Source organism: Citrobacter sp. A316, from assembly GCF_002042945.1.
Lineage (GTDB): Bacteria > Pseudomonadota > Gammaproteobacteria > Enterobacterales > Enterobacteriaceae > Citrobacter > Citrobacter portucalensis.
The window spans coordinates 1-56,992 of sequence record NZ_MVFZ01000018.1; the positions used below are offsets into that span (position 1 = coordinate 1).

The window sequence follows — 56,992 nt, forward strand, 5'->3', positions numbered from 1 at the left end:
CAGAATTTGCCTGGCGGCTGTAGCGCGGTGGTCCCACCTGACCCCATGCCGAACTCAGAAGTGAAACGCCGTAGCGCCGATGGTAGTGTGGGGTCTCCCCATGCGAGAGTAGGGAACTGCCAGGCATCAAATAAAAGCGAAAGGCTCAGTCGAAAGACTGGGCCTTTTGTTTTATCTGTAGTCTGTCGGTGAGCGCTCTCCTGAGGAGGACAAATCCGCCGGGAGCGGATTTGAACGTTGCGCAGCAACGGCCCGGAGGGTGGCGGGCAGGACGTCCGCCATAAACTGCCAGGCATTAATTAAAGTGAAGAAGCCCATCCTGACGGATGGGCTTTTTTGCGTCTGTGCGGGATAAAAACCGCCGGATGCGGCGTGCCGCCTTATCCGGCCTACAGCTGCTGGACTGATTGTGTTTTGTAGGCCTGATAAGCGCAGCGTATCAGGCACATCGCAGCACCACGGTTACTATCTTATCCATTGGGTAACAAAATCAGCAAGTTGCTGTATGTCGTTGATATCTAACAATGGAACATCCACCGCCAGCGGAACGTCACTGGCAACTGCGATAACATATTCGTCCATCACCAATTCCTCAGGACTATGCCCGCAGCCGTCGCGAAAAAGTAGGATCTTAGCGACAGGTTCATGCTTAAATCCCTCAACCAATACCATATCCAACGTTGAAGCATCCATCCGGCTTACCAGATACGCTAAATCCAGTTCGGGCTCTTCCGGTGTTTCTACCATTAATGCCCAACGTTGCTGGCTGGCGACCAGCGTTTGTGCTGCACCTGCTTTGCGCAGTTCATAGCTATCTTTACCGGGCTTGTCGACATCCATATTGTGGTGAGTATGTTTAATCAATCCGGGGCGTATACCTCTGGCACGTAGTTCCGGGATCAACTTTTTGAGCAGCGTGGTTTTTCCCGTGCCGCTCCATGCCGCAATGGCGAGTAATGGGATCATGATTTTTCCTGCCATTTTGCGAGCTCTTCGGGGGTGTTCACGTTTACGAACGCATCTTTATGATCGCTGAAATCGACAGCATGACCGCCAGCCAGACGCATAAAGACCATAACGCGTCGTTCACCAGACTGAAGATAATCCTGCAGCAAAGGTTGCATAGAGCGGTGCATCAGCGCAATGGTTGGGTGATCTCTTTCCCCATCATGCACCCAGACAACCGGTGCAGCTTTGCGCTGCTCTTTTAAACGAGCGACCAGATCGTGAGGAATATAGGGCATATCGCACGGGCAAAACAGAAACCACTCCCCCGTTTGCTGCAGGAATACCGATAGCATCCCGGCCAGTGGGCCAGGGAAATCGGCCAAGGAATCGGGAATAACTTTCAGGCCGCTTTGCTGGTATATATCCCGGTGGCGATTGGCATTAACCACCACGGTTTCGACCTGCAAAGCGAGAATGTCGGCCACATGCCGCCAAAGAGGTTTACCGTCCAGTTCAAGCAGACCTTTATCGGTTCCACCCATCCGTCTGGCCTTACCGCCAGCCAGCACAACCCCTGTTATTGCACTATCCAGAATCACTGATATCGCCTCTTTTAATGTGGGATTGACCCTGCTAACGTATCTGTATTGAGCCTAAGGAGCACAACCATGAAATGTAAACGTCTGAATGAAGTTATTGAACTCCTCCAGCCTGCCTGGCAGAAGGAACCCGATCTTAACCTGATGCAATTTTTACAGAAACTGGCGCAAGAGTCAGGTTTTGACGGCGAACTGGCGGATTTAACTGATGACATTCTGATCTATCACCTGAAAATGCGTGACTCAGCGAAGGATGCTGTCATCCCAGGTATTCAGAAAGATTATGAAGAAGATTTTAAAACCGCACTACTCCGCGCACGTGGCGTAATTAAAGAGTAAAAGCTTGTAATCGCCGCCACCGAAAGCGCTGCGAAATGATATCCTGAATCATTCGTAGTATTTTCCGGATGATGGGATGAACGACAACGCTTTTAATTTCCAGACGCTACACCCGGATACCATCATGGATGCACTGTTTGAGCAGGGGATCCGGGTGGACTCCGGGCTTACCCCACTTAACAGCTATGAAAACCGTGTCTATCAATTCCAGGACGAAGACCGTCGACGCTTTGTCGTTAAGTTTTATCGCCCTGAACGTTGGTCTGTCGATCAGATCCAGGAAGAGCACCAGTTTGCCCTGGAACTGGTAAGCGATGAAGTCCCGGTAGCTGCGCCGTTGGTACTGAACGGCCAAACGCTGTTAAGCCACCAGGGTTTCCATTATGCGATCTTCCCCAGCGTCGGTGGACGCCAGTTTGAAGCCGACAACATCGATCAGATGGAGGCGGTGGGGCGCTATCTCGGGCGTATGCACCAGACCGGATGCAAGCGTACTTTTGCCTTCCGCCCAACGATTGGCCTTGAAGAGTACCTGACTGAGCCGCGTAAAGTTTTTGAACACGCACAGCTTATTCCATCAGGGCAAAAAGCGGCTTTCCTGAAGGCAACGGATGCGCTTATTGCGATCGTTACCGAACGCTGGCATACGTGTTTTACCACGTTACGCCTGCACGGTGATTGTCATGCCGGTAATATTCTGTGGCGCGATGGCCCGATGTTTGTCGATTTAGATGATGCCCGCAATGGTCCGGCTATTCAGGATTTATGGATGCTCCTCAATGGTGATAAAGCTGAACAACGCATGCAGCTAGAAACCATTATCGAGGCTTATGAAGAGTTTAGTGAGTTCGACATCTCTGAAATCGGACTGATAGAACCTTTACGCGCTATGCGTTTAGTTTATTATCTTGCCTGGCTAATTCGACGTTGGGCTGACCCTGCGTTCCCAAAAAACTTCCCGTGGTTAACCGGGGAAGATTACTGGCATCGTCAGACCGCGACCTTTATTGAGCAGGCAAAAATTCTGCAAGAGCCCCCCTTACAATTAACGCCAATGTATTAATCGGAGAAACTTGAACATGAAAAAAATATGGCTGGCGCTGGCTGGTATGGTCTTAGCTTTTAGCGCATCTGCAGCGCAGTTCCAGGATGGTAAACAATACATCACCCTGGAGAAGCCTGTTGCGGGTGAACCGCAAGTGTTGGAGTTCTTCTCCTTCTACTGCCCGCACTGCTATCAGTTTGAAGAAGTGCTTCACGTCTCTGATAACGTGAAGAAAAAGCTGCCGGAAGGCACCAAGATGACCAAATACCACGTCGAGTTTCTCGGGCCTTTGGGCAAAGATCTGACGCAGGCATGGGCGGTTGCAATGGCGCTGGGCGTTGAAGATCAGGTCACCGTTCCGCTGTTTGAAGGGGTTCAGAAAACCCAGACCGTTCAGTCTGTTGCTGATATCCGTAAAGTGTTTGTCGATGCGGGTATTAAAGGCGAAGACTATGATGCGGCATGGAACAGCTTCGTAGTGAAATCACTCGTGGCACAGCAGGAAAAAGCGGCGGCTGATTTACAGCTGCAGGGCGTTCCGGCGATGTTCGTGAATGGTAAATATCAGGTAAATCCGCAAGGCATGGATACCAGCAGCATGGATATCTTTGTACAGCAGTATGCGGATACCGTGAAATACCTGGTCGGTCAGAAGTAAAAGCAAAAGCCGGTCATTGACCGGCTTTTTTATTTTGAGGCTTTAATCGCGTCGAGCTGCGCGTCCTTCTCACTCCACAGCGTATTCAACCACAGCTGAAAGCGGCGCTTGAATGCCTTATCGTTCACGTAATCACCGTGTAACTCTTCATGAATTGGCTCCAGATTCACCCGCACGACAATCCGCGTTAGCTTACCGCTCAGCATATCGTAGAACGGTCGGCTACTGTTTTCCGGATAGCACAACGTGATGTTCAACATTTTATCGAACTGTGACCCCAGTACGTTCAATGCCATTGCAATACCTGCCGCCTTAGGAGGGAGCAGGTTTTGATAAGGAGAGCGGGTTTGCTCACGTTTCTCTTTGGTAAAGCGCGAACCTTCGACAAAATTCACAATGGTTGTCGGGTGTACGCGAAACTTCTCGCAGGAACGACGCGTTGTTTCGACATCTTTACCACGGCGTTCCGGATGGCGAAGCAGATAGCCACGTGAATAGCGTTTCATAAACGGCATATCCAGCGCCCAGCAGGCCAGGCCAATAAAGGGCACCCAGGCCAACTGCTGCTTGAGGAAATATTTATTCATCGGGATGTGCTTACGGAACAGAACGCAAAGCACAACGATATCGGCCCAGCTGTAATGATTACAAATGAGCAGATACCAGTTTTTCTTGCTAAGACCTTCCAGTCCTTCAACATCCCACTTCAGCCGAGGATTAAGGTGCAGAAGTAGCGCCAGACCTTCACACCAGCAGTACATCATGAAATTACAGAAGACAGAAACCTTGCGCCAGACGACAGGAATGGGCAAAAGGAGTTTCACAACCCCGGCAAGGATGATCGGCACAGAACAAAAAATCGTGACCAATATGGTCAATACGATACTCAGCAACAGCGTTATCGCAGCGAGTATTCTCGTCATAATTAAATTATTCAAAAGGTTAGCCATAGACAGTGCGCGAAAGAGGCGCAAGGGGCTGATTTTATCAGAAAACGAACCAAATGATGGATCTTCCCTGAATAGAAAAAAAGAGAATATCTATCCACATCAGGATATAAGCTGAAAAAATGGAATAAAATGCTGTGCTTTAAATTAACTCACTGAAATTTTTGATAAAATATAATGAAGCATTAATTTCCTTGCTATATTTAAAGAGCTGCAAATTATTTATTCACAAAGTTATCCACAGCTGTCTTTGCGAGCAAAGCAGAAGATCTGCAAAAGTTTTTCGACAAATGCGGCGAAAAACTCATGTTTTCATCCTGTCTGTGGCATCCTTTACCCATAATCTGATAAACAGGCACGGACATTATGGTTCAGATCCCAGAAAACCCACTTATCCTTGTAGATGGCTCATCTTACCTGTATCGCGCATACCACGCGTTCCCACCGCTGACTAACAGCGCAGGAGAACCTACGGGCGCGATGTACGGTGTCCTCAACATGCTGCGTAGCTTGATTCTGCAATATCAACCAACCCATGCTGCGGTGGTATTCGACGCCAAGGGTAAAACCTTCCGTGATGAATTATTCGAACATTATAAGTCTCACCGCCCACCTATGCCGGACGATCTGCGTGCACAGATAGAACCCCTGCATGCGATGGTAAAAGCGATGGGGCTGCCACTGTTGGCTGTTTCTGGTGTGGAGGCAGACGATGTTATCGGTACGCTGGCGCGGGAAGCAGAGAAGATCGGTCGCCCGGTGCTGATTAGCACCGGTGATAAAGATATGGCTCAGTTGGTGACGCCGAATATCACCCTAATCAACACCATGACCAATACGATCCTCGGCCCGGATGAAGTGGTGAATAAGTACGGCGTCCCGCCGGAACTGATCATTGATTTCCTGGCGCTGATGGGGGACTCCTCAGATAACATTCCTGGCGTTCCAGGCGTAGGTGAAAAAACCGCTCAGGCACTGCTGCAGGGGCTGGGTGGGCTGGATACCCTCTATGCTGAATCAGACAAAATAGCGGGGCTGACCTTCCGTGGTGCGAAAACCATGGCGGGCAAACTTGAGCAGAACAAAGAGGTGGCGTACCTCTCTTATCAATTGGCTACCATCAAAACGGATGTTGAGCTGGAATTGACCTGTGAGCAGCTGGAAATATGTCAGCCCGCTGCAGAAGAACTGCTTGGCCTGTTTAAACAGTATGAATTCAAACGTTGGGTTACTGACGTTGAAGCGGGTAAATGGCTACAGGCAAAAGGAACGAAGCCGGCGGCAAAACCGCAAGAAACTACTGTCGTCGATGAAACGCCTGAGGAGCCGGCTACGGTTCTTTCATATGATAACTATGTGACGATTCTGGACGAAGCCACACTGGAAGAGTGGATCGCGAAGCTGAAAAAAGCACCTGTCTTTGCCTTTGATACTGAAACTGACAGCCTGGACAACATTTCCGCGAATCTGGTTGGCCTGTCTTTTGCCATTGAACCGGGTGTGGCGGCGTATGTTCCTGTTGCTCACGATTACCTGGATGCCCCTGACCAGATCGCGCGCGACCGTGCGCTGGAGCTGCTAAAGCCGCTGCTGGAAGATGAGAACGCGCACAAAGTCGGGCAAAACCTGAAGTACGATCGCGGCATCCTGGCGAACTATGGCATCGAGCTGCGCGGCATCACTTTTGACACCATGCTCGAATCCTACATTCTTAACAGCGTCGCTGGACGACACGATATGGACAGCCTGTCGGACCGCTGGCTGAAACATAAGACCATCACCTTTGAAGAGATTGCTGGAAAAGGCAAAAACCAGCTGACCTTTAACCAGATAGCACTGGAAGAGGCCGGACGTTACGCTGCGGAAGATGCCGACGTTACGCTACAGCTGCATCTGAAGATGTGGCCAGAATTACAGCAGCATAAAGGGCCGCTGAACGTCTTTGAAAATATCGATATGCCGCTGGTGCCGGTTTTGTCTCGCGTTGAGCGCAACGGTGTGAAAATCGATCCGGCTGTTCTGCACAAGCATTCTGAAGAGCTGACGCTACGTTTGAATGAGCTGGAGCAAAAAGCGCACGAGATCGCCGGAGAAGCGTTTAACCTCTCTTCCACTAAGCAACTGCAAACCATCCTGTTTGAAAAGCAGGGTATTAAGCCGCTGAAGAAAACCCCTGGCGGCGCGCCATCAACGTCAGAAGAGGTACTGGAAGAGCTGGCGCTGGATTATCCGTTACCGAAAGTGATCCTGGAATATCGTGGTTTAGCAAAACTGAAGTCGACCTATACGGATAAGCTTCCGTTGATGATTAACAAGAAAACCGGGCGCGTACACACCTCCTACCATCAGGCGGTTACCGCCACCGGACGCTTGTCTTCAACGGATCCAAACCTGCAAAACATCCCGGTACGTAATGACGAAGGTCGTCGTATTCGTCAGGCGTTCATTGCGCCAGAAGACTACGTGATTGTCTCTGCGGACTACTCACAGATTGAACTGCGTATCATGGCGCACCTTTCACGTGATAAAGGTCTGCTTACCGCGTTCGCTGAAGGGAAAGATATTCACCGCGCAACGGCGGCTGAAGTCTTTGGTTTACCGCTTGATTCCGTGACCAGCGAGCAACGCCGCAGCGCGAAAGCCATCAATTTCGGTTTGATCTACGGGATGAGCGCCTTTGGTCTGGCGCGCCAGTTGAATATTCCGCGCAAAGAAGCACAGAAGTACATGGATCTCTACTTCGAACGCTACCCAGGCGTGCTGGAATATATGGAACGCACTCGCGCGCAGGCGAAAGAGCAAGGCTATGTAGAAACGCTGGAAGGTCGCCGTCTCTATTTACCGGATATTAAATCCAGTAATGGTGCTCGTCGCGCTGGTGCTGAACGTGCGGCCATTAACGCCCCGATGCAGGGAACTGCCGCAGATATTATCAAACGAGCCATGATTGCCGTGGATGGATGGCTGCAAACCGAGCAACCGCGAGTGCGCATGATCATGCAGGTACACGATGAACTGGTGTTTGAAGTGCACAAAGATGATCTGGAAAGCGTCTCTAAAAAGATCCACCAACTGATGGAAAACGAGACCCAGATTGACGTGCCGTTGCTGGTGGAAGTCGGGAGTGGTGAAAACTGGGATCAGGCGCACTAAGGGTTTACTTAATAACGCTCCTTTTTCGTAACTAAGCAACATAAGAGAGAGCTTTTTGTGATGTCCATTAGAATTCCCTATGTAAGGAATGAAAAAAAATTACAAAAAGTGCTTTCTGAGCTGCTCAAAAAAGAGTAAAGTTATTCTCGTAGGGTACAGAGGTAAGATGTTCTATCTTTCAGACCTTTTACTTCACGTAATCGGATTTGGCTGAATATTTTAGCCGCCCCAGTCAGTAATGACTGGGGCGTTTTTTATTTTGCTCGTCATACTTCAAGCTGCATACGCGTTGGCTTCCTCGCTCACCCCAGTCACTTACTTATGTAAGCTCCTGGGATTTGCTGCGTCGCCGCCTTTATGCAACTCGAATTATTTAGAGCAAAAATAAAGATCTGTAGGCCGGACAAGACGCGCAGCGGCGCCATCCGGCATATCGGTGGGTTATTCCCCGTCCTGCTCCTCTTCAACCGGTGCCATTTCACTAAACCAGCTATCCAGTTTTTGCCGCAGTTTGTCCACACCCAGCTTTTTCAGCGATGAAAATGCTTCTACCTGCACATCACCGTTAAATGCCAGTACGGCTTCACGTACCATATTCAGCTGCGCTTTGCGTGCACCGCTGGCCAGCTTATCTGCTTTAGTCAGCAGTACCAGAACCTGAACGTTGCTCTCAACCGCCCACAGGATCATCTGTTGATCGAGATCTTTTAACGGGTGACGAATATCCATCAGTACCACCAGACCTTGCAGGCTCTGACGTTTTTCCAGATATTCAGCCAGCGCGCGCTGCCATTTACGCTTCATCTCTTCCGGAACTTCGGCATAACCGTATCCTGGCAAATCGACCAGGCGTTTGCCGTCAACGACTTCAAACAGGTTGATGAGCTGAGTACGACCCGGCGTTTTAGATGTACGCGCCAGACCTTTTTGATTCGTCAGGGTATTTAGCGCACTGGATTTGCCTGCGTTGGAACGGCCAGCAAAAGCCACTTCGATACCGGTATCGGAAGGTAAGTGGCGAATATCAGGCGCACTCATCACAAAGTGCGTCTGTTGATAATTCAAGTTAGTCAAAGCAGTCCTCTCCATCAATCAGGGCTTTGCAGCGATTATACCTGAACCCCAGCAAAAGACTGGTTTTTCGACGGGTAGGCAGTGTAAGTAAAAACCCCGCGCTTTGTGAGACATTGCCGACAGTTTCTATACGAGATGACAGAATAAAAAATAACAGAACTAAAATAAATCATATAGTTACAGTTGGGCGCTATTCTTAAAATCTGAAATTGTTACCCAGGTTACTTGTACGTTTAAACCAAAACGGTAAAGTAGCATCCATAGCGAGGAAGCTGACAGGATAGACGACTCAGGATGAGGGTCAGGAGCGCCAGGAGGCGAAGACACAGGATTGTCAGGAAGACAAACGTCCGGAGACGTTAGTATAAGGAAATGGAAACAACACGGAATGTTACAGGCTAAGGGAAAAACAGGGTGTGTTGATAGCCAACATGGATTGTAGAGCCCGTAAGGGTTGAGAGTCAGGAAAAAAGGCGACAGATTACTCTGTCGCCTTTTTTCTTTATTTCTGCTAGATTCCGGCGCAATTATATACTGAATAAAACAGCCAAAGACGAATCATGATGAAACCAACTTCTACACCACGCGGTAAAGGTCCTGCAAAAGCGCGTCGTAAAACACGCGAAGAAATTAACCAGGAAGCTCGCGACCGTAAGCGCCAGAAAAAACACCGTGGTCATGCGGCAGGTAGCCGTGCGTCCGGTAGCGAAGGCGCATCTGGTGGCGGAAACCAAAATAAGCAAAAAGATCCTCGTATTGGCAGCAAAACCCCCATTCCATTGGGCGTGACCGAAAAAGTCACCAAACAGCACAAACCGAAGAGTGAGAAACCTATGCTTTCACCACAGGCTGAGTTGGATTTACTGGAAACGGATGAGCGCCTGGATGCGCTGCTGGAGCGTCTTGAAGCAGGAGAAACCCTGAGCGCGGAAGATCAGTCCTGGGTTGATGCCAAGCTGGACCGCATCGATGAGCTGATGCAAAAGCTGGGTCTTTCTTACGATGACGAGGAAGAAGACGAAGAAGAAGAAAAGCAGGAAGACATGATGCGCCTGCTGAAAGGTGGCAACTAACGGTTTTACACCGTGGGTCTTCCCGTCCTGCTTATAACCCTTCCGGTTATATGTTATCTGGTGTGGTTATTCGTTAAACTACAGCGGTTGTCGCGGCGACAGAAGTGGCTGCGCAACCGACTTATCACCCGTACTGGGATTAAGTCGGTACGCCGTACCCGCCAGAGACGCCATCGGAAGGAGTGAGCATGTCAGAGCAGTTAATAGACTGGGACCTGGCCCTGATCCAGAAATATAACTATTCCGGGCCACGATATACCTCGTACCCGACCGCGCTGGAGTTTTCTGAAGACTACGGCACAGAAGCATTTCTAAAGGCCGTGGCGCGTTATCCTGAGCGTCCTCTCTCGCTGTACGTTCACATCCCGTTCTGCCACAAGCTGTGTTATTTCTGCGGCTGTAACAAGGTCGTGACTCGCCAGCAGCATAAAGCCGATCAATACCTCGATGTCTTAGAACAAGAAATTATTCATCGCGCACCGCTGTTTGCCGGACGTCATGTCAGTCAGTTGCACTGGGGCGGCGGTACGCCAACGTATCTGAATAAAGCGCAAATCAGCCGTTTGATGTCGCTGTTGCGTGGCAACTTTAACTTTAACGACGACGCCGAAATCTCGATCGAAGTGGATCCGCGTGAAATTGAGCTGGATGTGCTCGATCATTTACGTGCTGAAGGTTTTAACCGCCTGAGCATGGGGGTGCAGGACTTCAATAAAGAAGTTCAGCGCCTGGTGAACCGTGAGCAGGATGAGGAGTTTATCTTTGCGCTGCTGAACCATGCGCGTGAGATTGGCTTTACCTCAACGAACATCGATCTGATTTATGGTTTGCCAAAACAGACGCCGGAAAGTTTCGCCTTCACCCTGAAACGCGTTGCTGAGCTGAATCCAGACCGACTGAGCGTCTTCAACTATGCGCACCTGCCGACGCTGTTTGCCGCTCAGCGCAAAATTAAAGACGCCGACCTGCCCAGCGCGCAGCAGAAGCTGGATATCCTGCAGGAGACCATCTCTTCACTGACCGAAACTGGCTATCAGTTCATTGGCATGGATCACTTTGCCCGCCCGGATGACGAACTGGCCATTGCCCAACGCAAGGGGGTGCTGCATCGTAATTTCCAGGGTTATACCACCCAGGGTGATACCGATCTGCTGGGAATGGGCGTGTCAGCCATTAGTATGATTGGTGACAACTACGCGCAGAACCAGAAAGAGCTGAAGCGCTATTATCAGCAGGTAGACGAGCAGGGGGACGCGCTGTGGCGCGGAATTGCCCTGACCCGCGATGACTGCATTCGTCGTGATGTTATCAAGCTCCTGATCTGCAACTTCCGCCTCGACTATGCCGCTGTGGAACAGCAATGGGATCTGAACTTCGCTGACTATTTTGCCGAAGACCTTAAACTGCTGGCTCCGCTGGCGAAAGATGGGCTGGTGGATGTAGATGAGAAGAGGATTCAGGTGACGCCGAAAGGCCGTCTGCTGATTCGTAATATTTGCATGTGCTTCGATGCGTATCTGCGCCAGAAAGCGCGGATGCAGCAATTCTCACGGGTGATTTAACGCTTTTCCGGGTGGCGCTTCGCTTACCGTGCCTACGAAAATCTCAATACGTAGGTCGGGTAAGCGAAGCGCCACCCGGCGAACCCGCTAGCTGAACAGCCCAACCAGCGCCGCGCACAATACTGCGGCGACCGCAGTTTGTGGCGTATGGCTTTCGACCGCACCGCTCGACAGCAGATTAATCATAGATTCCAGCATGATGACTTCCCCCGTTTTCCGGGCACGATCATACTTAACTCATCGGAACAGTAAAGCGCAAAATAGCAGCAATTTGCGCTCGATTATTAATCTTTACACAGTGACGATATGTCACTCCATTCCGAGTTCTTTTAGCTTACGCGTCAAGGTATTACGACCCCAACCGAGTAAGCGTGCCGCTTCCTGTTTATGCCCTTGAGTATGACGGAGCGCGGTAGTCAACAGCGTGCGCTCCAACTCTGGTTGGGCCTCAGAAAGCAAGTTTTGATGACCGGAGCGTAATGCCCGATCCGCCCACTGTGCCAATAGCGTTGCCCAACTATCCGGCTGCATATGGGACGGTGCGTCTGGCACAGAGGTTTCAAACAGCTCGGTTGGTAAGTCCTGAATCAGTACTTCCTGCCCGGCAGCCATTACGGTTAACCAGCGGCAGGTGTTCTCAAGCTGACGTACGTTACCCGGCCAGGCCAGACGTGTCAGCGCAGCCTCGGTTTCCGGGTGTAATTGTTTGGCTTCCACCCCCAGTTCGCGGGCGGCCTCCTGCAGGAAATGACGCGCCAGGCGGGGGATATCTTCTCGACGTTCGCGCAGTGGTGGCAGATGTACCCGAATAACGTTCAGCCGATGGAATAAGTCTTCACGGAATTTGCCTTCCTGCACGCGTAGTTCAAGGTTTTGGTGTGTGGCGGCGATAATGCGCACATCTACCTTTACGGGCGCGTAACCGCCAACACGGTAAAACTGTCCATCGGCTAATACGCGTAATAAACGCGTCTGTACGTCCAACGGCATATCGCCAATTTCATCGAGGAACAACGTACCGCCGTCGGCCTGTTCAAAGCGCCCCTGACGAATGGTATTCGCTCCGGTAAACGCGCCTTTCTCGTGACCAAACAGCTCAGATTCGATCAAATCTTTCGGGATTGCCGCCATGTTCAGCGCGATAAACGGCGCTTTGACGCGCGGGCTATGACGGTGCAACGCATGGGCGACCAGCTCTTTACCGGTCCCGGACTCCCCGTTAATTAATACGCTGATTGAAGACCGGGACAGGCGGCCAATAATGCGAAAGACGTCCTGCATTGCTGGCGCTTCGCCGATGATGTCGGTTGTGGGGCCGTTAATCTGAACATTACGCGGCTGCTGCTGTTCCTGATAATGGCTGATGGCACGCTCGACCAGCGCCACGGCTTCATCAATATCAAAAGGTTTGGGCAGATAATCAAACGCCCCTTGCTGATAGGCGCTGACGGCGGCATCCAGATCGGAGTGCGCGGTCATTATGATGACCGGAAGCATCGGATGCCGCTGTTTAATCTGTTTTAACAGCGTCAGGCCGTCCATACCCGGCATGCGGATATCCGACAACAGTACGTCCGGCGTCTTGCTGGCCAGCGCGTCCAGTACCTCTTTACCACTTTCAAATGTGGTACAGCTTAGCCCTGCCCCTGCGAGCGCACGTTCAAGCACCCAACGGATGGAACTATCGTCATCAACGACCCAGACTATTCCTCGTTGCATAAACGTCACCTTATTTCCTGATAGGCAGGTAAACCGAGAACTCGGTATGACCCGGCCAACTGGTAAATTCAATTTTGCCGGAATGTTGATCAATCAAATTACGGGCGATAGATAATCCAAGGCCGGTACCGCCTTCGCGACCGCTGACCATTGGGTAGAACAGCGTATCCTGCAAATGCGAGGGAATACCCGGGCCGTTATCCTCTACATCAATTCGTGCCGCCAGACGGTAACGCATGCCGTGTAGCGTGAGCTGAAATGCGGTGCGGGTGCGCAGAATGATCTCGCCGCCTTCCGGTCCCAGTGCCTGCAAAGCATTGCGTACGATGTTCAGCAAAACCTGCTCGATCTGGTCCGGGTCGTGCAGTAATTCGGGCAGACTTGGGTCGTAATCCCGGATTAGCGTGACGTTTTCCGGCAGCTCCATTGAGACCAGCGCCACCACGCGTTCCGCCACTTTGTGAATACTTTCCGTGATGTGCATGCCGGGCTGTTGCGGTCCCAGCAGACGGTCGACCAGGTTACGCAGGCGGTCCGCCTGTTCAATAATGACTTTGGTATATTCGGTCAGTGCCGGGTCCGGAAGCGCTTTACTGAGAAGTTGCGCCGCACCGCGTAATCCGCCCAGCGGGTTTTTAATTTCATGTGCCAGACCACGCACCAGATCGCGGGCGGCAATCTGCTGGGCGTGCTGGAGCTGTTCCTGACTCAGACGGCGCTGGTTATCCATAGGGGCCATCTCCAGCAAGATAAGGCCATCAGGCAGCCTCTGAGCGGTCACAGAGAGGATATGTGAGTGGCTGTCTATCACCAGCGTCACTTCGTTATCCGTAAAGCCCTGGCCTGCTTCTAGGCTCTCTCGCATCAGTCCGATGTTTAAGGAGAAATAACTCAACAGATCGGGAAGCGGTGTACCAAACAGTTTGCGGGAGCTTTGGGCGAGCAACTGCTGTGCCGCCGGGTTGGCGTAATGTACAGCCAGCTCATCGTCGACAAGTAAGATGCTGTTGATTAAAGAATTGAGGATCTGCCCAGCATCGGGCAGCGTGCCGGTTGCCATTCAGCAGTCTCCTGAAAAGTGTTGCACCAATTTAGTGCATTATAGCTTTTTACATCAAAAAAGCGCGAAAAAGCAGGTTGTTAGTGGAGAAAAAAGCCCATCCTGGGATGGGCTACAGATGACTGGCAAACATAGATGCCGGATGGCGGCTTTGCCTTATCCGGCCTACAAGGTAATGTTACCCTCCAGGCCTGGTAAGATTGCGCCATCAGGCGTCCTATCATTCGCCATCGATCTCAAGCCTGCCTGAGCAGGCTAAAAGTTCCACGGCAACTCAAACGATTAAACGCTGTAGTACAGCTCAAACTCTACCGGGTGCGGAGTCATACGCACGCGGTCATCTTCTTCGCGACGCAGCGCAATGTACGCATCGATCGCTTCATTGGTGAACACGCCGCCTGCGGTCAGGAACTCGCGGTCCAGATCCAGTTCTTTCAGTGCTTCTTCCAGAGAACCAGCAACCTGTGGGATTTCTTTCGCTTCTTCCGGCGGCAGGTCGTACAGGTTTTTGTCCATCGCTTCGCCTGGGTGGATCTTGTTCTTAATACCGTCAAGACCAGCCATCAGCAGCGCTGCGAAGCACAGGTACGGGTTAGCAGCCGGGTCCGGGAAACGCACTTCGATACGACGCGCTTTCGGAGAAGCAACTACCGGGATACGGATAGAAGCAGAACGGTTACGGGCAGAGTAAGCCAGCATGACCGGCGCTTCGTAGCCTGGGACCAGACGCTTGTAGGAGTTGGTGGTCGGGTTCGCCAGGGCGTTGATCGCTTTAGCGTGTTTGATTACGCCACCGATGTAGTACAGCGCCTGCTCAGACAGACCTGCATATTTGTCACCGGAGAACAGGTTTACGCCGTTCTTGGACAGGGACATGTGGCAGTGCATGCCGGAACCGTTATCGCCAAACATTGGTTTTGGCATAAAGGTCGCGGTTTTACCGAAACGGTGAGCGACGTTGTGAACGACATATTTGTAGATCTGAATTTCGTCCGCTTTTTTGGTCATGGTGTTAAAGCGGGTCGCGATTTCGTTCTGACCAGCAGTCGCCACTTCGTGGTGATGCGCTTCAACAACCAGGCCCATCTCTTCCATGATCAGACACATGGTAGAACGGATATCCTGAGAAGAATCTACCGGAGGAACCGGGAAGTAACCGCCTTTCACGCCAGGACGATGACCTTTGTTACCACCTTCGTATTTGGTAGAGGAGTTCCATGCGCCTTCGATATCATCGATAGCCACGTGGGAACCGGAAATAGATGCGCCGAAACGGATGTCGTCAAACAGGAAGAACTCTGGCTCTGGCCCGAACAGAACGGTGTCTGCGATGCCGGTAGAACGCAGATATTCTTCAGCGCGTTTAGCGATGGAGCGTGGGTCACGGTCGTAGCCCTGCAGCGTACCTGGTTCCAGGATATCGCAACGGATGATCAGGGTAGACTCTTCAAAGAATGGGTCGATGAGAGCAGTAGACGCATCTGGCATCAGAACCATGTCTGATTCGTTAATACCTTTCCAGCCACCGATTGAGGAGCCGTCAAACATTTTGCCTTCTTCAAAGAATTCGGCATTTACCTGATGAGCAGGAATAGTGACGTGCTGTTCTTTGCCTTTGGTATCAGTGAAGCGTAAATCAACAAACTTCACTTCGTGCTCGTTCAGCATCGTCAAAACGTGTTCAGCGGACATACTTACTCTCCCGGATTGGTCATTGTCGTCGTGGTAACGAAGTCTTCAATTCTGCAAAAATTGGCCGTGTCGCCATAAAAAACATAAAGCGAAATCTGTGCCAACTTTTAAATTGCCCCTAAAAGGCGTTATCATGCGCACTATCGTGCAAAGGGGCTGCACCATGAAGGTTGTATTGCACCATTATAGTGCTTTAATGTGAACATTAAGCACCATATTGGTGCAAAGCATGTCAGATTACCCCTTTTAACGCTCCGTGAATGTGATCACAAAGAAACTCTGCAATACTTGTTTGCGGAGGATGTTTGTGATCCTGTTTTGTACTGCGATTAATCCGTGTACAATAACGCGCTATTTCTAAAATGCCTGAGGCAAAGTTGTGATCGAAAATTTGCGTAACATCGCCATCATCGCGCACGTAGACCATGGTAAAACGACCCTGGTAGACAAGCTGCTCCAACAATCCGGTACGTTCGATGCACGTGCTGAAACCCAAGAGCGCGTGATGGACTCCAACGATTTGGAGAAAGAGCGTGGGATTACCATCCTCGCTAAAAACACCGCTATCAAATGGAATGACTACCGTATCAACATCGTTGATACCCCGGGGCACGCCGACTTCGGTGGTGAAGTTGAACGTGTAATGTCCATGGTCGACTCCGTGCTGCTGGTGGTGGATGCAATGGACGGTCCGATGCCGCAGACGCGCTTCGTGACCAAAAAAGCCTTTGCCCATGGCCTGAAGCCAATTGTTGTTATCAACAAAGTTGACCGTCCTGGCGCGCGTCCTGACTGGGTTGTTGATCAGGTATTTGACCTGTTCGTTAACCTCGACGCTACCGACGAGCAGCTGGACTTCCCGATCGTTTACGCTTCTGCGCTGAACGGTATCGCGGGTCTGGATCACGAAGACATGGCTGAAGACATGACTCCGCTGTATCAGACCATCGTTGATCGTGTACCGGCTCCGAGCGTAGACCTTGATGGCCCGCTGCAGATGCAAATCTCTCAGCTGGACTACAACAACTACGTTGGCGTAATCGGTATCGGCCGTATCAAACGCGGTAAAGTTAAACCGAACCAGCAGATCACTATCATTGATAGCGAAGGCAAAACCCGTAACGGTAAAGTCGGTAAAGTTCTGACCCATCTGGGTCTGGAACGTATCGAGAGTGATATTGCCGAAGCAGGCGATATCATCGCGATCACCGGTCTGGGCGAACTGAACATCTCCGACACCATCTGCGACCCGCAGAATGTTGAAGCGCTGCCAGCTCTGTCCGTTGATGAACCGACCGTAACCATGTTCTTCTGCGTAAACACCTCTCCGTTCTGCGGTAAAGAAGGTAAATATGTTACCTCTCGTCAGATCCTTGACCGCCTGAACAAAGAGCTGGTGCACAACGTTGCGCTGCGCGTTGAAGAAACCGAAGATGCGGATGCGTTCCGTGTATCCGGTCGTGGTGAACTGCACCTGTCTGTTCTGATCGAAAACATGCGTCGTGAAGGTTTCGAAATGGCGGTTTCCCGTCCGAAAGTAATCTTCCGCGAAATCGACGGCCGTAAACAAGAGCCGTTCGAAAACGTAACGCTGGACGTTGAAGAGCAGCATCAGGGTTCTGTGATGCAGGCTCTGGGTGAGCGTAAAGGCGACCTGAAAAACATGAATCCAGATGGCAAAGGCCGCGTACGTCTTGACTACGTGATCCCAAGCCGTGGTCTGATCGGCTTCCGTTCAGAATTCATGACCATGACTTCCGGTACCGGTCTGCTGTACTCCACCTTCAGCCACTACGACGACGTTCGTGCGGGTGATGTGGGTCAGCGTCAGAACGGCGTACTGATCTCCAACGGCCAGGGTAAAGCAGTTGCGTTCGCACTGTTCAGCCTGCAGGACCGCGGTAAGCTGTTCCTGGGTCACGGTGCTGAAGTTTACGAAGGCCAGATCATCGGTATTCACAGCCGTTCTAACGACCTGACTGTAAACTGCCTGACCGGTAAGAAACTGACCAACATGCGTGCGTCCGGTACTGACGAAGCAACGGTTCTGGTTCCGCCGGTTAAGATGACTCTGGAGCAGGCTCTGGAATTCATCGATGACGACGAACTGGTAGAAGTTACCCCAACCTCTATCCGTATCCGTAAGCGTCACCTGACTGAAAACGATCGTCGCCGTGCAATGCGTGGCGCGAAAGAAGAGTAATTAACACTCTTTTTCAGATAAGCACAAAAAAGCCGCTGATTATCAGCGGCTTTTTTTTATCTAAAAGATCAGGTTGTTTCCTGCTCTGCAATGACTAGCTCAATATTTTCTAAATCAAGCAATTGCTTGAATGAATTAGGTGGTTGGGAATCGGTAAAAAATGCCCGAATTTTACGCATATTACCGATGGATACAGCGGCTGAGGCGGCAAACTTAGTATGATCAGCAACTAACAGCGTATTACGTGCATGCTTAATCATCGTTTTGGCGACAAGCGCTTCGTTAACGTCAAATTCCAATAGTGTGCCGTCTTCCTCAATGGCACCAATACTGGTAATCAAATAGTCGGCTCTGAATCCTTCGATAAAGTTCACTGCTCCTGGACCAACAATACCGCCATTATGAGCACGTAGAGTTCCACCGGGCACCATGACCTCAAGGTCTTGATTCTTATATAAGATCTGCGCAACACGAAGACTGTTAGTAATGATGCGAAGATCTCGGCGGTTCAGCAAAGCTCGTGCGACGGCTTCCACCGTTGTACCAATGGTAATAAATACCGTACAGCGTTCAGGAAGATAATCAGCAACCGCTTCCGCTATCGCTTCTTTTTCCTGGGTAAGGGACAACTCTCGCTGTTCAAAGGCGGTATTCATGACGCTGGATACACGTCCGGCTCCACCATGATGTCTGGTGATCAAACCCTGTTCGCTTAACTTACGAATATCCCGGCGCACGGTTTGCGTGGAAACGTCCAGCAGTTGTGCGAGCTCTTCGATATTCATATAGCCGCGTTCTGTAATGTAATGAACAAGTTGATCGTGTCGCGGATTACCGGTGACTTCAATGATGCTCATGAATACTCCTGGACTTCTTCCCCGTAATTGTTGGCTATTTTACGCATAAAGTGACAAAAATGATTCGGTTTGCGCACGATTAGGAATTCCGGCTCGTCCACCCGCCTGAGTGCATTTCATCGCCGCCACCGCACTTGCGAAGCGAATCGCCTGGTCAGTCGGCATTTGCTCTGCAAGAGCTGCTGCCATTGCACCATGGAAAACATCGCCTGCACCGGTTGTATCCACAACATTGACAGAAAATGCAGTCTGTTGACACATATGCCCATTTTCGATCCATAGTGACCCTTCGCCACCAAGCGTAACGTACACTTTACCATTGGTTTGCTCAGCGGCCAGTTTAAGTGCCTGTTGTGCATCATCTTGCCCGGTCATTCTCTTCAGACCTGGAGTTGAAAAAACGGCATGATCGGCCAGCGCCACCAATGGGGTTATATCTTGTGGTGTCATATCGGCATCTAACAGCGTTGGAACTCCGGCGGCACGTGCCAGTTCGAAGGATTTCAACGTTCCTTCATGCCAACGTACATCGGCCAGAACGATGTCATAACGGGAAAAATCAATCGACTCCAGCCACCTTGCATCCGTATCGAGATCCGGGCTTGGATAGTTCACGATGATGCGTTCGCCATGCTGATCGACCAAAATTGCGGACTGGGATGAGCGGGAGTTCGGGTATTGCCGGCAGAACGCCGTATTGACCCCCCAGCTCTGAAGCTCGTTAAGCAAAGTATTCCCACAACTGTCATCGCCTACACGGCCTATAAAATCAACGTCAATACCAAGCCGGGCAATGGCGACAGCTGCCGTTGCTGCCGGGCCACCACCTGTCTCCAGATATTGATTTGACTGATATTTCCCCCCGCCATCGGGCAGGTTGTTCAGAGAATAAATACGGTCCTGAACGGTGATTCCAACACATGCAATTCTGGTCATATTTGGTTAGTCCTGTGTGATTTTGTCTTCTTTTGATCATTTTAATGACATAAATGATCAAATTAGTGACACATGTCTTGTTTTTAGTCATAAATTACAAATATGCTCAAAAACAGACGAAAACGAATTTTTAATTGTAATTATTTTGTCAACCTGAGACAGGAGAGCATTCATGACAACCGTTGCATTTTTGGGCTTGGGCCAGATGGGCAGCCCAATGGCTAATAATCTGTTGCAAAAGGGACATGCTTTGCGTGTGTTCGACGTAAACCAACAGGCAGTCAATGAATTAGTACAAAAAGGTGCGACTGCTGCTCAAACCCCTGCTGAAGCCGCTAAAGATGCCGAATTCATTATCACTATGCTGCCAAATGGCGACATCGTTCGGCAAGTTTTGCTGGGTAAAGATGGTGTCAGCGAAGGCCAGTCCCCCAATGCACTGGTTATTGACATGTCCACGATTCATCCATTGCAGACCGATGCATTGATTCATGAGATGAAAGAGAAAGGCATCAGCATGATGGATGCCCCCGTGGGCAGAACGTCAGTTAACGCGATTGACGGCACGCTGCTGATTCTTGCTGGCGGAACGCCTGAACAGGTTGAACGTGCTCGCCCTGTGTTGATGTGTATGGGAAATGAGCTGGTGGAAGCTGGCGGTCCCGGTATGGGGATCCGTGTGAAGCTCATCAATAACTATATGAGTATTGCGCTGAACGCCTTGTCAGCGGAAGCCGCTGTTCTTTGCGAATCATTGGGTTTGAGCCTTGATGTGGCCATTAAGGTCATGAGCGGTACAGCGGCAGGCAAGGGGCACTTTACGACAACCTGGCCTGGCAAGGTACTTAAAGGAGACCTTTCTCCGGCATTCATGGTGGACCTCGCATTGAAAGACCTGCGTATTGCCGTCGATGTCGCTAGTCAGACCGGTGCGCCGCTCAATATGGGCATTGCAGCAGAAACCTATTACACCCGTGCCAGCGAGAACGGTCGAGGCCGTCAGGACTGGAGTGCGCTGTTATTACAGGTTCGTCAGCAGGCTGGCCGACCAGATTCACTCTAAATTTTAAACAGTTACAGGAGTTATTATGTCTTCCCACAATACCCCATACACGCTGAAAGATATTTCTCGCCCTGGCGGTGGATTTGCCATGCTGGCCGTTGATCAGCGTGAAGCAATGCGCCTGATGTTTGCGGCGTCTGGACATCCTAAACCGGTTGCCGACAGCGTATTGACTGATTTTAAAGTTGCAGCAACACAAATTCTGTCTCCCTACGCTTCAGCGGTTCTGGCAGATAAACAATTTTGTCTCGATCAGATTGTCTCTCAAGGTGCGGTCGCCGATTCATGTGGACTGATTGTGGCGGCTGACCATTTTGTTCCGGGTAATGGTATTCCAGTTGATAGTGTCGAAATTGACAGAGCGATTGATCCGCATAAAGCCCGTGAAATGGGCGCGAAAGCCATGAAGTTGTTGGTGCTCTGGCGTGAAGATGAACCCGCAGAAGAACGTTTGGCTATGGTGGCTGAGTTTGTTCAACGCTGTCGTAGCGCAGGGCTGGTTAGCATCATTGAGCCGGTCGTCCGACCTCCTCGTCGTGGCTGGGAATTTGACCGGGAAAGCGCCATCGTTGCCGCAGCGGCTGAACTCGGCTGCACCGATGCTGACCTCTATAAAGCTGAAATGCCATTAGGTGGCAAAGGTGATGAACAGACCCTACTTGCTGCGTGTCAAAAGTTGCATGAACAAATGAAAATGCCGTGGGTCATTCTCTCTTCTGGTGTTGATGCGGATATTTTTGGCCGCGCGGTCCGTATCGCCATGAAGAGTGGAGCTTCCGGATTCCTGGCAGGGCGTGCCGTTTGGGCATCGGTTGTTGGTGCTCAAGATCCGCAAACAATGTTGCGTGATGTGTCGGTTCCACGCTTACAACGCCTGGCTGAAATCGTCGATGAAGGGATTTCTCAGCGTTAATCACCCATTTTAACGAATCTGGAGAAGAACCATGGATAAGATTACCCAAGTTCTATTTTCTGATATTGGGAAGGTGACCACCCAATATATTGAGCTGCCGCACCTGGAACTTAAACCGCAAGAAGTCCGCATTGTTCCGGTGTTTTATGGAATATGTGGCTCTGACCTGCATGTACTGAAAGGAGGGCACCCATTTGCAAAACCTCCGGTTGTGCCTGGACATGAAATTGCGGCACGCGTAACTGAAGTGGGCAGTGAAGTAACGAATGTTAAGCCGGGCGATCATGTTGTAGTCGACCCAATTATGGCCTGCATGGAGTGCCGTGCTTGTAAAGCGGGTCGCTTTAATCTGTGTGAGCCGCCACAGGTTGCTGGCTTCCGGGCGCCGGGTTTTGCCCGCTCGCAGCACATTGTACCTGCACGAAACTGCCATGTTGCACCTGCTTCGTTACCACTAAAAATACTGGCTTTTGCTGAACCCGCAGCTTGCGCGCGTCATTGCGTGAGCCGTATGCCGAAAGCGTCATTGGAAAGTGTATTAGTGATTGGTGCAGGGACAATTGGTTTATCCATCGTTCAAGCATTGCGCATTATGGGCGCGGGAAAGATCACCGTCATCGAACCTGATGCCGCCAAGCGCGCGTTGTCGTTAAAGCTAGGTGCTACGGAAGTTTGGGCTCCGGGGGAATTGGATGCACAGGTTCGTTTTACGGGAGCAATTGATGTTGTTGCCGCTCAAGCCACGCTGAATGATGCATTTACCCATGTTTATGCTGGCGGAACGGTAGTGTGCATGGGGGTACCGAGTGGCCCACGTGAAATTCCTCTTCCGATGATGCAGCGCTTCGAACGCGATTTGTTGAATTCCGGCATGTATATCCCGGAAGACTTCGATGCCGTGATTGAATGGCTTGCGGATGGACGGTTTGACACCAGCGAACTGGTGACCGATCTCTTCCCTGTCGAAGATGCGGCTAAGGCGTTTGAACGTGCGCAGCAAAATGACTCTATAAAAGTCATGCTGCAATTTGCTGAGGTTTGATGCTGTAACCCTCTGTCTGGCGCTGCTTAAGGGTAGCGCCATCCTACAACAATGAAAAAGGATGCTGCGATGAGTCACATCACCAGTCCTACACCTTACTCGATCGGTCGTCCCCAAGACGTGATTGATATTGTTAATAAACATTCAGCAGTAAACACCAGTGTGGGCGTCATTTTTATCGCTCTTGGTGGCATTCTAATTGATGCCTATCAGGCGGCGATGGTGGGTTTTGGTAATAAATATATCGCATTGCAATTTGGTATTTCACCAGGGCTGGCGGCGACGGTTAACGCCTCTGTTTTAGTCGCCGCCCTGATTGGTGGATTACTGGCGAACCGTGTGATTAACCGCTTTGGTCAAAAGCGTGCATTTATCATCGGAATGGGCCTGTGCACAATAGGTGCTGCAGCTGTCGCGATAGCCCCGAACATCTGGTGGGTGCTGGTGTGTCGCGTGATCATGGGATTTGGCTTGGGTATCGATTTTCCGCTGGCAACAAATGCGGTGGCAGAGTTACGCGGCTCAACATCTAAGAAAACTGGTTCGTCGGTTAACCTCTGGCAAATGGCCTGGTATGTATCAACTACGGTCGTCTATCTTGTGCTGCTTCCACTGTTGTTGTCGGGTATCGCGGAAGAGCAATTATGGCGCTATGGTATTTTCATTGGTGCTATTTTTGCCGTCATTATCATGATTCTGCGTTATTTCTTCATCGGTGAGTCTGCAATGTGGGCCGCACGAGTCGGACGTTATGATAAAGCCTGCGATATTCTTGCTAAACGCTATGGTGTTCATGCTCGCGTTGCTGCCAAACCAAATAGCGATGATTTTTCTACTGAAAAAACAGAAAGTAAGTTTCATGGCGGCTATGGGATTTTATTTAACTCGCGTTATCGCAAACGTACCATTCTCGGCTGCGTTGTGGCGACGATGCAAGCCTGGCAATATAACGCCGTGGGCGTTTATTTACCGCTGACTTTGGCGGGAATACTGAGCGGTGGATTAACCGGGGCACTTAGCGGTTCTGCGGTAGTAAATGCCTTGTGTGGCATTACAGGTGGACTGATTGGTTCACTTATCCTCCAGCGTTTGGGAACTCGCCTTCAGTCGATGTATGGTTTCGCCGTCGTAACGGTTGCATTACTGGCTTTAGGTGCATTAGCAACCACCAACCCATGGCTTTCTTTAGGTTTGTTGGGCGCAATCATTTTCTTCCATTCAGCGGGCCCGGGCGGCCTGGGTATGACCATTGCCACACTTTCTTACCCGCCATCTATTCGCCCGACAGGCGTAGGATTTGCTCGTGCAATTATGCGTACTGGGGCGATTGCCGGACTTATTTTCTGGCCTATGTTGTGGGGTGCATTAAAGACAGAAGCGTTCTATTGGCTGGCAATTGTTCCTTTTCTCGGCTTCCTGACATGCGTGTTGATTAAGTGGGAACCACTTGGTGCAAACGTTGACGCTGAAGACGCTGAGGTACTGGCTGAACTGGATAAATAACAAGCAAGCGCGTCGCAACATGTCGACGCGCTTTTTCGTATAAATCCGCCGCTTTTTTAGTGATTTTATTACGCAGATTTCTCGCCGACCCGGAGAGGAAAATTATGGCTGAAATAGAACATGTACCAGGGAAAGAGCTATCCGGCAAAGCCATGAGACGCGTTGTCATGGGCAGTTTCGCTGGCGCGTTGTTGGAATGGTACGATTTTTTTATTTTCGGAACGGCAGCAGGGCTAGTTTTTGCTCCCCTGTTTTTCCCTGATAGCGATCCTTTTATTGGTTTAATTGCCGCATTCGCGACCTTTGGTGTGGGTTTTCTATCACGTCCGCTAGGAGGCATTGTTTTTGGCCACTTTGGCGATAAAGCCGGTCGCAAAATAACGTTGATTTGGACGTTAGCGATAGTTGGTTCCTCAACGTTTTTAATCGGTTTCATTCCAACTTACCAGGATATTGGCATCTGGGCCCCGATTATATTGATGGTTCTGCGCTTGGTGCAGGGGTTCGGTCTGGGTGGGGAATATGGCGGGGCTGCATTGATGACTATTGAATCTGCGCCTGAGGCGAAGCGCGGGTTTTTAGGTTCGCTCCCACAAACGGCAGCCTCAGTTGGGATTATGCTGGCGACAGGGGTGTTTGCATTATGCAATCACTTCCTGACCCAGGAAGAGTTTCTGGCCTGGGGATGGCGTATCCCTTTTTGGCTATCTGCCATCATGTTAATTGTTGGGATGTTCATACGGTTACATACTGAGGAAACACTGGATTTTAAAAAACAAAAAACAGCTGTCTCACAGGAGCAATCAGCACCACCGTTGATTGAACTTTTCCGTAAGCATCCACGTAATATTCTGTTGGCGCTAGGGGCCAGGCTGGCGGAGAGCGTTTCGTCGAACATCATTAATGCCTTTGGTATTGTCTATATTGCCAGCCAGTTGGCATTATCAAGGGATATTCCACTCAACGGCATGCTAATCGCCTCAGCAATTGGCATTGTGTGTTGTCCATTAATTGGTTGGATCTCTGACCGCGTTGGACAACGGAAGATGTATTTATTTGGCGCTGGTTTTTGCATCCTTTTTGCATTCCCATTCTTCCTGCTGCTGGATACGAAAAGCACACTTATCATCTGGTGCTGCATGATCCTTGGCTATAACCTGGGGCCAACGATGATGTTTGCAGTACAGCCCACCTTATTTACCCGTATGTTCGGAACACGAGTGCGCTATACAGGTCTTTCATTTGCCTATCAGTTCTCAGCAATTCTGGGTGGGTTAAGCCCGCTAATTGCCTCCAGCTTGTTGGCGCTGGGAGGCGGGAAACCGTGGTATGTAGCACTGTTTCTGTTTGTTATCTCAATACTTTCATTCATTTGCGTCTGGCTTATCGAGCCACATTCAGACAATAAAAATGACGCTAATAACATTTAACTTCTTACCGAAATATCAGAGAGCGATAACATGAACAATGAATTGAATACTGAGCATTACCAAGCATTACAACGTGCTTTTGATACCGCCTGGCCGGGACCGATCGGTCAACCTATTTTTCTGGAAAAAGGACATCTACGTCTGCAAATTTTTCCGCGCGATGGTGCCAGAATCACCTCGCTTCAGGCGTTTGGTTTTGAAGTGTTGCGTCAATGGGAGCCACAGCGTAAAGCATTTCAGTATGGCTGCTTTCCTATGGTTCCTTGGGCAGGCCGCCTTGGCGATGCAACATTGACCGTGGGGGAGAAACAGTACGTATTACCTGCTAACAAACCGCCTCATGCTCTACATGGTATGGCCTGTTATTCATCATGGGAAATTATCGAACATAAAGCGGATACCTTGAAACTGCGCATGCCACTAGGCGCTCCTTGGCCCTGGCAAGGAGAGGTCCTGCAGACGTTGACTCTTGAAGACGATGCGTTAATTCTGCGACTGGAAATTCACACCATGTCTGAAACTTTTCCGGCATCTGCTGGATGGCACCCCTGGTTTGCAAAACAACTGGGCCCGCAGAATGAAGAAGATGAATTACTGGTACGTTTTAAGGCCGACTGGCAGGAAGAAGCTGGGAGTAATGAGTTACCAACCGGTAATAAAATCCCTCCACAATCAGGTCCATGGGATGACTGCTTTGGTTTTAATGATGGTCTCAATGTCAGATTACAGTGGCCTGGTAAGCTAAGTATGACGATGACATCGAGTGCGCAAAGTCTGGTTATCTTTGACAAACAGCCCGACGCAACATGTGTCAATCCGCTTACTCAGGCGCCAAATGCGATAAATAGGACACCGCAGTTTGTCAGTGCAGGTCTTCCGTTGGTGATTGAGTCGCGCTGGCAATTTACACAGGAATTCTGATGGCTTAGCCAATAATCCCGATAGGGACGCATAGTCAAACTTCTCCTTTCCCGCTACAGTTATTCATCCACGGCGAATAAGGAGAAGGGCATGCTCTATATCTTTGATTTGGGTAATGTGATTGTCGATATCGACTTCAATCGCGTGTTAGGTACTTGGAGCGATCTGAGCCGTGTACCGTTGGCTTCGTTAAAGCAAAGTTTCACCATGGGAGAGGCTTTTCACCAGCACGAGCGAGGTGAAATAACGGATGAAGCCTTTGCCGAGGCGATATGTCATGACATGGCGCTACCGTTAAGCTATGAGCAGTTCTCCCATGGCTGGCAGGCCGTTTTTGTTGCCTTGCGTCCTGAAGTCATCGACGTCATGCAAAAGCTGCGTGAGCAGGGACATCGGGTGGTCGTCTTGTCGAATACTAACCGTCTGCATACGACGTTTTGGCCGGACGAATACCCCGAAATCCGTCAGGCTGCTGACCATATTTACCTTTCCCAGGATCTGGGCATGCGTAAACCGGAAGCGCGGATTTACCAGCATGTCCTGCAGTCTGAAGGTTTTTCTGCGCATGAGGCGGTCTTTTTTGACGACAACGCCGATAATATTGAAGGGGCTAATCGGTTAGGGATTACCAGCATCCAGGTTGTCGATAAAACGACCATTCCGGACTATTTCGCGAAGTTGCTATGCTAAAAAATGTTCAGCAACAAGCCAGGCACCATACGCGTCCTGTTCGGGCCTGGCTTAAGCTACTATGGCAGCGGATTGATGAGGACAACATGACGACGCTGGCAGGGAATCTTGCCTATGTCTCATTGCTCTCATTAGTGCCGCTTATTGCCGTAGTTTTTGCTCTTTTCGCCGCATTTCCGATGTTTTCTGACGTCAGTGTCCAGCTACGTCATTTCATTTTCGCAAACTTTATCCCGGCGACGGGAGATGTCATTCAGCGTTATATCGAACAGTTCGTCGCCAACTCGAACAAAATGACGGCCGTTGGGGCGTGTGGGCTGATTGTGACAGCGTTATTACTGATGTATTCCATTGATAACGCCCTGAATACTATCTGGCGCAGCAAGCGTACCCGGCCTAAAGTTTACTCTTTCGCCGTTTACTGGATGATTTTAACGTTGGGGCCGCTGTTGGCGGGGGCCAGTCTGGCGATCAGCTCTTATCTGTTGTCATTGCGCTGGGCCAGCGATCTCAACACGGTGATTGATAACGTTCTGCGTATTTTCCCGCTGGTGCTTTCCTGGCTCTCGTTTTGGCTGCTTTACAGCATCGTACCGACTACGCGTGTACCTAACCGTGATGCGGTTATCGGTGCCTTTGTGGCCGCGGTGTTGTTCGAAACCGGAAAGAAAGGATTTGCGCTCTATATCACGATGTTCCCGTCTTATCAGCTCATTTATGGTGTTCTGGCGGTGATCCCCATTTTATTCGTCTGGGTATACTGGACCTGGTGTATCGTCTTGCTAGGCGCGGAAATAACTGTCACTCTCGGGGAATACCGCAAACTTAAACAAGCCGCAGAAAAAGAAGAAGCAGAGCAACCATGATTGCATTAATTCAGCGCGTAACCCGTGCCAGCGTCACCGTGGAGGGCGAGGTGACGGGTGAAATTGGCCCAGGACTTTTGGTCCTGTTAGGTGTCGAAAGGGATGATGACGAACAGAAAGCGAACCGCCTGTGCGAGCGCGTACTCGGCTATCGAATCTTTAGCGATGCCGAAGGCAAAATGAACCTTAACGTGCAGCAGTCAGGGGGGAGTGTACTGGTGGTTTCACAGTTCACGCTAGCGGCAGATACCGAACGCGGCATGCGCCCGGGGTTTTCAAAAGGGGCTGCTCCCGATCGCGCTGAAGCGCTGTATGAGTACTTTGTTGAGCGTTGCCGCCAACAAGAAATGAATACGCAAACCGGCCGATTCGCTGCGGATATGCAGGTTTCACTGGTTAATGATGGCCCCGTGACGTTCTGGTTACAAGTATGAACCAGCTACCGGTGTGGCCGCGGACAACAAGAGAGAATACGACTATGTATCACCTTCGAGTACCGCAAACAGAAGAAGAATTGGAGCGTTACTACCAGTTTCGCTGGGAGATGCTGCGTAAACCTTTGCACCAGCCTAAAGGCTCCGAACGGGATGCCTGGGATGCGATGGCGCATCACCAGATGGTGGTGGACGAAGAGGGAAATCTGGTCGCAGTTGGCCGACTGTATATCAATGCGGATAACGAAGCCTCCATACGCTTTATGGCCGTTGACCCTTCCGTGCAGGAGAAAGGGTTGGGCACGCTGATGGCGATGACCCTGGAGTCTGTGGCGCGTCAGGAAGGAGTCAAACGCGTAACCTGTAGTGCCCGTGAAGATGCGGTCGAATTTTTCGCCAAACTGGGATTTGTGAGCCAGGGAGAAATCACCACGCCGCAAACCACGCCGGTGCGTCACTTTTTGATGATTAAGCCTATTGCGACGCTGGACGATATTCTCCATCGCGGGGACTGGTGCGGACAGCTACAGCAAGCCTGGTACGAACATATTCCATTGAGTGAGAAAATGGGTGTGCGCATTCAGCAATATACCGGGCAGAAGTTTATCACCACGATGCCCGAGACGGGCAATCAGAACCCGCACCATACTCTGTTTGCCGGGAGTCTGTTTTCCCTGGCGACGCTAACGGGCTGGGGACTTATCTGGCTGATGCTGCGTGAGCGTCATCTGGGCGGGACGATAATCCTTGCCGACGCACATATCCGATACAGCAGGCCGATCACCGGGAAACCTACCGCTATCGCCGATCTGGGCTCGCTGAGCGGTGACCTGGACCGTCTGGCAAGAGGTCGCAAGGCGCGCGTTCAGATGCAGGTTGGGGTGTTTGGCGATGACACGCCGGGCGTGGTGTTTGAAGGTACCTACATTGTGCTACCCGCAAAACCGTTTGGCGCATATGAAGAAGGCGGGAACGAGGAAGAGTAGGTCAGAGGATGTAATCATCTACTCAATGAAAGCGTCCGCCGGAAGGTTAAAGCGTTCAGCAAGTGCTTTAATGTGACTTACAGTCAGGGCTCTGCGACCATTTAAGATGTTGCTGACGTTCGATTTTGAACCAAGTTCGTTGGCAAGATCTGCTGCTTTGAGACCATATTGATCCATGAGCGTTCGCAATACTGAAACGCCAGAGGGAGTTTTCTCCAGGTGTTGGTTGAGTGCTTTGAATTCCGGCGCATGTTTTTCATATTCACTGATCCGGGCACAGAGCAATTCAAATAGTGGGTTTTCGAGATCGTTCTGGTCGACCAGAAACTCCACTAGCGCTAGTGCCCTGCGATACTCAGTGTCATTTTGGTCTTCCCCCAACAGTGGGATGGTTTTTACCGCATCGCTGAAGGTATCTACGATCTTTTTTGCGCTGGTTGCATCCATCTGACGATGAGTTCTCATTCTTTATTACCCCGATAATATGCTGTCAGTTTGTCATATTCGGCATGGGAAACGATATGTTTCACAAATATCTTATGTGACCTGAAATCTATGTAGGAAATGAGTCTCAGGCTGTTGCCAGAAACATCAATCACCCACCATTTATCTCTGTACTTAAAATTATCCAGTGAATGTATGTACTGCTTCATCTCCTCAGGCCTGGTGAATGTCTTTTTCTCCAGAACATTCAGCAAGTCAGCAAGAGCAAGCTCATGGTTTGGATACATGAGCATCGCCTCATTGAATGGTTTTCGGCTGATAACATGCACGGTGTAGTTCCATTACAAGGTTTTCAACCTGAAAACAAAATAATGCAAAGCAATCAAGTTTTCAAGATGAAAACAAAACATTAATTAAGCATGTCTTCCTGCTTCAGGATTTATGACGCGCCAGGCAACATCCCGCATAACGTTTCGTGCCGCCTGACTCACTCCTGCTAGCTGGAAAAATCCGTGGATAACGCCGAGATAGCGTTGGCAAGTGCACTCCACGCCCTGTTCCTGGAACTTTTGATACAGGGCCTCACCCTCATCTCGCAATGGGTCGAATTCAGCTGTAATGATGTGTGTGGGCGGTAAACCGTTGAAGTCTTCACGCCAGAGCGGGCTGGCTTCGGGATGCAGTGGATCGGTTTGCGGCATATACATCTCGTAGCCCGACAGCAGCGTGTCGCGGGTGATAATGTAATCCTGTCCATTGTGGACATAGCTCGCAAAGCTGGCGGTTGCGTCCAGCATCGGGTAGATCAGCATAAGCTGCGCAGGTTGCCATTGCCTGGTAGCTTTCAGGCGTAGTGCGGTAACCAGCGTCAAGTGTCCACCCGCGCTGTCGCCAGCAAGCGTAATGTTGTCCCGGTCTACTCCCAGTTTCTGGGCATACTTCCAGATAATGTTGGCCCCGGTTTCAGCATCGTTATGTGCTGCCGGGAAGATGTGCTCTGGTGCGAGGCGATACTGCACCGCAATGACCCGACAGCCGCTGTACCAGGCGAGTTGCCTTAACTGGTTATCATGTGTGGCAAATCCACCGCTGACAAAGCAGCCACCGTGATAATAGATAACGCAGGGGAGATTTCCCGTGCTGCCCCGCGGCGAAACAACGCGAAACATCATGGCATCGAGTTCAATATCTTCAACCTGTACGCGGGTTTCAGTGTCTCCGGCCAGGACCGTGCTGGCGATATAGCCTGCTCTCCGGTCATCAATATTCTGCTCACGCGAAGAAGGGCGTCCCGCCGCGATAAATGCCTCAACCAGCTGTGCAATCCCGCTTTCCAGTGCCATTTTCACATCCCCTTATCTGTATGGATATACAGGTTTATAACCTGGATAACTAAGAATGAAAATGGGAAAAATGGGGGGGGTTATGGTTCTGGAAAGCTGCTCGCAGATTAAATACCGTCATTGGTTTCTGCTGTTTGAATTCTGTATTGTAAGGAAAATGTACTATACGCCATTGACGTATAGTTAATTTCTATTAATATAGTCCAATGGCGTACTAAAAATGCTATTCATAGAAACGGAAATCTTCACTGAAGACGTCAAAAAATTACTGGATGATGATGAATACCGTAGATTACAGATATTCCTTGCGATTCAGCCTGATTGTGGCGATCTGATACAAGATACAGGGGGCCTGAGAAAGGTTCGCTGGAGAGCGCGAGGGAAAGGAAAACGTAGCGGTGTGAGGATTATCTACTTTCATCAAATCAGAAAATCACAAATTCGATTGCTGCTGATTTATCAGAAAGGGATCAAGGATGATCTGACTCCACAAGAAAAAGTGCTGCTGCGTATGTTGAATGAGGGGTGGTAAATGGATAAGGCACTATTTGAGCGATTAACTCAAAGTATGATTCAGATGAATGAGATCGCTGAAGGAACGCGGCAGCCTTCTCGCACCTTTCATATTGACGCCATGAAAATAAAGGAAATCCGCCAGTCTTCAGGATTATCCCAGACTCGTTTCGCAGATTTGATATCGGTAAGCGTAGATACGTTGCGAAATTGGGAGCAGGGGCGTCGTTCACCGACCGGTCCAGCAAAAGCGTTGTTACGTGCCATTGCCAATGATCCAAAACATGTCATTCAGGCGCTAAGATAATCCCCGGCAGTCTGGTTCAATTGCCGGGGGAGGATCTTAAAACTTACTCCCCTTCACCCGGGAACAGGAACGGGTTGATGGAGCTTCGGGCAAAGCCCTCTTGCTCCATGTGCGCGTCCAGCATCAGTGAAGCGAGATCGTCAGCCACGGCTTCAACTTTAGGGTCTTTTTCCTGATAGAGAATCTTCAGGTAAGTCCCACAGTCGCCGCAGCTTTCAGCTTTAATTGCCGCTTGTTCGTTATCCAGCGACCAGTAGTTCAAATCACGGCTTTGCTCGCAGTTGCTGCACTTCACACGCACCACGTGCCACTCGGTTTCGCAGAGGTTGCAGTGCAGATAGCGCAGCCCCTGAGTAGTACCGATTTGCACCATGCTGGAGACCGGCATTGAACCACACACCGGGCAGTACTGACGCTGCTCACCGTATTCCGCACGGGCTTTGCCGGGGATCAGGCTTGCCATCTGCGCCCAGTAGAGCGACAGGGCAGCCCAAATGAACGGCGCTTTATCGCTGCTGACGGAGGCGAAATCAGAGGCAAACAGCGCGCTGGCCATCAGCTCCAGCTCCTGCTCTGAAGCTTTTTCCAGATTTTCGATCACGGCAAGCGCAGGGCCGCTCATTTCTGGCTTCAGCTCAGCAATTAACGACTGCAGCAGTTTTTGCCAGTGCTTGTCGCGTGGCAGAACGTGGATATCCAGCGGCGGTTTGCCCTGATCGTTCGCTTCTTTGATGCGAGCGGTCAGATCCATCTGCAGCGGATGGTCGTACAGCACAACTTCCTGCGCGTGGGCGATCAGTGCGGCAAAGCGCAGGTAGTCGCCCAGCGGGTTGTTCTCGGCCAGCTCGCGCAGGCGCTCAGCACGGCGGTTATACAAATTTTTGAGCCTGGGGAATAATAACGGCGGAATCATATCCGCCGTGCGTTTCTCGCTCTTCTCCAGCTCATCTTGCGGGATTATGCGAATACTCATTCAGATGATTTTTCCTGTTTCTGGCGGACTTCACGGTACCAGCGCGGGTGATGTTTCTTCGCCCATGAACTGGTAACCCATCCTTCCACCATCGCGGTAATGGTGCCTTTCACCCAAAGGGCGGCGTAAATGTGCACCATGATAACCACAATTAACGCTACTGCGGCAAATGAATGCAGCATTAACGCGAATCGGATCACCGGGATTGAGAAAGCAGGCGCAAAATACGGACGCCAGATGACCACTCCGCTCACTAGCAACAGGACCAGGAAGATAATCGCCGCCCAGAATACGCATTTCTGGCCGAAGTTATAACGTCCCGTGTCACCTACTTCCTCGTTGACGACAATCTTACGAATATTCTTCGCCCAAAAGATATCATCCCGATTGATTAGATTGTGGTGCCAGTAACGGAAAAACATGATGATAAACGAGGCAAACATGATCACGCCGACAAACGGGTGCACAATTCGCGCCAGTTGCGGAGTGCCCATGATGTGCATCAGCCAGTTAAAGGACGGGAAGAGAAAGCCCATCCCGCTCACCGCTGCCAAAATGAAGCAGAAGGCGGTGATCCAGTGGTTGATGCGTTCCGGCGCCGTGTAGCGCACGATGGTGTCACGTCGTTTCATTTGCGCACCTCGTCTTTTTCTTCATGCAGGTTGTCTTCTTCCTCTTCCGCACGGTTCGGGCCGACACCGACGTAGTGGAAGATACTGGCCGCAAATGTCGCTGCAAAGCCGACGGCTGCGAGAGGTTTCCAGATGCCTTTCCAGAATTTCACGGTAGCGCTGATTTCCGGGTTCTCCGGCAGACCGTGATACAGATTCGGCTTGTCGGCATGGTGTAATACGTACATTACGTGCGTACCGCCAACGCCTGCCGGATCGTACAGACCCGCGTTGTCGTAACCACGCGTTTTCAGCTCCGACACGCGCTCGCCGGCCAGCGTTTTCATCGACTCTTTGGTGCCGAAATGAATGGCGCCGGTTGGGCAGGTTTTCACGCAGGCCGGTTCTTGCCCGACCACCACACGGTCAACGCACAGCGTACATTTGTAGACGCGGTTGTCTTCCGGATTGAGGCGCGGTACGTCGAACGGGCAGCCCGCGATGCAGTACCCACAGCCGATGCACTGCTCAGACTGGAAGTCGACGATACCGTTGGCATACTGAATGATTGCACCTTCAGCCGGGCACGCCTTCAGACAGCCCGGATCGGCGCAGTGCATACAGCCATCCTTGCGGATAAGCCACTCTAGTTTGTCGTTCTGTTCCACTTCTGAGAAGCGCATCACCGTCCAGGATTTCGCGGTCAAATCAGCCGGGTTGTCGTACACCCCAACGTTGTTGCCCACTTCATCACGGATGTCGTTCCATTCAGAACACGCCACCTGACACGCTTTACAGCCGATACAGGTGGTGACGTCGATAAGCTTCGCCACTTCTTCCTGATGGTCCCGCGCCTGAGGCGCGGGTGTGAAACCGTTAGTGGCGGAACGACGAATGATGTCTTGTGATTGATAAGCCATAGGTCGTCTCCGTTACACCTTTTCCACGTTCACGAGGAAGGACTTAAATTCCGGCGTCTGCGTGTTCGCATCACCGACGAATGGCGTTAACGTGTTAGCGATAAAGCCTTTTTTCGCCACACCTTCGTAGCCCCAGTGAATTGGAATACCGATAGTGTCGATATCCTGACCGTTGGCCTTCAGCGTGCGAATACGTTTGGTCACCACCGCCTTGGCCTTAATGTAGCCGCGGTTAGAAGAGACTTTGACGGTATCGCCGTGGGAGATACCGAGCTTATTCGCCAGCTTCTCGCCAATTTCCACAAACTGTTCCGGCTGAGCGATGGCATTCAGCAGTGCATGCTTGGTCCAGTAGTGGAAGTGCTCAGTCAGACGGTAGGTCGTACCGACGTACGGGAACTTATCTGCTTTACCCAGTGCTTCCGCGTCACCTTTAAAGATGCGCGCGGCAGGGTTAGAGATAACGTTCGGGTGCAGCGGGTTAGTCCCCAGCGGCGTTTCAAACGGCTCGTAGTGTTCCGGGAATGGACCTTCCGCCATCTTATCGATAGCAAACAGGCGTCCCATCCCTTCCGGCTGCATGATGAACGGCCCAACGTTGCTGCCAGGTGCGGCGGCACTGTAGTCCGGAATATCCATCCCGCTCCACTTCGCCCCATCCCATTTCAGGATCTGGCGTTTTGGATCCCACGGATTCCCCTGCGGGTCAGCGGAGGCGCGGTTATACAGAATGCGTCGGTTGAGCGGCCACGCCCATGCCCAGCCCAGCGTATTGCCAAGACCTGACGGATCGGCGTTATCGCGACGTGCCATCTGGTTGCCTTCCGGCGTCCAGCTACCGGCAAAAATCCAGCAGCCGCTGGAAGTCGTGCCGTCGTCACGCAGTTGGGCGAACGAGCTAAGCTGTTGGCCTTTCTTGACGATAACCGCACCGGTTGCCGGGTCGGTAATGTCGGCCAGCGCTTTACCGTTACTCTCCATCGCCACTTCTTCCGAAGCCGGTTCGTGCGGGGTGGAGTAGTTCCAGGTCATGTTCAGCACCTGTTCCGGGTTCGCGCCACCTTGCTCGGCATACATCTTGCGCAGACGCAGGAAGATACCGGCGAGGATTTCGCCATCGGTAACGGCAATCCCCGGGGCATCCGCGCCTTTCCAGTGCCACTGCAGCCAGCGACCGGAGTTAACGATAGAACCGTTCTCTTCGGCGAAGCAGGTGGACGGCAGACGGAATACTTCGGTCTGGATTTTCGACGGGTCAACATCATTCGACTCACCGTGGTTCTGCCAGAAGGTGGAGGTCTCGGTGTTGAGCGGGTCGATAGTGACCAGGAACTTCAGTTTGGACAGTGAAGCCACAACTTTGTTTTTATTCGGGAATGACGCGACCGGGTTAAAGCCCTGGCAGATATAGCCATTCACTTTGCCCTGGTTCATCATCTCGAAGTACTGCAGGACGTCGTACCCTTTATCCCACTTCGGCAGCCAGTCGAAGCCCCAGCTGTTTTCCGCTGTTGCTTTATCGCCAAAGAAGGCTTTCATCATGGAAACGAAGAATTTCGGGTAGTTGCCCCAGTAGTTCACCTGACCTTCCAGCAACGGCTTTGGCGTGTTGGCAGCAAGGTAAGTTTGCAGGTCAGTCTGTTTCTCGCTTGGCAGCGTCATATAGCCTGGCAGGCTTTGTGACAGCAGGCCTAAGTCGGTCAGACCCTGAATGTTGGAGTGACCGCGCAGGGCGTTTACGCCCCCACCTGCCATCCCCATGTTGCCAAGCAGCAACTGGATCATCGCCATGGTACGGATGTTCTGCGCACCCACGGAGTGTTGCGTCCAGCCCAGGGCGTACAGGAACGACGCGGTTTTATCTTTGGCGCTGGTTTCTGCGATGTACTCACAGACCTTCAGGAAGTCGGCCTTTGGCGTACCACAGATGTTTTCTACGACGTCCGGCGTGTAGCGGGAGACGTGCTGTTTCAGCAGGTTCCACACGCAGCGCGGGTGTTGAAGGGTGACATCGCGTTTGGCGAAGCCTTTTTCATCCAGCTCGTAGTTCCAGCTGGTTTTGTCATACTTGCGTTTGTCCGCGTCGTAGCCGGTGAACAGGCCATCTTCGAAACCGTAATCCTCACGCACGATCAGGCTGGCGTTGGTGTAGGCCTCAGTGTATTCGCGGTTGAATTTTTCGTTGTTCAGCAGGTACAGCAAAACGCCTGACAGGAAAGCAATGTCAGTACCGGAACGAATCGGAGCATAGAAGTCAGCCACCGCAGCGGTTCGCGTAAAGCGTGGATCGATAACAATCAGCTTCGCACCGTTGTGAATTTTGGCTTCCATCGCCCAGCGGAATCCGACAGGGTGAGCTTCAGCGGCGTTACCGCCCATCACCACAACGAGGTTGGCGTTTTTAATGTCGACCCAGTGGTTGGTCATCGCACCGCGACCAAATGTTGGAGCAAGACTTGCTACCGTTGGTCCGTGTCAGACGCGTGCCTGGTTGTCGACCGCGAGCATACCGAGCGCGCGGGAGAATTTTTGCGTTAGATAGCCGGTTTCGTTACTGGAAGCGGAAGCACACAGCATCCCGGTGGAAAGCCAGCGGTTAACGGTTACGCCTTCAGCGTTTTGTGCAACGTAGTTAGCGTCGCGGTCTTCTTTCATCAGCTTAGCGATGCGGTCAAATGCCTCATCCCAGCTAATCTGTTGCCACTTATCTGAGCCTGGTGCGCGATATTCCGGAAATTTCAGGCGGCTTTCGGAGTGGATGAAGTCCACAAGTCCTGCCCCTTTCGGGCACAGCGCGCCACGGTTCACCGGGTGATCCGGGTCCCCTTCGATATGGAAGATGGATGCTTTGGCGTTTTTTGCGCCGTCACCGAGGCTGTACATTAACAGTCCACAGCCAACGGAACAGTAAGTGCAGGTGTTACGGGTTTCGCGGGTGCGCAGCAATTTATATTGCCGTGTTTCCGCGAGCGCTACGCCGGGTGCAAAGCCCAGTGCCGCTGCCGTGGTGCCTGCCATACCGCCAGCACAGATCTTAAAGAACTGTCTTCTGCTGACCTGCATGGTTCGCTCCTTGTTTCGACATTGTCACGTTCCCTTCGCTTTTCTTTAACGCGATCGCGAGGGAAGTGGTTGTTATTTTTCTTTGCGGACGGGACCGCAAAGGTCCAGAATTGGGTGAATTTCCCTCCGTCCAGGAGGGATTTGTAAAGAATACCACAATGTTGGTATGCGTGTTCCAATATGGTTAAAAGAAAGTGAATAAGATTATTCAAGAAAACATCAAGAATGTGACATCTTCGACAGGATCTCGCCAGTTGACCCTCTGGAAACGCGAGGATTTGCAACATCCTCAGCCTGATGAGGTAGCTGAAGAAGTGCCTGTTGCGCTGGTATACAACGGGATTTCGCACGTGGTGATGATGGCATCACCGAAAGATCTTGCGCACTTCGCGATGGGTTTTTCACTTTCTGAAGGCATTATTGAGTCCCCGCAGGATATCTATGGAATGGACGTGGTGCCTTCCTGCAATGGATTGGAAGTGCAGGTTGAGCTGTCCAGCCGTCGCTTTATGGGGCTGAAGGAGCGCCGTCGCGCGCTGGCCGGACGCACCGGCTGCGGCGTTTGTGGCGTGGAGCAGCTCAATGACATTGGCAAGCCGGTCCAGCCGCTGCCGTTTACCCAGACATTCGATCTGGCGAATCTCGATCATGCTTTACGACATCTCAATGATTTTCAACCTGTAGGGCAACTGACAGGTTGCACGCACGCAGCTGCCTGGGTAAAGCCGTCAGGTCATCTGGCGGGCGGGCATGAAGATGTTGGACGTCATGTTGCGTTGGATAAATTGCTGGGACGACGCGCGATTGAAGGAGAAACTTGGCAACAGGGCGCGGTATTAGTCTCCAGCCGCGCCAGTTATGAGATGGTGCAGAAGTCGGCGATGTGCGGTGTGGAGATCTTGTTTGCTGTTTCTGCGGCGACAACGCTCGCCGTGGAAGTTGCCGAACGTTGTAACCTGACGCTGGTGGGTTTTTGCAAACCGGGCAGGGCGACGATCTATACGCATCCGCAACGTCTGGTCGCGCTGTGACGCCACCAGGCAGCCAGAATACTGCCTGAAAACGCCAGTTCCATGATTACGGCAACTGGCGAGCCAACAATCACATTGTTCAGCAGCCAACACAGGCTGCCGCACAGAGTGTATCCCCGTAATTTTCCGCTGCGTTTTTGAAATGACGCAAAGGTCATCAGCAGGCTTCCCATCAGCGGCAAAATACTCGTCAGATTCTGCCAAAGATAAACGCTACACAGCAGCGATCCTAGCATAAATCCCCACATCACCCAGCGGTGAAACGTGACGATGGCCGTCGCATAGCGGCATGCGGCAATGATCATTAACCCAGCCGCAGCGTGTTGATCCAAAAGATAGAAATGGATAGCTAACAGAGAAGTAGAGCTAGTGAGCAGCGTTAAAGTGATAGCCCGGCGTTGAAAATGAAAAGCGGAAATATCCAGTAAGAAGCTGATGCCAGCCAGCATCTGAGAGAGAAGAAATGCGTTCATTGTGGTCGCCATCTATTAAAGAGTGACGGGACAATAATCGACGCATCACCGTAAGGCGTTAACCTTTGTTAAGACGCTGGCGAATGCGGGACAGGCTAACGGGGGTAATGCCGATATAGTTGGCGAGATCGCGCTGGGTGAGCTGTGACTCCCAGTCCGGGAAGTGCGTTTGTACGTACTGGTAGCGTTGCTCTGGGGTATTGAGCAGCAGCATTTGCTCTTTTTTCTCTTTGTAGATCAATTGCTGGACCAGTAGCTGGGTCTTAATATCCTGATTTTCCGGCGCATCCAGCAAAGCCAGGGGGATTTCAGTGGTTTCTCCAGCGGCGATCATTTGCAGACTGTAATCGGCAGGCGTGTTAGTTAGCCAGTTCAGGTACAGAAAGCAGTATTCCCCGGCAAAGTAGAACTCTTTAACCCTTTCAACGCCGTTGTCCGCGTGATAAACCGCACGAGCCACACCATGATGTAAAAGATGAATTTTACTTTGTGGTTCACCCTGACGAAGTAACCAACTCCCCGCTGGTTGCGTTTTTCTACGGCTGCCAGCAAGCCATTGTGGTTCCTGATTACGTGACATCTTATCTCTCAAATAATTTGAATAAGACTGGCAAATCCTTCCGCTTTCAGTTGTGTGATGAGATGGCTATTATTTATCACATCAAGGCACGGTGCCTTACTCAAACAACTAAGTTAAAGGGTTTATATCATGAAAAGCATCAAAACTTTTGTCGCAGTTATCGCTCTGGCTACTTCTTTCGGTTCTTTCGCTGCTCAGACAGTTACCGCAACTGGTTCTACGCTGGAAAGCGCTGAAGCAAAAATCGCCGCTCAGGCTGAACGTGCGGGCGCCAGCGATTACAAAATCACTCAGGCATACACCGGTAACCGCGTGCACATGACCGCCGAACTGCTGAAATAAGATACCTTAGTACTGTCGAAAGAGCGCCCATGAGGCGCTTTTTTAGTTTATGCCCGCCATTCGCAGCAATGCGGTCACCACTGCGGCAGCGACGATCACCACGATTAGCGGCAGCTTGCGCCAGGCGAGAAATACCGCAAAAGCCACGCCCAGCACGCGCGCCATGCCAGCGAAGTGTTCGCCTTCGTAAAAGGTGGTCGCCAGCGCAACGGAGAACAATAATACCGTTGCGGCGTCGGAAAGCAGAGCCTGCGAGCGTTCCGAGAACGCTAAACGACTCCCAAGCTTCGCTCCTCCTAAACGCATTAAATACGTTCCCAGAGATAACATGGCGATACCGACGATAAACAGCGTCATGTTGCCCATTATTTTTTCCTCGTCAGTAAGCCAAACAGTGAAAGCAGAACCGGTAAACCGACCGGCGCAAAGGGGATGGCGGCAAGCGACAACCCGGCACCGCTACAGGCGCGAATCAGCGTGGTGCGGTTTTTAAAGGCCGGGACCACTAAGGCTAATAAAATTGCAGGGAAGACGGCATCCAGACCGATGGTTTCCGGGGCGGGGAGCAGTTTGCCGACACCCGCGCCGATCAGTGTGCCAACAGGCCAGAAAATCGCGACGCCCAGACCGCACAGCCAGAAGGCGGCTTTACGTTGTTCGGGCGTTTTTTGCGACAGGCCAAAGACTACGCTTTCGTCGTTCATGATATGACAGCCGAGGAAACTCGCAGCCCGGGAGCCCACCAGATCGCGCACCGTGACGCCAAACGGCACGTGTCGGGCGTTGACCAGTAAACCGGCAGCCGCAGCCGCCAGTGGGTTACCGCCGCTGGCGACGATGCCGATAAACATAAACTCGGACGCACCCGCCAGTACCGTAATCGAAAGCACAAACGGTACCCACAGCGGGAAGCCGTAGGCCATCGCCAGCGAGCCGTATGACATGCCGACTACGCCGACGGCCAGACAGACTAAAAATATTGCTTTTATCGTGTCGCCTTTGAGACTGGAAAAATAATGTTTCATACCGTTTTAGCCATATCGAACGAATTTCCATTATAATGAACGCGACCAGTTAATATTACAAGTCGAACGATTCGTTCGATATAAAGAACATGGAGTCGTGAATGACCCAGCCCATCAGTATGATCGCGAAAAGCCTTGTGCGTGAACGTCAGCGCACCGGTTTGTCATTGGCAGAGATTGCCCGTCGCGCAGGGATTGCAAAATCGACACTCTCGCAATTGGAAGCGGGCAATGGCAATCCTAGCCTGGAAACGCTCTGGTCGCTGTGTGTGGCGTTAGATATTCCCTTTGCTCGCCTGCTGGAGCCGCAGGAACAAAAAACGCAGGTGATTCGCCGTGGCGAAGGGACAAAAGTGGTGGCTGAACAGGCCCACTATCAGGCCATTTTACTGGCCGCCTGTCCACCGGGGGCGCGGCGGGATATCTATCTGCTGCTGACGCAGCCGGGCGCGGATCGGATTTCACAGCCGCATCCTCCGGGATCGGTTGAACACATCATCGTGACGCAGGGTAAGGCAATGGTAGGATTGACGGAAGCGCCGGAGGAGTTAGGCGAGGGGGACTATATTTGTTACCCCGCCGATCGGGCGCATATTTTTAAAGCGCTGGAGCCTGACACCCAGGCGATTCTGGTTTCTGAGCAAAACTAACGGTTTTGTTGCGTTGTACCGGATGCGGCGCGTTAGCGCCTTATCCGGCCTACAAGACTACTGCAAATAAAACACTTCTTTTAGCTCTGCGCTAACCGGGCTGTTGTCCGGGTTTGCTGGCATTACGTCACGCATATGCTTCCACCAACGTTGGCAAACGTCGGTGCTGGCAACGGCATTCCAGCGTTCTTCGGACTCAATCTCAACGGTGGCGAACAGCAGATTGCGCGCCTGATCGAGATAAATCGCGTAGTGATGGGCGCCGTGCTCTTTCAGCACCGCTTCCAGTTCTGGCCAGATGGGATTATGACGGCGCTGGTATTCAACGTGCGCGTCGGCATTCACCTGCATCACAAAGGCTTTGCGGATCATAACGCCTCCAGATACAGCTCGCGGACCTCGTCGCGGCTGGCGGTGCGCGGGTTGCACGGCGCACACGGATCGGCCAACGCTTTATCCAGCCAGCCTTCAATATCCTCTTTCGTCACGCCAAGGGAGCTAAAGCCCGCAGGAATACCGACACGCTTGCTGAGTGCACGAATTGCGTTGATGGCCTCCATACTTGCCGCTTCATCGCTCTTGTCACGGGTATCGACGCCCATCGCCTGCGCCACGCGGGCAAAGCGCGCCACGGCGTTCGGGCGGTTAAAGTTTTCGATTACCGGCAGCAGGATGGCGTTGCAGACGCCGTGCGGCAGATTATGGGTTGCGCCCGGCTGGTGAGCCAGCGCATGCACCAGACCCAGACCGGCGCTGTTGAATGCCATCCCCGCCAGGTACTGACCAAACGCCATTTGCTCACGAGCTTCGAGGTTATGACCGTCGTCGACCGCTTTTGGTAGCCACAGGTTGATCAGGCGAATCGCTTCCAGCGCGTTAGCGTCGGTGAGCGGATGCGCGCCAACGGAAACATAGGCTTCCACCGCGTGGGTCAGGGCGTCCATACCGGTTGCGGCGGTTACGGAGGCCGGGATTTCCAGCATGACGCTGGCATCATCCACGGCGATATCCGGGATGATATTCGGGTCGATGATCACCTCTTTGACCTTACGGGCTGAGTCGATAATGACCGCGTTGCTGGTCATCTCTGCTGCCGTACCGGCGGTAGTATTGATGGCGACCAGCGGGACGCCCGCATTTTTCACTTTGCCCACGCCGGAATAAGCGGTAGAAGGACCAGGGTTGGCTGTCAGGATTTTCACCGCTTTGGCGGTATCGATCGGGCTGCCGCCACCGAAGGCGATGATGTAGTCACATTCTGCGTTCTGATAGGCCGCAAAACCTTGCTGCACTAGCTCTTCTGTCGGGTTCGGGAATACTTCATCAAACAGGTGGTAAGACATTTGATGTTTATCCAGCGCGGCAAACAGGCTATCCAGCAGGCCCAGTTTCACCAGTTGCCCATCGGTGACGATCAGCGCTTTGCCCCATTGTTTATTCGCCACGAGATTCACCATATCGGCAATCGCGCCGGCGCCATGCAGGCTAATTTTTGGTAGTGCCAACATAAAGCTCATCACTATTCTCCTTAATAATAAAATCCTGTAGGCCGGATAAGATGAAGCCGCATCCGGCGTTGCGTTGGGAGGTATCAGTACAGCTCTATGGCGCTTGCCAGCGGTGTCACACCAAAACGTTTACCAAGTGCGACCAGCTCTTCACGTGAGATGGTCTGCTTCATACCGCCCATCGAAAAGATTTTGACTAAAACTTCGGCAGATTTCTCTGCGGTATCTATCAAACCGAACGCTTCGTCGAGGGTAGGTCCGCTGCCGAACACGCCGTGGAACGGCCACAGTACCAGCGAGTGTTTCTGCATTTCCTCGGCGGTTGCCTGGCCGATTTCATCTGTACCCGGCACCATCCACGGCAGAATGCCAACGCCATCCGGGAACACCACCAGGCACTCGGTGCTGCCTTCCCACAACTTGCGGGTAATCAGCGCTGTGTTGTTTTCCAGTACGTAGGTCAGAGCGATCAGGTTGGTGGCATGGCAGTGCATGATCACGCGGTCTTTACCGTTCGTCGCTTTAATGCGTTCGCAGTGAGAGAGGAAGTGAGCCGGCAGTTCAGAGGTCGGTACGGCCTCGTGGGTCAGGCCCCAGAGGATGTGGTAGCCCGCACCGTCGCTGTCTACTTTTACCACGCCCAAATTTGCCGCGGGATCGAGCTGGACGTTACGGAAAAATTTACCGGAACCGGTGACGATAAACGGCGTGTTTGCCAGCAGCGGCATCGGCTGGCTTAGCGCAATATAGCGTGGTTTTTCGTGGAAATCGGCGCTAAATGGCGCGATATCTGCTTCATCAAGACGCAGCGTCAGGTTGCCGCCGTTACGCTCGTCCCAGCCTTTCAGCCACGCATCAGAAGTGGCTTTGATCATCCCCTGGACGAACCAGGAAGTAGTAATTTTTTGCATGTTCGGTGTTCCTGTTTATTGCCCGAACGTTATCGGGTCTTACGTAGGCCGGATAAGCGAAGCGCCACCCGGCAATCGTGTTTCATTTATTGCCGGATGGCGACGCGGGGCGTCTTATCCGGCCTACAAGCCTGGCGTCACGGTTAGCTACGTTTGCTCAAAATCTCTTTTTCATAAGCGCGCACGCTATCCAGCCACTGGCTGCCCGCAGGCGTGTCGTGGCGCAGGCAATACATCTCCCAGACGGCCTGCCACGGCAGCGATTTTTGCTCTTCCAGCAGGGCCAGGCGTGCGGTGTAGTCGCCGCTGGCTTCGAGCTGACGCAGTTGCTCAGTGGGTTCTAACAGCGCGCGCAGCAGGGCTTTTTTCATATTGCGGGTGCCGATCACCCACGCGGCGATGCGGTTAATGGAGGCGTCGAAGAAGTCGAGGCCAATGTGTACGCGGTCAAACAGGTTGTGGCGAACGATCTCGCTGGCAATCGCCTGAGTTTCATCATCCAGCAGCACCACGTGATCGCTGTCCCAGCGCACCGGACGGCTGACGTGCAACAGCAGGCGCGGTACATACAGCATGGCGGCGGAGATTTTGTCGGAAATTACTTCTGTCGGATGGAAGTGACCCGCATCCAGACACAGCGCGGTCTGGCGGCTGGTGGCGTAACCCATGTAGAACTCGTTAGAGCCCACGGTATAGCTTTCCGCACCGATGCCAAACAGCTTGCTTTCGACGGCATCGATATGGTGCGCCGGGTCGAGTTTCTCGCTGATCACTTCGTCCAGTGCGTCCAGCAGACGCTGGCGCGGTGCTAAACGGTCAACAGTGATGTCTTTCATGCCATCCGGGATCCAGATGTTCATCACCGATGGTGTGCCCAACTGCTCGCCAAAATACGCCGAGACGCGACGGCTGGCTTTGCAGTGATCGATCCAGAACTGGCGAATGGTGTCATCGGCGTGGGCCAGCGTGAAGCCGTCGGCGCTCAGCGGGTGAGAGAAGCAGGACGGGTTGAAATCCAGCCCTAACTGGTTCGCTTTCGCCCACTCTACCCAGTTTTTAAAGTGTTCGGGTTTGATTTGGTCGCGGGCAACCGGTGTATCCGATTCCAGATAGATCGCGTGCAAATTCAGACGTTTTGGACCAGGGATCAGGCTCAGCGCCTGCTCCAGATCGGCCCGCAGTTCGGTGGCGTTACGCGCTTTACCCGGATAGTTACCGGTAGCCTGAATACCGCCAGTGAGCGAGCCTTCCGGGTTTTCGAAACCGGCGACATCATCGCCCTGCCAGCAGTGCATGGAGACCGGCAAACGATCGAGCTGGCGTAAGGCCGCCTCGACATCAATGCCTACCGCGGCGAAGCGCAGTTTTGCCAGTTCCCAGGCTTGTTCAAGTTGAGTGGTCATGCGCAAAGCTCCTTTGTCTGTCGTAGTGATTGAAACTGCGCCTGGTAGCGGGCAATTTCACTTTCAGGATTGGGAATAAATGTGGTCAGGTCATAGTTGGCGCGCACCACCTGACGGAAATCATCGACGTTGTTCAGCTCGTCCAGCGTCATCAGCTGGATGCCAATATTGCCGAGTGTGGATGCCTCAATCGGCCCGGACATCACGCGAATCCCGCAGGCATCCGCGCACAGCTGGTTCAGTAAGGTGTTCTGGCAGCCGCCACCGACAATGTGCAGTTGGCTAAATGCTGCACCACGCAGTTGTGCCAGTTCTTGCAGGATGTCGGCGTACAGCAACGCCAGGCTGTCGAAGATACAGCGCGCCAGTTCGGCGTTTTGCAGGGGAACGGGTTGGCCTGATTCACGGCATGCCGCCTGAATTTCTGCACTCATATCGTCGGGATTGATAAAGCGATCGTCGTTCGGGTTTATCAGGAACTGGCAGGCCGGCAGCGCTTGCGTTTGGCTGATAAGCGTTGGCAGGTCGGTAATCTGACGCTCTTTTAACACGCGCTGGAGCAGCCATAGTCCCATGATATTTTTCAGGACACGGTAGCGTCCTTCCGCGCCGCCTTCGTTGGTGATATTCGCCGCCAGCGCCGCATCGTTGGTATACGGTGTTCTGCTCTCAAAGCCCATCAGCGACCAGGTCCCGGAAGAGAGATAGGCGCTGTTTTTATCGGCCAATGGCGACGCGATGACCGCGCTGGCCGTGTCATGACTGGCGACGGCGACAACCGGAATTTGGTTTTTCTGTGGGCAAATCCAGTGGCCGATCACGTTCCCCGGATGCGTCGGGCGACCAAACCAGGCTTTGTCTGCCCCGGTCCACGCCAGCAGTGTGTCATCCCAGTCGTCGGTATTGATATTGACTAGCTGGGTGGTGGTGGCGTTGGTGTATTCCCAGTTCATTTTGCCGGTCAGGCGAAAGCTGAAGTAGTCGGGGATCAGCAGGGCATGGGCCACCTGCGGGAGCAGTTCTGGCTGCTGTTCAACCAATGCACGTAGCTGATACAGGGTGTTAAAGGGCAGAAACTGAATGCCGCTACGGCGGTAAATTTCACCTTTACCCGGCTGCGCCATCGCCTGCGCCATAATGCCGGTCGTGCGGCTGTCACGGTAAGAGACCGGCAGACCGACACGTTGACCGACGTTATCGATCAGAACGTAATCCACGCCCCAGGTATCAATGCCGATGCTGTCTATCCGAATGCCTTCATCGCAGACTTTTTTCAGGCCAAGACGAATATCGTTTTCCAGGCTGTCGATGTCCCAGGTGTCAAAACCGTCTGTTTTTTGCAGGCAGTTCACGAAGCGGTGGATTTCACGCAGCGTCAGAGAGCGGTGTTCACTGTCGTAACGCGCCAGCATTACGCGCCCACTGGATGCGCCGAGATCGACTGCGACACAATGGCGAAAAGTCATAGCGAGGTCCTTCTGAGTTTTATTGCACTCAGTCTAAGAACCCCAGATAACGCGTACCTTCTTGACAGTGACAGGCACAATTAGCGGCTGGCAACATGGCAAAGGTGAACGTGATGTTGTTCACAATTTCTATTAATAGGACCGGTTTTAGCGGATGTGACGTCTTCCGCAATTCCCGATCTTTCCCGCCGTTTCTTGAAGAATTGACCGTGTTTACGCACTTTGGCGTCAAAAATTTAAGGTGAGGGAGATAACCCTTAATTACTATTCAGCCATGTTCATTTGATCGGGAAGGATGTCATCATGACGGTATTGCATTGCGTGGATTTTTTTCCGACAGGTAAAGCGCCAGTGGCTATTGAACCGCGGCTTCCTCAACCTGCGTTTCCAGAACATCATCATGATTTTCATGAAATTGTGGTGGTCGAACATGGAACGGGGATCCATGTGTTCAACGGGCAGCCTTACACCATCAGCGGCGGTACGGTGTGTTTCGTTCGCGATCATGACCGGCATTTATATGAACATACTGACAATCTGTGCCTGACCAATGTGTTGTATCGCTCCCCGGATGCGTTTCAATTTCTGGCTGGACTGAATCAGCTTTTACCTCAGGAACAGAACGGGCAGTACCCCTCCCACTGGCGGGTGAATCAGGGCGTGTTGCAGCAGGTTCGACAACTGGTGGGGCAGATGGAAGCGCTCGGTGAGGGGATGGATACACCAACGGCGGCAAATCGCGAGATCCTGTTTATGCAGCTGCTGGTACTGCTGCGTAAAAGCAGCCTGATGGAAGCAGCGACCGATAACGATGCGCGGCTTAACCTTCTGATGGCCTGGCTGGAAGATAACTTTGCCGACGAGGTGTATTGGGAGGCGCTGGCCGAGAAGTTTTCCCTCTCTTTGCGCACTCTGCATCGCCAGCTCAAACAGCAAACCGGATTGACGCCACAGCGCTACCTTAACCGCTTGCGGCTGATCAAGGCCCGGCATCTGCTTCGCCACAGTGATGACAGTGTGACAGACATCGCTTATCTCTGCGGATTCGGCGACAGTAACCACTTTTCGACGCTTTTTCGCCGTGAGTTCAAGTGGTCACCACGCGATATTCGTCAGGGACGCGATCTCGTTGTGGCAAGCAGCCTCCAGTAACGCGAAAGCTATCAACGTTTTTTACCGCCGAATCTCAGATAATCATGCCCCTTAATGCCGGATGGTGGCTACGCTTTATCCGGCCTACGTGGATGCCCTGTAGGCCGGATAAGCGCAGCGCATCCGGCAAGCATTCAGGTTGAGGTCATGTGATGGCGAATCAGCTAATCCTTCTGAAATCAGACTTCTTTGCGCATGAGCAGCAGGCTGTCGCCGTGGCTGACCGCTATCCGCAGGATGTCTTTGCTGAGCATACCCACGAGTTTTGCGAGCTGGTCATGGTCTGGCGCGGTAATGGTCTACATGTCCTTAACGATCGCCCGTACCGGATAACCCGTGGCGATCTGTTTTACATTCGCGCTGAAGATAAACACTCCTACACTTCCGTTAACGACCTTGTGCTGCAAAATATCATCTACTGCCCGGAGCGGTTGACGCTGAATGTTGACTGGCAAGAGGCGATCCCTGGATTTGACGGTACGCCGAGGCAGCCGCACTGGCGACTCGGCAGCGTTGGCATGACTCAGGCCCGACAGGTGATAAGCCAGCTTGAGCATGAAAGCAATCAGCGTGATGCACAGGCTTTTACCATGGCTGAGCTGCTGTTCGGGCAACTGGTGACACACCTTAAGCGGCATCGTTATGCCACGGATACGCTCCCGGCGACCTCCAGTGAAACGCTGCTGGATAAACTGATCACCGCGTTAGCTGGTAGCCATGAGCATGCATTCGAACTGGATACGTTTTGCGAGCGCGAACGGTGCAGTGAGCGCGTTTTGCGCCAGCAGTTTCGCAGCCAGACCGGGATGACTATCAACCAGTATCTCCGCCAGGTGCGGGTTTGCCATGCGCAGTATCTGCTCAAACATAGTCGGTTGATGATCAGTGAGATTTCCATGCGCTGCGGCTTTGAGGACAGTAACTACTTTTCGGTGGTATTTACGCGGGAAACCGGGATGACGCCGAGCCAGTGGCGTCATCTGGCTGAGTGAGGAATCATAATAATATCGCATATTAGGGTGATAAAATCTGACAGCGAATACTTCTATAAAATAAAATCTCCACGATGGTTTATTGCTGTAAATAAAGAGTAAAATAGGAATAACGCCCATTATCATGGGGGGCGTGAACGTATATGATAATTTATCATCATAAATGACTGAGAGCTAAGTAATGCAGGCGTCTGACTATTTAAGGATGAAGTTTCAAAATGATAGACGGCTGGCTCTAACCACTCAGAATGCTGTTGGTGGGGTTTTTCAATCAGCCAGAGGTGTTGCTTCAGATATATATTCTGGTATTGAGCGAGCTAGTTGGTATTCATCATGTTTTATACCTCAGTACAATGATATTTGTCAGGAGTTAAAATCTGAAGAAATAAGGATGCTCTATTCCATTGAGTCAATATATAGATATCGTGATGTAATTACATATATGCTTTATTTGTATTTCATAACAATAAGTGATGATGTTGATGAAGGTAATCCCGAAGGCTCGGCTCGTCAATTTATCAGAAAAATGTCTGCACTGGCTACTCATATGAATATTGCGGGAGGAACTCGGTATGCTTTTGCTTCCGCGGCTTCTATTGCGTTGTCTCAGTCTGGCTTCATGTCGAAAATCATCGTTGAGCGTTTATCTGCAAAACTGCCGCAAGCGGTATTTTTGCTGCAATTTTTCGGAGTTCAACAAAAGTGCGCTCTTGCTGCGCGGCAGCTAAAAGGAATTGATCCAGATTATTATTGGGTTTTATATCAGGCAAAGCTTGAAATGCTCTATTATTTTGTTGAACCAGCTATTTCCAATATGATTAGTAGAGTAAAGTCAAAGCACTTCTCAAATTTTGATAATTTAGCGGATTTTTTGCAGAGGGATTTTGGTGTTTAATAGTTTGATCACACTTTTATTAGAAAGTGTAGTGTTTCCAGTGCTGGTAATAGGCTTTGGTCTGTTATGGCTTCATCTATTTCCTGAATATTGTCTTTTACTAACATTAATAACGCTTATTTTTTTGATGTGGTTTTTCCCCCGGTTGACTTCACTATTCACTAAGTTTAAATAAAAGGAGTATTTCATGTCTAATCCAGCTTATTTGTGGCTAACCGATGAGAATGATTCTCCTATGCCCGGCTCATGCCAGGTCGTAGGTCGCGTTGGATCTATTGAAATAAAGTCACTAACTCATAACGTCAATATTCCGGTTGATAGTAATACAGGGCGTCTGACCGGTACGCGAATTCATGCACCCATCATGTTCCAAAAAGAATTCGACCGAGTTACACCTTTTTTGTACAGGGCCTTAAGTACCGGAGCTACGCTTAAATCCGCGATGATTAAAATGTACTCAATTAATGAAGCAGGGATGGAAAAGGAGTATTTCAACATAATCCTTCACAACGTGAAGCTCACTTCAATCACGCCTGATTTATATCCTGGCGCAGCAACAGGCACACATCTTGAGACTATTCTGCTGCGCTACGAGAAAATTACCTGGAAACATTGTGACGGTAATATCATTTATACCGATGAATGGAATCAACGTACAATCTATTAAGTCAGCTTTTGGGCAACGTGAAAATGGGTGTGAGGAATTATTTACTAATGATGGGAACTGGTGGATAGATGACGCCGAGCCAGTGGCGTCATCTCAGTACTCAACATGCTTAGTTGGCCATTCCCAGACCGACAATGTTTGCCGCGACAATAATTACCACGCAGCCGAGGCTTAGCACGCTAACCGGGCGGCGACCCGCGTTTTTCCACTCTTTCAATACCAGACCGACAATCCCACCGCACAGAACATAGAAGCTCATGTGCAGCATCCAGCTTACATAATCATACTGCGCCGGAATACGCGCGTGGCCCCAGGCGTAGAAGAAGAATTGCAGATACCACATCAAGCCACCAAGCGCAGAGAGCAGTATGTTGGTGATAATCAGCGGTTTGGCTAACGAAAAGTCGGCTTTTATCGATAAGTTCTTCACTTTTGCCAGACGAATGAAGCAGAAGCCCAGGTTAACAAGCGCGCCACCGCCCATAATGACCACATAGCTAGGCAGGGCGACATACAGCGGATCGACGCCCAGCGCGGCGGCGGCATCGTGCATTGGTTTCGCCGCGTTCATCGCAAAGGACATCCCGGCGGAGAAAATACCGCACATGACGGCCAGAACCAGCCCTTTTTTCAGGTTGAAATCTTCTGCTTTGATACCCATTTTGCGTTCTTTTAACTGGCCAGCACGGGTAACAATACCCACACCAATCAGCGCGACCAGCACGCCAAGCAGCGTCATGCGGCCACCGGAAGTATTGATCAGCACATCAAAATTGCCGTTGATAATCGGGGTCATCAGCGTGCCGACAATCAGCGTAATACCTATCGCAATCCCGATACCCATCGACATACCGAGATAGCGCATGGTCAGGCCATAGTTGATATTGCCAATCCCCCACATCGCACCAAACAGAAATACCGGCGCCAGCGTGGAGAGGCTGAAGGAGCTGAAGTAGGCCCAGAAATCGGGAAGTAACATGGCGCTGATGGTCCACGGCAGGATTATCCAGGAGACGATCCCGCCAACCGACCACATCGTTTCCCATGACCAATGTTTGACTTGCTTGAACGGGGCATAGAAACAGGCGGCACTGGCTGCCCCTATCAAATGCCAAAAGATACCCATCGTAATCGCGTTACTCATGACTTAATCCTCGTTATTTTTTATCGTCGGTAATGACCCCTCCGACCTAACGAGTTTAAAAATTACGCAGGTGGTTAACCTTTTAACGATTGCCGTCCTTTTGCGCATGTTGGCAATCATCACGTTAAGTGGGTGATTCGGCTCACATCTTTAACAATGGGTTTGATTTATTAAGACCCTGTAAAAAGTACGGCATTGATAATCATTTTCAATATCATTTAATTAACTATAATGACCCAACTGCTTACGCGGCGTTAACACTGGCCGCCCGACAATACTGGAGATGATTATGAGTTATACACTGCCATCCCTGCCGTACGCTTATGATGCCCTTGAACCGCACTTCGATAAGCAGACGATGGAAATCCACCACACCAAACACCACCAGGCTTACGTAAACAACGCCAACGCTGCGCTGGAAAGCCTGCCTGAATTCGCCAGCCTGTCCGTTGAAGAGCTGATCACCAAACTGGATCAACTGCCAGCAGACAAGAAAACCGTACTGCGTAACAACGCGGGCGGTCACGCTAACCACAGCCTGTTCTGGAAAGGCCTGAAAACCGGTACTACGCTGCAGGGCGACCTGAAAGCGGCTATCGAACGTGACTTCGGCTCCGTTGACAACTTCAAAGCTGAATTTGAAAAAGCAGCGGCAACCCGCTTTGGCTCCGGCTGGGCGTGGCTGGTTCTGAAAGGTGACAAACTGGCTGTTGTTTCCACCGCCAACCAGGATTCCCCGCTGATGGGTGAAGCTATCTCTGGCGCTTCCGGTTTCCCAATCGTGGGCCTGGACGTTTGGGAACACGCTTACTACCTGAAATTCCAGAACCGTCGCCCGGACTACATCAAAGAGTTCTGGAACGTGGTGAACTGGGACGAAGCTGCCGCGCGTTTCGCAGCAAAAAAATAAGTTCTACGCTTTAACGAAGCCCTGCAAGCGATGCTTGTGGGGTTTTTTTGTGATCAAACTCAATATAAAAACGATGATCCACTTAAATTGAAACAAGGTTTTATTATGCGAGTGGGATCACTTTTATAGTCTCTACGAATGTCTATCTTCTTTTCATCAAGACGGGCGCATCTCAAAGCAAGATGCAATCGCCCATAAAAATTGCCCCATTTTTATGTCTACAGGTGATGGAAATGCAGATCAAACGTACGATAGAGAAAATCCCTGGCGGTATGATGCTGGTGCCGCTTTTCCTGGGCGCGTTGTGTCACACCTTTTCCCCCGGCGCCGGGAAATATTTCGGCTCCTTTACCAACGGTATGATCACCGGTACGGTACCTATCCTGGCAGTCTGGTTCTTTTGCATGGGGGCGTCGATCAAGCTAAGCGCCACCGGAACCGTGCTGCGTAAATCAGGTACGTTAGTCATAACCAAGATTCTGGTGGCGTGGGTGGTTGCAGCGATTGCTTCACGCATTCTGCCGGAACATGGCGTAGAGGTCGGATTCTTCGCTGGGTTGTCTACGCTGGCGCTGGTGGCCGCGATGGATATGACCAACGGCGGGCTGTATGCCTCGATTATGCAGCAGTACGGCACCAAAGAAGAGGCCGGGGCGTTTGTCCTGATGTCGCTGGAGTCTGGCCCCCTGATGACCATGGTGATTCTGGGAACCGCCGGGATCGCTTCGTTTGAACCGCACGTATTTGTTGGTGCAGTATTGCCGTTCCTGATTGGCTTTGCGCTGGGGAATCTGGACCCTGAACTGCGGGAGTTCTTCAGCAAAGCGGTGCAGACGCTGATCCCGTTCTTTGCCTTCGCATTAGGTAACACCATTGATTTGAGCGTGATTGCGCAGACCGGTGTGCTGGGTATTCTGCTGGGCGTGGCGGTGATTATCATCACTGGCATTCCATTGATTATCGCCGATAAACTGATTGGTGGTGGCGATGGTACGGCAGGGATTGCCGCTTCCAGTTCTGCGGGTGCGGCGGTTGCTACGCCTGTGCTGATTGCTGAAATGGTTCCGGCATTTAAACCGATGGCACCGGCAGCAACTTCCCTGGTCGCCACGTCGGTGATTGTGACCTCCATTCTGGTGCCAATTATCACGTCTATCTGGTCGAAAAGGGCCAAAGCAAGGGCGGCGGAAATTGATATTCGTGGTACCGTGAAGTAAGTCTCTTAAGCCGGATGGTCTGCACCATCCGGCTTAACTATTTACCCTTTGACGACAAACACCTCATCGATTGTTCGGCACTCACTCTCGTTCAACTCTCCACCGGCATTACGTGACACGCCGGTACAATAGCCAAACTTACGCGATACCACGGTTTTGATGGTGGTGACAAAATCTTCGCCGATGGCATAGATGGACATGTAGGTGCCAATCTGGTCCTGAATATCGCGAAGCGCTGCCAGGTCGCCCTGTTTAAACGCTTCTCGCGCGCTGACAAACAGTTCCGGCATGACGTTGTTCAACCCTGAAATAATCCCCGCGCCACCTGCTAACAGGTTGGGAATGTAGTATTCGTCATAGCCGGACAGCACGGCAAAATCCTCCCGCACGGCGCGGGTGGTCTGAATCATGCTGCGGGTATGGGACTGACAGTCGACGGTGTCTTTAATGCCAGCAAAATTCGGGAACTCAGCGGCGAGGGTGGCTACCAGTTCGGGGGTTAAATCGCAGCCGGTGCGTGCCGGGAAGTTATAAGCAAACCATTTACCGCTGAGTTTCTGCCCCAACTGACGGAAGTAGCTCAGCAGCTGTTTCGCCGTTTGTCCGTAGTAGTAGGGCGGCAGGATCATCACGGCATCGTAATCTGAGCGATACGCTTCCTGTGCCATCAATAAAACATCATTCTGGCAGGTGGATGAGACGTTGGCGACCATCTTTAGCGAGCTCATGGCGCGGGCCTCACGGATCAGCAGCAGCCTTTCTTCGAGCGTAAAGGAAGCAAATTCCCCGATGCTGCCCATCAGCAAAATCACGTCGATTTTGGCCTCGGTAAGGCGTTTGAGATGCTGGCTCAGACCGTTGAGATCGATCTTGCCGTCATTGTCCATTGGCGTAATGGAAGGACACCAGACGCCAGCAAATTGCGATTGACCAGTCACGTTGTCGACTCCTTATTTGAAATGATGTTTCAAAACCAGATTACATTGATAGCATGTGTTCCTAACTTTCATGTGAACCGTGCTCTCATTTTGAGCGACTGGGGTAAAATAAATGTGGTGTAATGGGGGAAATTTATCGGGAGAAGGAACAGATGCGATATCCGGTCGATGTTTTTACGGGCAAAGTTCGGGACTACACGGGAAGCCGTCCCAGCGCGATTGCTAAAGTCCAGATTGACGGTGAGTTGATGCTGACCGAACTGGGGCTGACGGGGGATGAACAGGCGGAAACGAAAATTCATGGCGGGCCGGATCGCGCGCTGTGTCACTATCCGCGTGAACACTATCAGCACTGGAGACAAGCGTTCCCGGAGCAGGCGGAGCTATTTGTCGCACCCGCGTTTGGTGAGAACCTCTCTACTGAGGGGCTGACTGAAGAGAATGTGTATATTGGCGACATTTTCCAGTGGGGAGAGGCGCTGATTCAGGTCACGCAGCCGCGCTCGCCGTGCTTTAAGCTGAATTTCCATTTTGGCATCAGCGATATGGCCAGCCAGATGCAGGATGCAGGTAAGACGGGCTGGCTGTGCAGCGTCATCGCGCCTGGTCAGGTGTCAGCAGACGCGCCGTTGATCCTGGCGTCACGCGTAAGCGACGTCAGCGTGCGGGAGGCAATTGCTATCGCCTGGCATATGCCGTTTGATGATTCGCAATATCACCGTCTACTGTCGGCTGCCGGGTTATCAAAAAGCTGGACCAGAACGATGCAAAAGCGTCGTTTAAGCGGCAAGATCGAAGACAATTCCCGCCGTTTGTGGGGAAAATAAACCCACCTTAATCTTGCAATTAAATCAGGTGGCGACACCTGATTTACCTCTCCCCGTGGTTTATCTCTCTGCGTACCAAACCGGGCAAAAACCTGACGGTCACGGTTTGCTTCAAAGCCATTCTTGATACCTGGTCCACAAAAAGAAACTCTGCTTTGAAAAAAAACTTGAGTATTTCCTGCACTCAAATATCTTAGCTTCAAATTGGTTTAAACCAGATGAGCAAAATGAAAAAGAAAAACAATGTTGATGTGCTCAGAGAGCGCTTTGAAAGCTGGTTAAACGAGAAGAATTTACCAGCGGGGTCCAAATTGCCTTCAGAAAGGGAGCTATGTGAGCTGCTGGATGCAAAGCGTATGACCTTACGTCAGGTTCTGATTGAGCTTGAGATCGATGCGCGTATTTTCCGCAAGAACCGCAGTGGTTGGTTTATTTCGTCGAAGCGATTTATTTATAACCCTAAATCACTTTCCAGCTTCAATGCTGAAGCCTGTGCTCAGGGACGTAAGCCTTTTTGGGATTATTTAACCAAAGAAACCATTGATACAGTTCCGCATCATGTTGATGATGTTTTTCTCTCCTCCGGCGATCGCTATTTAGTTACCGGCTGGTGCGGTCTTGATTCACATAAAGTGTTTTACCATGAATCCTATATTGATGCCGCTGTTGCGCCAGGATTCATTAATAAATTGGGCAATCAGTCTTTTGCCAGCGTCTGGGAAGATGCGTTTGGCCATGTTTTAAATATCAAAGAAATGATTTTTAAACCGGTTAATATGCCAGAAGTGGCCTGCAAAGAGCTGGGTGTTGCGCCTAATACGTATGGAATTTTAGTAGAAAAACATCGGGCTACCCGAGATAAAAAAGTGGTTCAGGTTGATTTCGAATACTGGCGACTTGAATCAGTGGAACTTGTTATTCGCGATGAATGAGAAAAATAATGGGAAAATGTAACCAAGAACTTCTTGCGGAAC

At 51.4% G+C, this 56,992-nt stretch carries 59 protein-coding genes, 1 rRNA gene and 1 pseudogene (1 of these 61 cut by a window edge); 33 read left to right on the top strand and 28 right to left on the bottom strand.

Going from position 1 to position 56,992, the window contains the following annotated elements; all coding sequences use genetic code 11:
• The first annotated feature begins 9 nt into the window (after positions 1–9).
• Positions 10–125 (top strand): 5S ribosomal RNA (gene rrf / locus BZK41_RS19805).
• 340 nt (positions 126–465) lie between these two features.
• On the opposite strand, the gene mobB is transcribed toward rrf, so the two are convergent.
• On the bottom strand, positions 466–981 hold the full coding sequence (mobB, locus tag BZK41_RS19810; RefSeq protein WP_139762634.1) for a molybdopterin-guanine dinucleotide biosynthesis protein MobB: 516 nt from the start codon (positions 979–981) through the stop codon (positions 466–468).
• Positions 963–1,547, bottom strand: coding sequence for a molybdenum cofactor guanylyltransferase MobA (gene mobA, locus BZK41_RS19815; protein WP_003028614.1), 585 nt, complete (start codon positions 1,545–1,547; stop codon positions 963–965). The genes mobB and mobA overlap by 19 nt, the downstream gene beginning before the upstream one ends.
• 69 nt (positions 1,548–1,616) lie before the next feature.
• Here mobA and BZK41_RS19820 point away from each other — a divergent pair, with 69 nt between their 5' ends.
• The 3 genes from BZK41_RS19820 to dsbA all read left to right on the top strand — a co-directional run bounded on the left by BZK41_RS19820 (position 1,617) and on the right by dsbA (position 3,589).
• Positions 1,617–1,886, top strand: a complete 270-nt coding sequence (locus tag BZK41_RS19820; RefSeq protein ID WP_003028616.1) for a YihD family protein — start codon at positions 1,617–1,619, stop codon at positions 1,884–1,886.
• Positions 1,887–1,962: 76 nt separating this feature from the next.
• Positions 1,963–2,949, top strand: a complete 987-nt coding sequence (locus BZK41_RS19825) for a serine/threonine protein kinase (RefSeq protein ID WP_079939281.1) — start codon at positions 1,963–1,965, stop codon at positions 2,947–2,949.
• A gap of 16 nt (positions 2,950–2,965) precedes the next feature.
• Positions 2,966–3,589 carry a thiol:disulfide interchange protein DsbA gene (gene dsbA / locus BZK41_RS19830; protein WP_003028621.1) on the top strand — a complete coding sequence of 208 codons (624 nt, stop codon included), beginning with the start codon at positions 2,966–2,968 and terminating at the stop codon, positions 3,587–3,589.
• 29 nt (positions 3,590–3,618) lie between these two features.
• Here the strand turns inward: dsbA and BZK41_RS19835 are convergent, their stop codons facing one another.
• Positions 3,619–4,539: an acyltransferase gene (locus BZK41_RS19835; RefSeq protein WP_079939282.1), complete on the bottom strand. Its 921-nt coding sequence runs from the start codon at positions 4,537–4,539 to the stop codon at positions 3,619–3,621.
• 363 nt (positions 4,540–4,902) lie between these two features.
• On the opposite strand from BZK41_RS19835, the gene polA reads away from it, so the two are divergent.
• On the top strand, positions 4,903–7,689 hold the full coding sequence (gene polA / locus BZK41_RS19840; RefSeq protein ID WP_079939283.1) for a DNA polymerase I: 2,787 nt from the start codon (positions 4,903–4,905) through the stop codon (positions 7,687–7,689).
• 441 nt (positions 7,690–8,130) lie between these two features.
• Here the strand turns inward: polA and yihA are convergent, their stop codons facing one another.
• The gene (gene yihA, locus BZK41_RS19845) at positions 8,131–8,763 is read right to left on the bottom strand and encodes a ribosome biogenesis GTP-binding protein YihA/YsxC (RefSeq protein WP_079939284.1); all 633 of its coding nucleotides are present in this window, start codon (positions 8,761–8,763) and stop codon (positions 8,131–8,133) included.
• Between the two features lie 260 nt (positions 8,764–9,023).
• Here yihA and BZK41_RS19850 point away from each other — a divergent pair.
• The 3 genes and pseudogenes from BZK41_RS19850 (at position 9,024) to hemN (ending at position 11,398) form a co-directional block, all read left to right on the top strand.
• Positions 9,024–9,221: pseudogene (locus tag BZK41_RS19850) on the top strand (hypothetical protein).
• A 105-nt stretch (positions 9,222–9,326) separates the two neighbouring features.
• Entirely contained in the window at positions 9,327–9,836 is a 510-nt protein-coding gene (gene yihI / locus BZK41_RS19855; RefSeq protein ID WP_249415609.1) for a Der GTPase-activating protein YihI, read from the top strand.
• Between the two features lie 188 nt (positions 9,837–10,024).
• A complete protein-coding gene (hemN, locus tag BZK41_RS19860) occupies positions 10,025–11,398 on the top strand; it encodes an oxygen-independent coproporphyrinogen III oxidase (RefSeq protein WP_079939286.1) in 1,374 nt (457 codons plus the stop codon).
• 87 nt (positions 11,399–11,485) lie between these two features.
• On the opposite strand, the gene BZK41_RS27060 is transcribed toward hemN, so the two are convergent.
• The 4 genes from BZK41_RS27060 to glnA all read right to left on the bottom strand — a co-directional run bounded on the left by BZK41_RS27060 (position 11,486) and on the right by glnA (position 15,869).
• Positions 11,486–11,596 (bottom strand): YshB family small membrane protein, encoded by a 111-nt coding sequence (locus tag BZK41_RS27060; RefSeq protein WP_003028631.1) that lies wholly within the window; start codon positions 11,594–11,596, stop codon positions 11,486–11,488.
• A 111-nt stretch (positions 11,597–11,707) separates the two neighbouring features.
• Positions 11,708–13,117, bottom strand: a complete 1,410-nt coding sequence (gene glnG / locus BZK41_RS19865) for a nitrogen regulation protein NR(I) (RefSeq protein WP_079939351.1) — start codon at positions 13,115–13,117, stop codon at positions 11,708–11,710.
• Between the two features lie 10 nt (positions 13,118–13,127).
• Entirely contained in the window at positions 13,128–14,177 is a 1,050-nt protein-coding gene (glnL, locus tag BZK41_RS19870; protein WP_008786986.1) for a nitrogen regulation protein NR(II), read from the bottom strand.
• A gap of 282 nt (positions 14,178–14,459) precedes the next feature.
• Positions 14,460–15,869 carry a glutamate--ammonia ligase gene (gene glnA / locus BZK41_RS19880; RefSeq protein ID WP_003825314.1) on the bottom strand — a complete coding sequence of 470 codons (1,410 nt, stop codon included), beginning with the start codon at positions 15,867–15,869 and terminating at the stop codon, positions 14,460–14,462.
• 379 nt (positions 15,870–16,248) lie between these two features.
• Between glnA and typA the strand changes: the two genes are divergently transcribed.
• Positions 16,249–18,072: a ribosome-dependent GTPase TypA gene (gene typA, locus BZK41_RS19895; protein WP_008786988.1), complete on the top strand. Its 1,824-nt coding sequence runs from the start codon at positions 16,249–16,251 to the stop codon at positions 18,070–18,072.
• A 68-nt stretch (positions 18,073–18,140) separates the two neighbouring features.
• On the opposite strand, the gene BZK41_RS19900 is transcribed toward typA, so the two are convergent.
• Both BZK41_RS19900 and BZK41_RS19905 read right to left on the bottom strand, forming a co-directional pair.
• On the bottom strand, positions 18,141–18,929 hold the full coding sequence (locus BZK41_RS19900; protein WP_079939287.1) for a DeoR/GlpR family DNA-binding transcription regulator: 789 nt from the start codon (positions 18,927–18,929) through the stop codon (positions 18,141–18,143).
• A 39-nt stretch (positions 18,930–18,968) separates the two neighbouring features.
• Positions 18,969–19,865, bottom strand: a complete 897-nt coding sequence (locus BZK41_RS19905; RefSeq protein ID WP_008786990.1) for a sugar kinase — start codon at positions 19,863–19,865, stop codon at positions 18,969–18,971.
• Between the two features lie 172 nt (positions 19,866–20,037).
• On the opposite strand from BZK41_RS19905, the gene yihU reads away from it, so the two are divergent.
• The 10 genes from yihU (at position 20,038) to fabY (ending at position 29,713) form a co-directional block, all read left to right on the top strand.
• Complete coding sequence (yihU, locus tag BZK41_RS19910) at positions 20,038–20,928, top strand: sulfolactaldehyde 3-reductase (RefSeq protein ID WP_079939288.1); 891 nt, start codon at positions 20,038–20,040, stop codon at positions 20,926–20,928.
• 25 nt (positions 20,929–20,953) lie between these two features.
• Positions 20,954–21,841, top strand: a complete 888-nt coding sequence (locus BZK41_RS19915; RefSeq protein WP_079939289.1) for an aldolase — start codon at positions 20,954–20,956, stop codon at positions 21,839–21,841.
• Between the two features lie 31 nt (positions 21,842–21,872).
• Complete coding sequence (locus BZK41_RS19920) at positions 21,873–22,883, top strand: alcohol dehydrogenase catalytic domain-containing protein (protein ID WP_079939290.1); 1,011 nt, start codon at positions 21,873–21,875, stop codon at positions 22,881–22,883.
• A gap of 69 nt (positions 22,884–22,952) precedes the next feature.
• Complete coding sequence (locus tag BZK41_RS19925) at positions 22,953–24,386, top strand: MFS transporter (protein WP_079939291.1); 1,434 nt, start codon at positions 22,953–22,955, stop codon at positions 24,384–24,386.
• A gap of 104 nt (positions 24,387–24,490) precedes the next feature.
• Positions 24,491–25,816 (top strand): MFS transporter, encoded by a 1,326-nt coding sequence (locus BZK41_RS19930; protein ID WP_079939292.1) that lies wholly within the window; start codon positions 24,491–24,493, stop codon positions 25,814–25,816.
• 30 nt (positions 25,817–25,846) lie between these two features.
• A complete protein-coding gene (locus tag BZK41_RS19935) occupies positions 25,847–26,737 on the top strand; it encodes an aldose epimerase (RefSeq protein WP_079939293.1) in 891 nt (296 codons plus the stop codon).
• Positions 26,738–26,827: 90 nt separating this feature from the next.
• Positions 26,828–27,427, top strand: a complete 600-nt coding sequence (gene yihX / locus BZK41_RS19940) for a glucose-1-phosphatase (RefSeq protein ID WP_003825293.1) — start codon at positions 26,828–26,830, stop codon at positions 27,425–27,427.
• On the top strand, positions 27,421–28,293 hold the full coding sequence (locus tag BZK41_RS19945) for a virulence factor BrkB family protein (RefSeq protein WP_079939294.1): 873 nt from the start codon (positions 27,421–27,423) through the stop codon (positions 28,291–28,293). Before yihX ends, BZK41_RS19945 begins: the two co-directional genes overlap by 7 nt.
• Complete coding sequence (gene dtd / locus BZK41_RS19950) at positions 28,290–28,727, top strand: D-aminoacyl-tRNA deacylase (RefSeq protein ID WP_003825289.1); 438 nt, start codon at positions 28,290–28,292, stop codon at positions 28,725–28,727. Before BZK41_RS19945 ends, dtd begins: the two co-directional genes overlap by 4 nt.
• A 44-nt stretch (positions 28,728–28,771) precedes the next feature.
• Complete coding sequence (gene fabY, locus BZK41_RS19955) at positions 28,772–29,713, top strand: fatty acid biosynthesis protein FabY (RefSeq protein WP_003825286.1); 942 nt, start codon at positions 28,772–28,774, stop codon at positions 29,711–29,713.
• An 18-nt stretch (positions 29,714–29,731) separates the two neighbouring features.
• Here fabY and BZK41_RS19960 read toward each other — a convergent pair whose 3' ends face one another.
• The 3 genes from BZK41_RS19960 to BZK41_RS19970 form a co-directional block, all read right to left on the bottom strand.
• Entirely contained in the window at positions 29,732–30,178 is a 447-nt protein-coding gene (locus BZK41_RS19960; RefSeq protein WP_079939295.1) for a helix-turn-helix domain-containing protein, read from the bottom strand.
• Complete coding sequence (locus BZK41_RS19965; protein WP_079939296.1) at positions 30,175–30,486, bottom strand: type II toxin-antitoxin system HigB family toxin; 312 nt, start codon at positions 30,484–30,486, stop codon at positions 30,175–30,177. Before BZK41_RS19965 ends, BZK41_RS19960 begins: the two co-directional genes overlap by 4 nt.
• A gap of 84 nt (positions 30,487–30,570) precedes the next feature.
• Positions 30,571–31,500 carry an alpha/beta hydrolase gene (locus BZK41_RS19970; protein WP_079939297.1) on the bottom strand — a complete coding sequence of 310 codons (930 nt, stop codon included), beginning with the start codon at positions 31,498–31,500 and terminating at the stop codon, positions 30,571–30,573.
• Positions 31,501–31,720: 220 nt separating this feature from the next.
• Between BZK41_RS19970 and BZK41_RS19975 the strand changes: the two genes are divergently transcribed.
• Positions 31,721–32,032, top strand: a complete 312-nt coding sequence (locus BZK41_RS19975; protein ID WP_079939298.1) for a toxin HigB-2 — start codon at positions 31,721–31,723, stop codon at positions 32,030–32,032.
• Complete coding sequence (gene nadS / locus BZK41_RS19980) at positions 32,033–32,320, top strand: NadS family protein (protein WP_079939299.1); 288 nt, start codon at positions 32,033–32,035, stop codon at positions 32,318–32,320.
• Between the two features lie 43 nt (positions 32,321–32,363).
• On the opposite strand, the gene fdhE is transcribed toward nadS, so the two are convergent.
• From fdhE to fdnG, 4 genes are read right to left on the bottom strand one after another with little or no spacing between them, the layout of a single operon-like run.
• Positions 32,364–33,293, bottom strand: a complete 930-nt coding sequence (fdhE, locus tag BZK41_RS19985; protein WP_003028685.1) for a formate dehydrogenase accessory protein FdhE — start codon at positions 33,291–33,293, stop codon at positions 32,364–32,366.
• Positions 33,290–33,925: a formate dehydrogenase cytochrome b556 subunit gene (gene fdoI, locus BZK41_RS19990; RefSeq protein ID WP_003028686.1), complete on the bottom strand. Its 636-nt coding sequence runs from the start codon at positions 33,923–33,925 to the stop codon at positions 33,290–33,292. The genes fdhE and fdoI overlap by 4 nt, the downstream gene beginning before the upstream one ends.
• Positions 33,922–34,824 (bottom strand): formate dehydrogenase O subunit beta, encoded by a 903-nt coding sequence (gene fdoH, locus BZK41_RS19995; protein WP_079939300.1) that lies wholly within the window; start codon positions 34,822–34,824, stop codon positions 33,922–33,924. The genes fdoI and fdoH overlap by 4 nt, the downstream gene beginning before the upstream one ends.
• A gap of 12 nt (positions 34,825–34,836) precedes the next feature.
• Positions 34,837–37,887, bottom strand: a complete 3,051-nt coding sequence (gene fdnG, locus BZK41_RS20000; RefSeq protein WP_139762636.1) for a formate dehydrogenase-N subunit alpha — start codon at positions 37,885–37,887, stop codon at positions 34,837–34,839.
• 194 nt (positions 37,888–38,081) lie between these two features.
• Here fdnG and fdhD point away from each other — a divergent pair, with 194 nt between their 5' ends.
• Positions 38,082–38,918, top strand: coding sequence for a formate dehydrogenase accessory sulfurtransferase FdhD (gene fdhD / locus BZK41_RS20010; protein ID WP_079939302.1), 837 nt, complete (start codon positions 38,082–38,084; stop codon positions 38,916–38,918).
• Here fdhD and BZK41_RS20015 read toward each other — a convergent pair.
• Together BZK41_RS20015 and BZK41_RS20020 are read right to left on the bottom strand one after the other, a co-directional pair.
• Positions 38,885–39,391 (bottom strand): YgjV family protein, encoded by a 507-nt coding sequence (locus BZK41_RS20015; protein WP_079939303.1) that lies wholly within the window; start codon positions 39,389–39,391, stop codon positions 38,885–38,887. The genes fdhD and BZK41_RS20015 overlap by 34 nt on opposite strands.
• 58 nt (positions 39,392–39,449) lie before the next feature.
• Entirely contained in the window at positions 39,450–39,971 is a 522-nt protein-coding gene (locus tag BZK41_RS20020) for a Crp/Fnr family transcriptional regulator (protein ID WP_079939304.1), read from the bottom strand.
• 129 nt (positions 39,972–40,100) lie between these two features.
• Between BZK41_RS20020 and BZK41_RS20025 the strand changes: the two genes are divergently transcribed.
• Positions 40,101–40,313 carry a DUF1471 domain-containing protein gene (locus BZK41_RS20025; protein ID WP_003825262.1) on the top strand — a complete coding sequence of 71 codons (213 nt, stop codon included), beginning with the start codon at positions 40,101–40,103 and terminating at the stop codon, positions 40,311–40,313.
• Between the two features lie 42 nt (positions 40,314–40,355).
• Here BZK41_RS20025 and BZK41_RS20030 read toward each other — a convergent pair whose 3' ends face one another.
• Together BZK41_RS20030 and BZK41_RS20035 are read right to left on the bottom strand one after the other, a co-directional pair.
• Positions 40,356–40,679, bottom strand: a complete 324-nt coding sequence (locus BZK41_RS20030) for an AzlD domain-containing protein (RefSeq protein WP_079939305.1) — start codon at positions 40,677–40,679, stop codon at positions 40,356–40,358.
• Positions 40,679–41,338: an AzlC family ABC transporter permease gene (locus BZK41_RS20035; RefSeq protein ID WP_003825259.1), complete on the bottom strand. Its 660-nt coding sequence runs from the start codon at positions 41,336–41,338 to the stop codon at positions 40,679–40,681. The genes BZK41_RS20030 and BZK41_RS20035 overlap by 1 nt, the downstream gene beginning before the upstream one ends.
• 101 nt (positions 41,339–41,439) lie before the next feature.
• Between BZK41_RS20035 and BZK41_RS20040 the strand changes: the two genes are divergently transcribed.
• Positions 41,440–41,988 (top strand): XRE family transcriptional regulator, encoded by a 549-nt coding sequence (locus BZK41_RS20040; RefSeq protein ID WP_003825255.1) that lies wholly within the window; start codon positions 41,440–41,442, stop codon positions 41,986–41,988.
• Positions 41,989–42,045: 57 nt separating this feature from the next.
• Here BZK41_RS20040 and rhaM read toward each other — a convergent pair whose 3' ends face one another.
• From rhaM to rhaB, 5 genes are all read right to left on the bottom strand, one after another.
• Entirely contained in the window at positions 42,046–42,360 is a 315-nt protein-coding gene (gene rhaM, locus BZK41_RS20045; RefSeq protein ID WP_003825253.1) for an L-rhamnose mutarotase, read from the bottom strand.
• Positions 42,357–43,505, bottom strand: a complete 1,149-nt coding sequence (fucO, locus tag BZK41_RS20050; protein WP_079939306.1) for a lactaldehyde reductase — start codon at positions 43,503–43,505, stop codon at positions 42,357–42,359. Before fucO ends, rhaM begins: the two co-directional genes overlap by 4 nt.
• 74 nt (positions 43,506–43,579) lie before the next feature.
• Positions 43,580–44,407, bottom strand: coding sequence for a rhamnulose-1-phosphate aldolase (gene rhaD, locus BZK41_RS20055; protein WP_079939307.1), 828 nt, complete (start codon positions 44,405–44,407; stop codon positions 43,580–43,582).
• A 143-nt stretch (positions 44,408–44,550) separates the two neighbouring features.
• Positions 44,551–45,810 carry an L-rhamnose isomerase gene (gene rhaA / locus BZK41_RS20060; RefSeq protein ID WP_079939308.1) on the bottom strand — a complete coding sequence of 420 codons (1,260 nt, stop codon included), beginning with the start codon at positions 45,808–45,810 and terminating at the stop codon, positions 44,551–44,553.
• On the bottom strand, positions 45,807–47,276 hold the full coding sequence (gene rhaB / locus BZK41_RS20065) for a rhamnulokinase (RefSeq protein ID WP_079939309.1): 1,470 nt from the start codon (positions 47,274–47,276) through the stop codon (positions 45,807–45,809). Before rhaB ends, rhaA begins: the two co-directional genes overlap by 4 nt.
• 303 nt (positions 47,277–47,579) lie before the next feature.
• Here rhaB and rhaS point away from each other — a divergent pair, with 303 nt between their 5' ends.
• From rhaS to tssD, 4 genes are all read left to right on the top strand, one after another.
• Positions 47,580–48,428: an HTH-type transcriptional activator RhaS gene (rhaS, locus tag BZK41_RS20075; protein ID WP_079939310.1), complete on the top strand. Its 849-nt coding sequence runs from the start codon at positions 47,580–47,582 to the stop codon at positions 48,426–48,428.
• A gap of 152 nt (positions 48,429–48,580) precedes the next feature.
• On the top strand, positions 48,581–49,420 hold the full coding sequence (gene rhaR / locus BZK41_RS20080) for an HTH-type transcriptional activator RhaR (protein WP_079939311.1): 840 nt from the start codon (positions 48,581–48,583) through the stop codon (positions 49,418–49,420).
• Between the two features lie 181 nt (positions 49,421–49,601).
• Positions 49,602–50,315, top strand: a complete 714-nt coding sequence (locus BZK41_RS20085; RefSeq protein WP_079939312.1) for a hypothetical protein — start codon at positions 49,602–49,604, stop codon at positions 50,313–50,315.
• Positions 50,316–50,502: 187 nt separating this feature from the next.
• Complete coding sequence (gene tssD / locus BZK41_RS20090) at positions 50,503–50,982, top strand: type VI secretion system tube protein TssD (RefSeq protein ID WP_079939313.1); 480 nt, start codon at positions 50,503–50,505, stop codon at positions 50,980–50,982.
• 109 nt (positions 50,983–51,091) lie between these two features.
• On the opposite strand, the gene rhaT is transcribed toward tssD, so the two are convergent.
• Positions 51,092–52,126, bottom strand: coding sequence for an L-rhamnose/proton symporter RhaT (gene rhaT, locus BZK41_RS20095; RefSeq protein ID WP_079939314.1), 1,035 nt, complete (start codon positions 52,124–52,126; stop codon positions 51,092–51,094).
• Positions 52,127–52,415: 289 nt separating this feature from the next.
• Here rhaT and sodA point away from each other — a divergent pair, with 289 nt between their 5' ends.
• Both sodA and kdgT read left to right on the top strand, forming a co-directional pair.
• On the top strand, positions 52,416–53,036 hold the full coding sequence (gene sodA / locus BZK41_RS20100; RefSeq protein ID WP_003825239.1) for a superoxide dismutase [Mn]: 621 nt from the start codon (positions 52,416–52,418) through the stop codon (positions 53,034–53,036).
• A gap of 233 nt (positions 53,037–53,269) precedes the next feature.
• Positions 53,270–54,253 carry a 2-keto-3-deoxygluconate transporter gene (gene kdgT, locus BZK41_RS20105; RefSeq protein ID WP_020996114.1) on the top strand — a complete coding sequence of 328 codons (984 nt, stop codon included), beginning with the start codon at positions 53,270–53,272 and terminating at the stop codon, positions 54,251–54,253.
• A gap of 41 nt (positions 54,254–54,294) precedes the next feature.
• Here the strand turns inward: kdgT and BZK41_RS20110 are convergent, their stop codons facing one another.
• Positions 54,295–55,191, bottom strand: coding sequence for a dihydrodipicolinate synthase family protein (locus tag BZK41_RS20110; RefSeq protein ID WP_079939315.1), 897 nt, complete (start codon positions 55,189–55,191; stop codon positions 54,295–54,297).
• Positions 55,192–55,343: 152 nt separating this feature from the next.
• On the opposite strand from BZK41_RS20110, the gene yiiM reads away from it, so the two are divergent.
• From yiiM to BZK41_RS20125, 3 genes are all read left to right on the top strand, one after another.
• Entirely contained in the window at positions 55,344–56,018 is a 675-nt protein-coding gene (gene yiiM / locus BZK41_RS20115) for a 6-hydroxyaminopurine reductase (protein WP_048215189.1), read from the top strand.
• A gap of 227 nt (positions 56,019–56,245) precedes the next feature.
• Positions 56,246–56,950: a GntR family transcriptional regulator gene (locus BZK41_RS20120; protein WP_079939316.1), complete on the top strand. Its 705-nt coding sequence runs from the start codon at positions 56,246–56,248 to the stop codon at positions 56,948–56,950.
• Positions 56,951–56,958: 8 nt separating this feature from the next.
• On the top strand, positions 56,959–56,992 hold the 5' portion of the coding sequence (locus BZK41_RS20125) for a TIM barrel protein (protein WP_079939317.1). The gene runs 920 nt beyond the window's last position; only the first 34 of its 954 coding nucleotides appear in the window; its start codon is at positions 56,959–56,961; its stop codon lies off the right edge, out of view.

Coding starts and splice junctions, on each gene's coding strand:
- rhaD (WP_079939307.1), bottom strand. CDS start 44,407: ATGCAAAAAATTACTACTTCCTGGTTCGTCCAGGGGATGATCAAAGCC.
- yihU (WP_079939288.1), top strand. CDS start 20,038: ATGACAACCGTTGCATTTTTGGGCTTGGGCCAGATGGGCAGCCCAATG.
- dtd (WP_003825289.1), top strand. CDS start 28,290: ATGATTGCATTAATTCAGCGCGTAACCCGTGCCAGCGTCACCGTGGAG.
- fdoI (WP_003028686.1), bottom strand. CDS start 33,925: ATGAAACGACGTGACACCATCGTGCGCTACACGGCGCCGGAACGCATC.
- BZK41_RS19835 (WP_079939282.1), bottom strand. CDS start 4,539: ATGGCTAACCTTTTGAATAATTTAATTATGACGAGAATACTCGCTGCG.
- sodA (WP_003825239.1), top strand. CDS start 52,416: ATGAGTTATACACTGCCATCCCTGCCGTACGCTTATGATGCCCTTGAA.
- fdhE (WP_003028685.1), bottom strand. CDS start 33,293: ATGAGTATTCGCATAATCCCGCAAGATGAGCTGGAGAAGAGCGAGAAA.
- glnG (WP_079939351.1), bottom strand. CDS start 13,117: ATGCAACGAGGAATAGTCTGGGTCGTTGATGACGATAGTTCCATCCGT.
- BZK41_RS19920 (WP_079939290.1), top strand. CDS start 21,873: ATGGATAAGATTACCCAAGTTCTATTTTCTGATATTGGGAAGGTGACC.
- yihI (WP_249415609.1), top strand. CDS start 9,327: ATGAAACCAACTTCTACACCACGCGGTAAAGGTCCTGCAAAAGCGCGT.
- BZK41_RS19820 (WP_003028616.1), top strand. CDS start 1,617: ATGAAATGTAAACGTCTGAATGAAGTTATTGAACTCCTCCAGCCTGCC.
- nadS (WP_079939299.1), top strand. CDS start 32,033: ATGGATAAGGCACTATTTGAGCGATTAACTCAAAGTATGATTCAGATG.
- BZK41_RS20025 (WP_003825262.1), top strand. CDS start 40,101: ATGAAAAGCATCAAAACTTTTGTCGCAGTTATCGCTCTGGCTACTTCT.
- hemN (WP_079939286.1), top strand. CDS start 10,025: ATGTCAGAGCAGTTAATAGACTGGGACCTGGCCCTGATCCAGAAATAT.
- glnA (WP_003825314.1), bottom strand. CDS start 15,869: ATGTCCGCTGAACACGTTTTGACGATGCTGAACGAGCACGAAGTGAAG.
- BZK41_RS19970 (WP_079939297.1), bottom strand. CDS start 31,500: ATGGCACTGGAAAGCGGGATTGCACAGCTGGTTGAGGCATTTATCGCG.
- BZK41_RS20120 (WP_079939316.1), top strand. CDS start 56,246: ATGAAAAAGAAAAACAATGTTGATGTGCTCAGAGAGCGCTTTGAAAGC.
- BZK41_RS20030 (WP_079939305.1), bottom strand. CDS start 40,679: ATGGGCAACATGACGCTGTTTATCGTCGGTATCGCCATGTTATCTCTG.
- BZK41_RS19925 (WP_079939291.1), top strand. CDS start 22,953: ATGAGTCACATCACCAGTCCTACACCTTACTCGATCGGTCGTCCCCAA.
- BZK41_RS20015 (WP_079939303.1), bottom strand. CDS start 39,391: ATGAACGCATTTCTTCTCTCTCAGATGCTGGCTGGCATCAGCTTCTTA.
- kdgT (WP_020996114.1), top strand. CDS start 53,270: ATGCAGATCAAACGTACGATAGAGAAAATCCCTGGCGGTATGATGCTG.
- fucO (WP_079939306.1), bottom strand. CDS start 43,505: ATGAGCTTTATGTTGGCACTACCAAAAATTAGCCTGCATGGCGCCGGC.
- BZK41_RS20040 (WP_003825255.1), top strand. CDS start 41,440: ATGACCCAGCCCATCAGTATGATCGCGAAAAGCCTTGTGCGTGAACGT.
- BZK41_RS19945 (WP_079939294.1), top strand. CDS start 27,421: ATGCTAAAAAATGTTCAGCAACAAGCCAGGCACCATACGCGTCCTGTT.
- rhaB (WP_079939309.1), bottom strand. CDS start 47,276: ATGACTTTTCGCCATTGTGTCGCAGTCGATCTCGGCGCATCCAGTGGG.
- BZK41_RS20085 (WP_079939312.1), top strand. CDS start 49,602: ATGCAGGCGTCTGACTATTTAAGGATGAAGTTTCAAAATGATAGACGG.
- glnL (WP_008786986.1), bottom strand. CDS start 14,177: ATGGCAACCGGCACGCTGCCCGATGCTGGGCAGATCCTCAATTCTTTA.
- BZK41_RS20035 (WP_003825259.1), bottom strand. CDS start 41,338: ATGAAACATTATTTTTCCAGTCTCAAAGGCGACACGATAAAAGCAATA.
- rhaA (WP_079939308.1), bottom strand. CDS start 45,810: ATGACCACTCAACTTGAACAAGCCTGGGAACTGGCAAAACTGCGCTTC.
- BZK41_RS19935 (WP_079939293.1), top strand. CDS start 25,847: ATGAACAATGAATTGAATACTGAGCATTACCAAGCATTACAACGTGCT.
- BZK41_RS19900 (WP_079939287.1), bottom strand. CDS start 18,929: ATGAGCATCATTGAAGTCACCGGTAATCCGCGACACGATCAACTTGTT.
- rhaM (WP_003825253.1), bottom strand. CDS start 42,360: ATGATCCGCAAAGCCTTTGTGATGCAGGTGAATGCCGACGCGCACGTT.
- tssD (WP_079939313.1), top strand. CDS start 50,503: ATGTCTAATCCAGCTTATTTGTGGCTAACCGATGAGAATGATTCTCCT.
- BZK41_RS19975 (WP_079939298.1), top strand. CDS start 31,721: ATGCTATTCATAGAAACGGAAATCTTCACTGAAGACGTCAAAAAATTA.
- BZK41_RS19960 (WP_079939295.1), bottom strand. CDS start 30,178: ATGAGAACTCATCGTCAGATGGATGCAACCAGCGCAAAAAAGATCGTA.
- BZK41_RS20020 (WP_079939304.1), bottom strand. CDS start 39,971: ATGTCACGTAATCAGGAACCACAATGGCTTGCTGGCAGCCGTAGAAAA.
- rhaS (WP_079939310.1), top strand. CDS start 47,580: ATGACGGTATTGCATTGCGTGGATTTTTTTCCGACAGGTAAAGCGCCA.
- BZK41_RS19930 (WP_079939292.1), top strand. CDS start 24,491: ATGGCTGAAATAGAACATGTACCAGGGAAAGAGCTATCCGGCAAAGCC.
- fdoH (WP_079939300.1), bottom strand. CDS start 34,824: ATGGCTTATCAATCACAAGACATCATTCGTCGTTCCGCCACTAACGGT.
- rhaT (WP_079939314.1), bottom strand. CDS start 52,126: ATGAGTAACGCGATTACGATGGGTATCTTTTGGCATTTGATAGGGGCA.
- BZK41_RS19905 (WP_008786990.1), bottom strand. CDS start 19,865: ATGACCAGAATTGCATGTGTTGGAATCACCGTTCAGGACCGTATTTAT.
- rhaR (WP_079939311.1), top strand. CDS start 48,581: ATGGCGAATCAGCTAATCCTTCTGAAATCAGACTTCTTTGCGCATGAG.
- polA (WP_079939283.1), top strand. CDS start 4,903: ATGGTTCAGATCCCAGAAAACCCACTTATCCTTGTAGATGGCTCATCT.
- yiiM (WP_048215189.1), top strand. CDS start 55,344: ATGCGATATCCGGTCGATGTTTTTACGGGCAAAGTTCGGGACTACACG.
- dsbA (WP_003028621.1), top strand. CDS start 2,966: ATGAAAAAAATATGGCTGGCGCTGGCTGGTATGGTCTTAGCTTTTAGC.
- BZK41_RS19825 (WP_079939281.1), top strand. CDS start 1,963: ATGAACGACAACGCTTTTAATTTCCAGACGCTACACCCGGATACCATC.
- BZK41_RS27060 (WP_003028631.1), bottom strand. CDS start 11,596: ATGCTGGAATCTATGATTAATCTGCTGTCGAGCGGTGCGGTCGAAAGC.
- BZK41_RS19915 (WP_079939289.1), top strand. CDS start 20,954: ATGTCTTCCCACAATACCCCATACACGCTGAAAGATATTTCTCGCCCT.
- mobB (WP_139762634.1), bottom strand. CDS start 981: ATGGCAGGAAAAATCATGATCCCATTACTCGCCATTGCGGCATGGAGC.
- yihX (WP_003825293.1), top strand. CDS start 26,828: ATGCTCTATATCTTTGATTTGGGTAATGTGATTGTCGATATCGACTTC.
- fabY (WP_003825286.1), top strand. CDS start 28,772: ATGTATCACCTTCGAGTACCGCAAACAGAAGAAGAATTGGAGCGTTAC.